Source organism: Nonomuraea sp. NPDC005730, from assembly GCF_040630865.1.
Taxonomy (GTDB): Bacteria; Actinomycetota; Actinomycetes; order Streptosporangiales; family Streptosporangiaceae; genus Nonomuraea.
Window position 1 is genome coordinate 56622 of record NZ_JBEXYK010000003.1, and the last position, 54708, is coordinate 111329.

A 54708-nucleotide genomic window follows, 5' to 3' on the forward strand; every position below is an offset into this window, starting at 1 on the left:
CCGGGCGAGCGCGGGGCCGAGCGTGGCCGCCAGCGCGGCGTCGGGGTCCTCGCCCTCGGGCAGGGGGAGCGGGAGGCCGCCGTCCACCAGGACGACCCGTTCGAAGGCGCGCTCGGCCCCGGCCAGCACGGCCACGTACGCGCCCATCGAATGGCCGGCCAGCACCGCGTCCGGGCCCGCGCCGACGTGCTCGGCGACGCGCAGGACGTCCTCGGCGTGCCGGGGCAGCCCGTACGGGCCGGGCAGGGAGGCGCTGTGACCGCGGCCGCGCAGGTCCATCGCGATCAGCGACCACTCCTCGGGCAGCCGCCGCCCGACCGCGCCCCAGGCCATCAGCGAGGCACTGATGCCGTGGACCGCGATGACCTTGCGGGGGCCGGTGCCGAACGTGGCGACGCGGAGCCCGCCCACTTCGTCGAATCTCATAGCCGGATCCTAGGGATGCCGTCCGGGGCCGGGCGCCACCGCCCATGCGCGGGCATTTCGCACGACGGACGTAAGGGCGCTTTCGCTAAAAAATGCGGATAAATTACCCGCTATGCGCATCACCGTGATCGAGCACGAGGCCGGCGCCGGGCTCGGCTATCTGGCGGACTGGCTGGGCCTGACCTGCGACGTCGTCCGGCCGTACCGGGGCGAGCAGGTTCCGGGACGGGCCGCCGACGGCCTGATCGTGCTCGGCGGCGCCGCGGCCGCCTGGGAGGACGAGCGCAGCCCCTGGCAGCCCGCCACCCGCGCCCTGCTGCGCCGCGCCGTGGAGGAGGGCACGCCCACGCTCGGCATCTGCCTCGGCGCCCAGCTTCTCACCATGGCACTCGGCGGCACGGTCGAGCGCGGCGGGAACGGCCTGGAGGTGGGGGCGTGCGAGGTGGTCGCGCTGCCCGCCGCCGCCTCCGACCGGCTGCTGTCCGGCGTCCCGGCCAGGGCCACGGCCATCCAGTACCACCAGGACGCCATGACGCGGCTGCCGCAGGGCGCGGTGCCGCTGATGACCGGCGCCCAGTACCCGAACCAGGCCTACCGGGTCGGCGAACGCGCCTGGGCGGTGCAGTTCCACCCCGAGGCCACCCCGGAGATCTTCACCTCCTGGACGGCGGAGTCGGACCTGGAGTCGGCCGAGGACCTGAACGCCGCCGTCAAGGCGGCCGAGCCCGCCCTGGTCGCGACCTGGCGCCCGGTCGCCGAGGCGTTCGCCCAGGTGGTCGAAGCCTCCCGCCCGGCCTGACGCCCACCCCGGAACCACCGCCCGGCCTGACGCCCGCTCCGGAGCCACCGCCCGGCCTGGCGCTCACCCCGGCGCCTCCCGCCCGGCCTGACCGCTCGGCTCGGGGGCCGGGGGTGAGACGCCGGTGCGGGTCAGAACCAGCGGTCGCGGCCGAGGCCGTCCGTGGCCGAGGGCTCGGCGGCCCGGTCGTGGCGGCGGGTGAGCAGGTGGGCGGCCGCGTGCACGCCCCCCACCGTCAGCGGCAGCGCCGCGAGCCCGAACGCGGTCGACCGCCCCGGCGCCGCCACCACCCCCGCCCGCCGCAACCGCCGCCACGCCCACGCCGAGAACGGGATCACCACCAGCGGCGCCGTCGCCACCCCCGGCGTGTACCCCCGCGTGGCGACCGCCTGCGCCAGGTGGACGACCCCGTGCAGCCCGAACCCGGCCAGCACCGCCTGGAACACCGGGCTGCGCCCGCCGCTGCGCGCCCCCAGCGCCGCGGCCCCCGCCACCACGCCGCCCATCAGCCCGATCGCCACGTTCACCCGCGCCTGCGACACCTCCAGCCGCTCCCACGGCACCCCCGGGTACATCCGCTCCAGCCGGGGACGGGCCCGCCGCGCCCATCCCGCCATGGTGGCCAGCTCCTCGGCGTCGTGCACGGCCCAGGCCGCCAGCAATCCCCAGGTCACCGCCGCGGGCATCCGGCTCATGTCGTCCCCTCCTCAGCAAAACGCAACGCTACGTTGCGTTGTACTCTACGGCTCTCCGGACGTCGCCTGTCAAGATGAGCAGGTGCCCAGGATCGAATCGACCGCCGCACGCCTCGCCAAGCTCGGCTTCGCCGACGGGGCCAGAGCCGCGCAGCTGCTCGACCGCACGCCGGCCGACCTCGACGACCTCCTGGAGTTCCTGGTCGCCGTGGCCGATCCCGACCTGGCCCTGGTCTCGCTGATCCGCCTGGCCGAGCGCGAGCCGGCCGTCCTGGCCGCGGTGCGCGCGGACGAGCGGCTCAAAGCGCGCCTGTTCGCCGTGCTCGGCGTCAGCGCCGCGCTCGGCGAGCACCTGGTCCGCCACCCCGGTCAGGCGGCCCTGCTGGCCGAGCCCGAGCTGGGCGAGGCGCGCGCCGCGCTGCTGCGCGCCGTCGGCGCCGAGCCCGGCGAGCCCGAGCCGCGCGCCGGCGCCCCCGACCCGCTGGTGGCGCTGCGGGTGGCCTACCGGGGCCGGCTCATGCACCTGGCCGCCCGCGACCTCACCGGGCAGGCCACGCTCCCGGAGGTCATGGCCGAGCTGTCCGACCTGGCCGGCGCGGCGCTGGAGGCCGCCCTCGCCATCGCCCGTGCCGAGGTCGACGACTCCGAGGCGCGCCTGGCGGTCATCGGCATGGGCAAGTGCGGCGCGCGTGAGCTCAACTACATCAGCGACGTCGACGTGATCTTCGTCGCCGAGCCGCGCGAGGGCGCCGACGAGACCAAGGCGCTGCGGTCGGCGACCCGGCTGGCCCAGGCCATGATGCGGGCCTGCACGGCGGCCACCCAGGAGGGCTCGCTGTGGGAGGTCGACGCCGGCCTGCGCCCCGAGGGACGGTCCGGCCCGCTGGTCCGCACCCTGGCCAGCCACCTGGCCTACTACCGCCGCTGGGCCAAGACCTGGGAGTTCCAGGCGCTGCTCAAGGCCCGGCCGGTGGCGGGCGACCAGGAGCTCGGCGAGTCCTACGTCGAGGCGGTCAACGACCTGGTCTGGACGGCCGCCACCCGCGAGCACTTCGTGGAGGACGTGCAGGCCATGCGCCGCCGCGTCGAGTCGCACGTGCGCGCCGAGGGGGAGCGGCAGCTCAAGCTGGGGCCCGGCGGGCTGCGCGACATCGAGTTCGCCGTCCAGCTCCTGCAGCTCGTGCACGGCAGGCTCGACCCGCTGCTGCGCCGCCGGGGCACCCTGCCGGCCCTGGCCGCCCTCTCGCGCGGCGGCTACGTCGGCCGCGACGACTCGCGCGGGCTCGCCGAGGCGTACGCGTTCCTGCGCCAGGTCGAGCACCTGTTGCAGCTCCACCGGCTGCGGCGGACGCACCTGCTGCCCACGGACGAGGCCGACCTGCGCAGGCTCGGCCGCGCCCTCGGCATGCAGGCCGACCCGATGGGGGAGTTCACCGCCCGGTGGCGGCGGCACGCCATGGAGGCGCGCCGGCTGCACGAGAAGCTGTTCTACCGGCCGCTGCTCCAGGCGGTGGCCCGGCTGCCGGAGTCGGAGGCGCGGCTGTCCACGGCCGCGGCGGCGGCCCGGCTGGAGGCGCTCGGCTACGTCGATCCCAACGGCGCGCTGCGGCACATCGCGGCGCTGTCCACGGGCGTGTCCAGGCGCGCGGCCATCCAGCGCACGCTGCTGCCCGTCATGCTCGGCTGGTTCGCCGACACGCCCGACCCCGACGCGGCCCTGCTCGGCTTCCGCCAGGTCAGCGACAAGCTCGGCAGCACCCCCTGGTACCTGCGACTGCTGCGCGACGAGACGGCGGTGGCCGCCCGGATGGCGCGGGTGCTCGGCACCGGCCGCTACGCCACCGGCCTGCTCATGCACGCCCCCGACGCGGTCGCGATGCTCGGCTCCGACGCCGAGCTGGCCGTGCGCCCGCCCGAGTCGCTGCGCGGCGAGGCGTCGGCCGCGGTGTCCCGGCACGCCGGCGACCCGGAGACCGCGGTGGCGGCCGTGCGGGGGCTGCGCCGCAGGGAGCTGTTCCGCACGGCCGTCGCCGACATCTCGGGGCTCCTCGACATCGAGACCGTCGGCACGGCCCTGTCGTCGCTCACCGACGTGACCCTCCAGGCCGCGCTCGACGCCGCGCTGGCCAAGGCGCCGGACGTGACCAGGTTCGCGGTCATCGCCATGGGCCGGCTCGGCGGCATGGAGTGCTCGTACGCCAGCGACGCCGACGTGATGTTCGTGCACTCGCCGCTGCCCGGCGTCGAGGAGCGGGAGGCCACCGACGCCGCCTTCGCCGTGGCCAACGAGCTGCGCCGGCTGCTGTCGCTGCCCGCGCCCGACCCGCCGCTGCTCATCGACCCCGACCTGCGCCCCGAGGGCCGTCAGGGGCCGCTGGTGCGCACGCTGGCCTCCTACCGCGCCTACTACGCCCGCTGGTCGGCGCCGTGGGAGTCGCAGGCGCTGCTGCGCGCCCGCTTCGCGGCCGGCGACGCCGCGCTCGGCGCCGCGTTCACCTCGATGATCGACGAGCTGCGCCACCCGGCCGGCGGGCTGGGCGAGGACGCGATCAGGGAGATCAGGCGGCTCAAGGCGCGCATGGAGGCCGAGCGGCTGCCGCGCGGCGCCGACCCCGCCCTGCACACCAAGCTCGGCCCCGGCGGGCTGTCGGACGTGGAGTGGGTGGCCCAGCTGCTCCAGCTCTGCCACGCGGGCGAAGTGCCGGCCCTGCGGACCACCCGTACCATCGGGGCGCTGCGCGCGGCGGCGGCCGAGGGGCTGCTCGATCCGGACGACGAGCGTGTGCTGGCCGAGGCGTGGCGGTTCGCCTCCAGGGTCCGTGACGCGATCATGCTGGTCCGCGGCAGGCCGGGGGACAGCGTGCCGGCCGAGGCGGGGGAGCGCAGGCTCATCGCCCGTACGCTCGGCTACCCGCCGGACGGCTCGGAGGACTTCCTCGACGACTACCGCCGCGTCACCCGCCGCGCCCGCCAGGTCGTCGAGCGCGTCTTCTACGGGGGTTGATCCCGGCCCACGCGGGGGTGTATCAAGGCGCAGGTGTTATCCGTTTACGTGGACCTGGCCCTCGGCCTGGTGGTGTCGTTCCTGTTGCTCTCACTGCTGGTGAGCGGGGTCAACGAGGCGTTCGTGCGCCTGCTCGCCATCCGCAGCAAGTTCCTGTGGGCCTACCTCAGGGACACCCTCGACGGCGCCGACGCGCAGGGCAGGTCGTGGCTGCCCGCCAAGGTGCGCGACGTGTTCGCCGCGCTGCCGTTCTCCCGCGATCCCCGGCCCGCCCACAGCGACCAGCCCGCGCCCGCCGAGCCCGGCACGCTGCCGGTCGCCGAGCCCAAGGCGCAGGACGCCATGGTCCGGCTGCTGTACGAACGCGTCCAGGAGATCGACCACCCGACGAAGGGCCGGACGAGCATCGCCAACATCCCGCCGGGGCGCTTCGCCGTCGCCCTGATGGAGATGGCGGCCGCCGAGCCCGAGGGCGTCGAGGGCTTCCTGGCCAAGCTCAAGGAGATGGGCAGCCCCCTGTACGGCCACCTGCGCGGCGTCTGGGAGACCGCGCAGCGCGACCTCGACCGGTTCAGGCAGGGCGTCGAGACCTGGTTCGACGGCGAGATGGAACGCCTGTCGATGTTGTACAAGCGCTACGTCAAATGGGTGGTGGCCGTCCTCGGCCTCCTGGTCACGCTGCTGTTCACCATGGACGGCCTGGAGTACGGCAAGACGCTGCTGCGCGACAACGCCTTCCGCGCCTCGGTGACCGCCGTGGCCGAGGCGGGCCCGTCGGCCTACGACGAGCTCAAGGCGCGGTGCGGCCAGTCCGACCCCGTGCCGTGCATCACCGAGACGCTCAGCGAGCCCGCGATGGTCCAGATGCTCCAGCACGCGCTGGTCAGCATCGCCATCCCGGCCGAGGGCGACCCCACACTCCACTGGAACGGTGCCACCTGGTGGAGCCGGCTCACCACCCCCAGCCACTGGCCCGGCTACCTGCTGACGTACGTGGCCCTGCTGTTCGGCGCCCCCTTCTGGTGGGACGTGTTCCGCCGCATCACCGGCATCAAGGCCCGGCGCAAGGACCAGTGAACGGGCCGCCGGGTCAGGCGCTCATGGCGTACAGCACGTCCCGCAGCGACTCCTCGCGCCCGCGCAGCCAGACCAGGCGCAGGGCCAGCGCGGGCGCCCGGCAGTCGAGCGCGACCAGCGCGCCGGAGTCGAGGTCGGCGCCCAGCGCGAAGTCCGGCAGCAGGGCCTGCCCGAAGCCCTGCCTGGCCCACTCGCGGGCGGTGGCGATGCTGGTCAGCTCCCTGCGCGGCACGTCCGGGCCGAACGCCTGGTCGGCCGCGAGCCGGATCGAGCAGCCGGGCGGGCTCACCAGCAGCGGCTCCCGCTCGCCGTCGGGCGCGGCGACCAGCGACAGCGCGACCTCGCCGACGTCGAGGAAGTCCATGCCGGGTGGCGGGGTGAACCCGAGGCCGCCGATCCGGGGGCCGAGGTCGAGCAGGAGCGCCGCGTCCAGGTCGCCGGCGGCCACCTGGGCCAGCAGGTCCTGCCGCATCAGGGAGCGTACGTCCACGTCCAGGTCGGGACGGCGGTCGGACAGGCGGCGCAGCACGGCGGGCAGCCGGGCGGCGGCCAGCATCTCCAGCGCGCCGACGCGCACCCGGCGGCGCCGGCCGGTGACCGCGCGGCGCACCTCCTCGGCGTGGTCGAGCAGGCCCTGCGCGCGGCCGAGCAGCGCGGCGCCGGCCTCGGTCAGCCGCATGCCCTGGGGCGTGCGCTCGAACAGCGGCACGCCGAGGCTGCCCTCCAGCCTGCGCACCTGCTCCGACACCGACGCCGGGGCCAGGCCGAGCACGTTCGCCGCGCCGGTGACGGTGCCCGCCCCCGCGACGGCGACGAAGCCCCTCAACTGCCGCAAGTCCATATAAAGCAGCATAAGGTTTTCCCGAATGCCTCGTACGGCGACGCCTGTTGAGGGGAAAAGCGGCGTTTGAGCAGGCTGTGGGCATGCGAATGTTCGGTTTCTCCCTCGCCTACTTCCTGGTGATCCTCGACACGACCGTGCTGACGATCGCACTGCCGGACCTGCGTGCCTCCCTCGGCGGCTCGCTGGCCGGGCAGCAGTGGGCGGTCAACGCCTACACCGTCGCCTTCGCCGCGTCGCTGCTCACCGCCGGCGCCGTGGCCGACCGGTTCGGCGCGGCCCGCGTCTTCACGGCCGGGGTGGCGTTGTTCGGCGCGCTGTCGCTGCTCAGCGCGGCGGCGCCGGACCTCGGCGTGCTGATCGCGCTGCGCGCGCTGCTGGGCGTGGCCGCGGCGCTGTGCACGGGCGGCTCGCTCGGGCTGCTCGCCGAGATGTTCCCGGCGCCCGCCGCCCGCGCCCGCGCCACCGGCCTGTGGGCGGCACTCACCGGCTCGGCGCTGGCCGCCGGCCCCCTGCTCGGCGGCCTCCTGGTCGGCCTGTCCGGCTGGCGCGCCGTCTTCCTGGTCAACGTGCCCTTCGCCGTGGCCAGCCTGCTGATCATGCGGAACGTCGCCTCCCCGCGCGGCTCTCGGCGCATCGACTGGCAGGTCCAGGCCCTGGCCTGCGTGCTGCTCGGCCTGGTCGCCGAGGCCCTGATCGACACCTCCGCGCTCGCCGCCGCGCTGGCCGTGGCCACCCTGGTGGCGCTGGTGCTGGTGGAGCGCCGCAGCCACGCCCCCGCCCTGCCCGGCGGCCTGCTCGCCGCCACCTGGCCGGAGCTGCTGGCCGGGACGGTCGCCAACTTCGCCTTCTCCGGCGCGCTGTTCGTGCTCACCCTCCTCCTCCAGGACACCCGCCACCTGTCCCCGGTCGCCGCCGGGCTCGCCTTCCTGCCGCTCACGCTGCCCATGACGGTGAACCCGCTGCTCACCGGCCGCCTGGTGGCCCGCTACGGCCCCCGTCCGCCGATCCTGGGCGGTCTCGCCCTCCTGGCGACCGGGCTGGCGGGGGTGGCGTTCACCGACGTGCTGGCGCCCTGGCTGGTGGTCATGGGGTTCGGGCTGTCGTTCGTGTTCCCGGCGCTGATGGCGGGCATGGTGAACGCCGCCCCCGCGGGCACGGCGGGCACCGCGGGCGGCGTGCTGAACGCCTCCCGCCAGGTCGGCGCCACCCTCGGCGTGGCGGTGCTGGGCGTCGTCGGGCGGCCCCTGCTCGCCGCGGCCGTCCTGACGGCGGTGACGTTCGGCTGCTACGCCCTGGCCGCCGCGCGCGCCCGGCAGGCCGCGCGGGGACGCCAGGAGGCCGCCGCAGTATCGTGAGGCGCACGAGAGAGACGACCGGCGAGGTGACAGTGCGTTTCCAGCATTCCGCGGACATCTGGCGGGACTTCCCCGACCTGGTGCCCTTCGCGCTCCGCGTGGCGGGCGTCGACGCCGCCGCCCGCGTCGACGACCAGGTGGCCCGCTACTGCGACCTGGCCGCCCGGCGGGCCGCCCCCGAGAGCGAGCTGCCCGAGATCCAGGCGTGGCGGCGGGCGTTCACCCGGATGGGGCTCAAGCCGACGCAGTACCGGTGCGCCTCGGAGTCGCTGCTACGCCGCTTCAGGAAGGAGGGCGCACTGCCGCGCCTGCATCCCCTGATCGACCTGTGCAACGCGGTCTCGATCGCCTTCGCCGTGCCGGTGGCGGTGTTCGACGTCTCCCGCGTCTCCGGCTTCGTCGAGGTGCGGTACGCCTCGGGCGAGGAGACGTACCTGACCTTCTCCGGCGAGACGGAGCACCCGGCCGCCGGAGAAGTGATCTTCGCCGACGCGGACGGCCGGGCGCACGCGCGCCGCTGGACCAACCGGCAGAGCGGCCTGTCGGCGGTCCGCGACACCACCACCGACGTGCTCATCGTGGCCGAGGCCCTGCACGAGACGGCCCGCGCGGACGTCGAACGCCTGGCCACGGCCCTCTACGACGAGCTGACCGCCCTGTGGCCGGTGTCGCCGAAGTCGGAGATCCTCACCGCGTCGGCGCCCCGCTTCGACTTCTGACCACGGGGCGGTCCCCGCTCGCGGCTCAGCAGGGGGTGAAGTAGACCTTCTGGGTGCCCGACAGGATGCCCCACTCGCCGGCGGGCTGGCTGCAGCCGAACCAGCGCTGGCCGACGAGCTGGTCGCCGTTGAAGTAGGCGAAGACGACGAGGAGGTCGCCGCCGGGCGGCGGCGGCGGAATGGCGTGAGCCGGGGTCGAACCGAGACAGAGCGCGCCGGCGGCCAGCACCGCGGCTAACAGCCCTCGTCTGATCCTCATGACGGTCCTCCAGATCCTTCGGGCGCGTTCGGCCGATGGCCGGTTGCGTGATCTGGGATCAAGGTAACCGCGTTCGGCGAAGCCCGCCAGATCCCTCGCAAGCGGCCGTTGCGGGGGAGCGGAACGGGTGCCACGCTCTCCCCATGAGCCAGCTGCTTGCCCAGTTGCCCGCGCTGCTGGGCGTCGTCGTCGGCGCCCTGGCGACGCTGGCCACGACCCGAGCGGCCGACAGGGCTCGATGGAACCGGGAGATGCGGACGCGATGGGACGCCCAGCGTCTCGACGCCTACATGCAGTACGCCGGCACGCTCAAGGACCTGTCGGTCCTGGCGCACAGGGCGACCGCGAGGAGGCGGCCGGGAGCGCGCAGCGAGCCGATCGACGACGAGGAGGTCGGCCGGCTCTACGCTGCGGCGGAGGACCGCCGGACCAGGACCTGGGAGGGCGTCCTGCTCCTGGGCGACGCGGCCACCGTGGAAGCGGCCCGCGCGTGGCGCGGGACGATCGAGCGTCTGAACGACTTCACCCGCGGCGTCACCGACGACTGGGAGTCGTGGGGTCCGGCGGTCCGCCGGGTCGACGAGGCGCGGGACGCGTACTACGGGGCCGCCCGGCGCAGCCTCGTCGTCGGCGGCGGAGAGGTCCCCCAGGCGACCTTCCTGGGGAGGACGATCGACCGGCCCGAAGGGCGCGGCGGCTCCGTCCCGGGGGAGTGAGCGACGGGCGTGGTGGCGTGCAGGCGGCTGTGATGCTGGCGTGCCTGGCCGTTTTGGCGGATCCCGATGGCGGGCAGATCGTGGCTGCCAGGCGATCCGGCTATGGCCGTCAGGGCGCTTCGGACGCATCCTGTGAAGTGCGCGGAGTGGCCGGGCGTGGCCGGCATGCTGGGTTCTGGCCGGCGAGGAGGAATGTATGGAAAGCGCGCCGAGCAGGACGGCGATGTTCGCGGCCGTGTCGCGTGGATTGTTTCGCCTGGAGACGGCGTCGCCGTGGGTACTGGACGATGTGCTGGCCCTGGTGCTTGTCGGCCCGGTATGGCAGCAGCTGCGAGACCAGTTCGATCCGCTGTTCCCCGGCCCGGTCCGCAGCGAGTCCCGTGCGGCTGTCTGCACCCGCAGCCGGTACGCCGAGGACCGGCTGGCTGCTGGCGCCTTCACGCAGTACGTGATTCTTGGCGCGGGGCTTGACTCGTTCGCGTGGCGGCGGCCGGATCTGCTCGGCTCGCTGACGGTGTTCGAGGTTGATCACCCTGCCTCCCAGGCCTGGAAGCTCGAGCGGGTCAGGGAGCTCGGCCTGCCGCTCAGCGACTCGCAGGTATTCGTGCCGGTTGATTTCGAGGCCGGACCGGTTCAGGATGCTCTGGGCCCGGCTGGGTTCGACTGGGCGCAGCCGGCGATGTTCTGCTGGACGGGCGTCGCCCCCTATCTGACGGCACAGGCGATCGAGTCGACGTTGCGCACGATCGCGGCGGCTGCTCCCGGGTCTGAGGTGGTGTTCTCCTACCGGGCCGAGGACTGTGCGCTCGACGACGCGGGGACGGAATTCGCCCGTATCTACACGCCGATCGCGGCTTCTGTCGGCGAGCCTCTTCAGCCTGGCTGGCCGGTATCCGAGATCGAGAGGCTGATCAGCCGGTGCGGGCTGAAGGTCGTGGACCACCCTGCACATGCAGACCTCCAGCAGCGGTACTTCGCCGGCCGTACCGATGGCCTGCGGCCCTACACCTTCGAGACGCTGGTGGCCGCGCGGGTCCCTGAGCGAGCGCAGGCCACGTCGGCAACTTCGCCGTCTGCGAGGGCCAGGCGGTGACGGTACGGCAGAGGACGTGCATGACGGATGAGCTGTCGGCTCACGTCCAGGCCGGCCACAGCGGAGAGACTTTCCCGGCCGACGACAATGGCGCGCAGGTCGGCCCTCGGAAGCTTGAGCGTGCAATGCGGAAGGCCCGTGACAAGGTGCAGGACCTTCCCACGGGCTTCCGCTTCCACGACTTGCGGCACTGGGTCGACGCGCGCCGCGATTGACGCGGTGCTCGCCGCGCGGACGGAACTGAGGCGGAACCAGGCCGAACCGCGCGATGAACATGCAGGTCACCGCGCGGCCCCGGTCACACGTCGTAGTACAGCTCGAACTCGTGCGGGTGCGGCCGCAGGCGGATCGGGTCGACCTCGTTCTCCCGCTTGTACGACACCCACGTCTCGATCAGGTCGGGCGTGAACACGCCGCCTTCGAGCAGGTAGTCGTGGTCGGCCTCCAGCGCGTCGAGCACCTCGGGCAGCGAGCCCGGCACCTGCGGCACCTGGCGGGCCTCCTCCGGCGGCAGCTCGTAGAGGTCCTTGTCGACCGGCTCCGGCGGCTCGATCTTGTTGCGGATGCCGTCGAGCCCCGCCATCAGCATCGCCGAGAAGGCGAAGTACGGGTTGCACGACGGGTCGGGCACGCGGAACTCGATGCGCTTGGCCTTCGGGTTGGACCCCGTGATCGGGATGCGCACGCAGGCCGAGCGGTTGCGCTGGGAGTAGACCAGGTTGACCGGGGCCTCGTAGCCCGGGACCAGGCGGTGGTAGGAGTTGACCGTCGGGTTGGTGAAGGCCAGCAGCGACGGCGCGTGCCGCAGCAGGCCGCCGATGTAGTAGCGGGCGGTGTCGGACAGGCCCGCGTAGCCGACCTCGTCGTAGAACAGCGGCGAGCCGTCCTTCCACAGCGACTGGTGGCAGTGCATGCCGGAGCCGTTGTCACCGAAGATCGGCTTGGGCATGAACGTGACGGTGTGGCCGTACTCCAGGGCGGTGCTCTTGATGACGTACTTGTAGAGCATCAGGTTGTCGGCCGTCTTGAGCAGCGTGCCGAACCTGAAGTCGATCTCCGCCTGGCCCGCCGTGCCGACCTCGTGGTGCTGCATCTCGACGTCGATGCCGCACTCGATGAGGTTGCGCACCATCTCCGAGCGCAGGTCGGTGAAGTGGTCCATCGGCGGGACCGGGAAGTAGCCGCCCTTGTAGCGCGGCTTGTAGCCCAGGTTGCCGCCCTCGGCCCGCTTGCCGGTGTTCCAGGCGCCCTCGATGGAGTCGATGTAGTAGTAGCCGGCGTTCGCCTTCGTCTCGAAGCGCACGTCGTCGAAGATGTAGAACTCGGCCTCGGGGCCGAAGTAGGCGGTGTCGGCGATGCCGGTGCCCTTGAGGTATTCCTCTGCCTTGCGCGCCACGTTGCGCGGGTCGCGGCTGTAGGCCTCGCCGGTCAGCGGGTCGTGCACGAAGAAGTTGAGGTTGAGCGTCTTGTGCTGGCGGAACGGGTCGAGCACCGCGCTGGACGGGTCGGGCAGCAGCAGCATGTCCGACTCGTGGATCGCCTGGAAGCCGCGGATGGACGAGCCGTCGAACATGAGCCCGTCGGTGAAGACGTTCGCGCCGAAGTTCTCGACCGGGAAGGTGAAGTGGTGCGTCGTCCCCGGCAGGTCGGTGAACCTGACATCGACGAACTGCACCCCTTCGTCACTGATGAACTTCAGGACGTCGTCGGCGGAGTTGAACACTCTCGAACCTCCCTGAGGGACTGGCCATCATGCCGACGCTAGGTCGCGGCCGTTTCCGTACGGTGTCTCGATTGTTTCGCATGTGTTACGCAGGGTCACGTCCCCTGGGACGTGTCGCAGCCTCCGTCGAAAACCGGCCGGTCGTCCAGGTCGTAGGGGTCGTGGGCCGGGCCCGTCGGCGCGACCGTACCGGGCGCGTCGTCCTCGTAGACGGGGTGGACGAACCCGTCGTCGATGTCGCAATCGGCCGGGGTGCTGCTCATGCCCCAGTCCACGTACACGGCCGGCTTGCCTTCCGAGCGGTAGAGCTGCACCTCGCCGGTGAGCTGCGAGACCAGCCGCATGGTGGTGGCCGGCACGCCGGGGCGGCGCACGGCGTAGACGGCCAGGTAGTTCACCTCGACCTTGACGCCGTGCCGCCCGTCCTCCCGGAAGGTGCCGAGGCGGGCGGTGCCGTTGATCTTGATCACGTCGGTGGCGAGCTCGGCGCTGCGGGGGGCGAAGCTGTTGACCATCTGGCGGCTGTCGTACTTCTTGCCGCCGAGCTCCTCGTAGAACCGGTCGCGCTGGTCGGGGTCGAGCAGCCCGGCGAACGCCGCGGGCCGGCCGCCCAGCAGCGTCCTGCGGTCGAGCAGGGCGGCCGCCAGCAGGGCGCGGGTGCGTTCCAGGCCCTTGGCCACGTCCGCCTTCGACAGGCCGCCCAGCGCCTTCGCCGCCGGCATCACGAGCCCCGCGGCGCCGTCGGCGTAGTGCTCGGCGGGCGAGCCGGCGAAGGGGCCGTCCACGTCCACGGGGTTCGCGGGCACGGACAGGGCCTCCAGGCCCGGATTCGCGCCGAGCAGGTCGGGACGGTAGGTGACCACGACCCCCGCGGCGCCCACGATCGCGCACAACGCGATCAGCGCGACCGGCATGCGCCCGAGCCGGCGCGGACGATGATCGACCGGCATGTGGCCGGCGGGTGAGCGGTCCCGCCGCGGCGGGCGTGGCGCGCGTTGCCGCGGCACACCTTCCCTGGCCCCCTTGGCGGCGGACGAGCGCATCCTGCGGCGCTCGCCCTCGTCGATCTGCGCGACCACCTCGTTGAAGCGCGCGTCAAGGTCATCCCCGTGTGGCATGGCGACCATGATGGCGAGGGCAGAGCGCGGTTGGGTCACGATGCCGACCGGCCCGGGGGCCGGATACCGTTGACGGCATGAGCAGCAACGAGCCTCGGTGGACGCAGACCTGGCTGGGCGGCATCCGGTCCGCCGGGGTCGACCTCGGATACCCGGGTGAGCGTCTCGGCCTGCCCGAGGAGGGCAGCGGATCGGTCGCCGGGTGGGGGCGCAGGATCGCCGCGCTCGTGATCGACTGGATGATCTGCACCTGGGTCGTCGTGCAGCTGCTGCTCAGGATGAACCCGGCCGAGTCCCCGTGGGCGCCCGTGGCGGTGTTCGCGCTCCAGTACCTGCTGCTCGTCGGCTTCATGGGCCAGACGTTCGGCCACCGGCTCGCCGGTATCCGCGTCGCCGCCATGGACGGCGGCGCCCCGCGCCTGCTGCCCGTGCTGGTGCGCACCGTCCTGCTCGGCCTGGCCCTGCCGGCGCTGATCTGGGACCGTGACCACCGCGGGGTGCACGACCGGGTGTCCAACACCATGGTCGTCCGGATGTGACGACCGGCCGGGCCGGGGCGGGCCGCTGGTTCGGCCCGCTCATGGTGGCGGCGGTGTGCGTGCAGGCGGCGACGTTCGCGGCCCGTCCGATGGTGAGCTACCTGGCCATCGAGATCGGTGCGGGCAACCTCGGCATCGGGCTCATCACCGCCGGGTTCTCGGTGCTCCCGCTCTTCGCGGCCGTCTCCGTGGGCCGCTGGGTGGACGCCTCCGGCGAGCGCGGCGCGGCCCTGCTGGGCGCCGCGCTGATCACCGGCAGCGCCCTGGCCCTGGCCGTGGCCCGCTCGTTGTGGGCGCTGGTGCTGCTCAACGCGCTGTTCGGGCTCGGGCACCTGCTGTCCGTCGTCGCCCAGCAGGCCGTCATCGCCAACCGGGTGGCCGCCGGGGGCCATGACCGCGCCTACGCGCGCTTCACCGTGTTCACCTCGCTCGGCCAGCTCGCCGGGCCGTCCGCCGCTGCCCTGGTGGCGGGCGGCACGCTCGCCACCAGCGGCAACGCAGGCGGCGCTGCCGGCGTCGGGCCCGCCCTCGTCGTGGCGGCCGGGTTCGGGCTGGTGGCGGGGCTGGCGAGCCTGTGGACCGACGGGCCGGGCCCGGCGCGGTCGCGGGCCGCCGTCCGGCGTTTCCCGCTGCGGGGCACGCTCGGCCAGGAGGGCATGTGGCAGGCCCTGGTCACGAGCCTGGCCACCGTGTCCACGATCGACCTGGTGCTGGCGTACCTGCCGGCCTGGGGGCAGAGCCGCGGCGCCGGGGTGGTCGCGGTCGGCGCGCTGCTGGCGCTGCGGGCCGCCACCACCATGGCGAGCAGGCTCGCCATGGAACGCCTGGTCCTGCGGTACGGCCGCCGCGCCGTCCTGGTGACCAGCACCGTCGCCGCCGCAGTCACGGTCGCCGCGCTGCCGCTGTGCGGTACGGCCGCCGCGGTGCCGGTCGTCGCGCTGATGGGGTTCGCGCTGGGGCTGGGCCAGCCGCTGACGCTGTCGTGGGTGGCCGGTCGCGCGCGGGCGGGAGAGCGCGGCACGGCGCTCGCGCTGCGCCTGACCGGCAACCGTCTGGGACAGGTGCTGGTGCCCGCTCTGGCGGGCGTGGTGGCGGGGGCGACCGGCGTGCTCGGCGTCTTCGCGCTCAGCGCCGCCATGCTCGCCGCCACCGCCGGTCTGGCCGCCCGCGCGCCGATGAGCACCGCGGAATAAATTCCGTACCGAGTTTGAATTCTTACCCGGTACGGTTATTGTGGCCCCATGATGGCGGGGCTCAGGGAGCGCAAGAAGGAGCAGACGCGGCGGCGCATCGCGGAGACGGCTCTGCGGCTGTTCGCCGAGCGCGGCTACGACGCGGTGACGGTCAACGAGATCGCCGAGGCGGCCGGGGTCGCGAAGGTCACGCTGTTCGCGTACTTCCCCAGCAAGGAGTGCCTGGCCCTCGACGGCGTCGCGGAGGACACGGCCGCCATCGTGGCGGGCCGCGCGCCGGGTGCCTCGCCGCTCGGCGCGCTGCGCGAGCACTACCGGTCGATGGCCGCCCGGGGCGCGCGGGAGGTGGACGTGGAGGGGCTGCTGACCCGCGTCCGGGTGATCGCGGCCGCCCCGGCGCTGCTGGCGGCCGTCCAGCAGACCCACGCGGGGGAGCGGCACGCGCTGGCCGCGGCGCTGGCCGAGGCCGTGGGCGCGCCCGCGGGCGACCTGACCGCCCAGCTCATGGCGGCCCAGATCACCGCCGCGATCACCACGCTGCAGGAGACGTTCTTCCACCGGCTCGCCTCGGGGGGCTCGCTGGAGGAGGCGGGCCGGCTGCTGGCGGACGACGTCGAGACGGCCTTCGACCTCCTCGAAAACGGCTTTTCATCTATAAAGGGGGAAAACAGTGAAAAAAGGGATTAACTACGACACTGGGTTTCTGAACGGGCCGCAGCTCACCCGCCGGACCTTCGACCCCGACGTCGTCGCCCGCGAGATGCGGGTGATCGCCGACGAGCTCCACTGCACGGCCGTCCGCGTCTCCGGCGGCGATCCCGACCGGCTCTCCGTCGCGGCCGAGCGGGCGGCCGCGGCCGGTCTGGAGGTGTGGTTCGCGCCCTTCCCCGTGGACGCCACCCCCGAGCAGGCCGTCGCCCTCTACGCCGACTGCGCCGCCCGCGCCGAGTCCCTGCGCCGCGCCGGCGCCGGGGTGGTGCTGGTCGCCGGGTGCGAGTCCAGCGCGTTCTGCCACGGTTTCATCCCCGGCGCCACGTACGGCGAGCGCCTGGCGGCCATGTCGACGGCCGACCTCGCCTGGTGGGAGTCGACGGCCGCCGACGTCGCGCCCCGCTTCAACGCCTTCCTGGCCGAGGCCGCCGCGGCGGTCAGGGCCCGGTTCGGCGGCCGGCTCACGTACGCGTCGGGCCCCTGGGAGCTGGTCGACTGGACGCCCTTCGACATCGTCGGCGTCGACGCCTACCGCGCCGCATACAACGCCGCGGACTTCCCGGCGGAGCTGCGGGCCCACTTCGCCCACGGCAAGCCGGTGGCCGTCACCGAGTTCGGCACCTGCGCCTACAAGGGCGCGGGGGAGCGGGGCGGCTCGGCGTACGTGGTGCCCGAGGGGGCCGTGCCCGACGAGGGGGAGCAGGTCCGCTACCTCGACGAGCTGCTCGACGTCTTCGAGGCCGAGGGCCTGGAGGCCGCGTTCTGGTTCACCTTCGCCGCCTACCACCGGCGGGGCGCCGACGACCTCGGCTCCTACGGCGTGGTCAGGATGCTCGACGAGACCCGCTGGGAGCCCAAGGAGGTCTTCGCCGCGCTGGCGGCTAGGTATTCGCGCAGGTGAAGATGGCCGTGCCGGGGATGTGCCGGCCGCGCAGCGGGCTCCAGCCGCCCCACGCGCGCTCGTGCCCCCGCGGCCACTCCGGCTCCAGCAGGCCGGTGAGGGTCAGCCCGGAGGCGGCCAGCAGGCCGATCCAGTCGCCCATCGTGCGGTGGTGCTCGACGTAGGAGGGGGTGCCGTCGTCGTCCCGCTCGACGTAGGGCGAGCGGTCGAAGTAGGAGCGGTCGGAGGTGAGCCCGCGCGGGCCGGGATCGTCGGGGAAGGCCCACCGGATCGGGTGGCTCACCGAGAACACGAACCGGCCGCCCGGCCGCAGCACCCTGCGCACCTCGCGGAAGACCGCCAGCGGGTCGGCCACGAACGGCAGCGCCCCGTACGCCGAGCAGGCCAGGTCGAAGGCGCCGGACGCGTACGGCAGCGACTCGGCGTCGGCCTGCGCGACGGGGACGCGCAGGCCGGTGTCGAGGTCGATGCGCTGGGAGTGGCGCAACTGCCGGTGGGAGATGTCGAAGGCGGCCACCCGGGCCCCCTGCGTCACCAGCCACCGCGCGCACTGCGCCGCGCCGCAGCCGATCTCCAGCACCCGCCGGCCGCGCACCTCGCCCAGGAGGTGCGCCTCGGCCTCGTCGACGCCCTCGGGGCACCAGACGAACCCGGTGTCCCGCAGGAAGTCGCCGTGCTCGACCTGGTAGTCGTCGGCGTTGCCGTCCCACCAGTGGCGGTTGGCCCGCGAGGAGACCGACGGCACTAGCGCATCTTCGGGCCGCGCGGCATGCGGGCCCCCTTGGGCATCGGGCCCTTCGGCATCGGCAGGTTCTTCGGCAGCGAGCGCAGCCGGTCCTTGACCTCGTTGACCGAGGGCTTCTTCAGGTTGCGCGGCAGCTTCATGATGTGCCGCTGGAGCTTGGCGATCGGCACCTGGCCCTCGCCGTCGCCGCACTGGATGTCGTAGATCTCGACGCCCAGCACCACGCGCGCGACCCGCTTCTTCTCGGCCGCGAGCATCCTGGCCACCCGGTTGCCCGGCCCCTCGGAGACCAGCACGACCCCCGGGAAGCCGACGACGAGGTGGACCAGGTCCTGGTCACGGTTGACGGCGATGGCCGGGGTGACCTGCCAGTTGCCCCGCATGCCCTGCAGGACCGCGGCGGCGGCGCCGGTCTGGCCGTGCAGGATCGAGTACTGGGCCTTCTGGGCGAGCTGGCCGAAGACGACCAGCCCGACGGTGAGCGCGGCCAGGACGCCGATGAACACCGAATACCACAGGTAGTCCGTGACCAGGCCGATCACGACGACCACAGCCAGCGTGCCCACCGCCGAGAGGAAGACGATCGGCATCCCCTTGGGATTGGCCTGCTTGATGATCTGCGCGATCATGCGGAGCTGCTTGATGCGCCCCGGCTTCTCTGGATCCTCGGACTTTGCCATGCTCAGAAGGATACAAACCAACTGGTGCACTATGGAAAACGCGACTGGCCTTTGTCGCTAGATCTTCACCGTGATCGACAGCCTCGGGTCCGCGACGTGGTGGGACGCCTGGAGCGTGTACTCGCCCTCGATCGTGCGCCAGCCGTCCTCCCACACCTGGAAGGCGCGTTCGGGCAGGAAGACGGTCGTGATCACGGTCTCTCCCGGCTCGGCCTCGACCACGTCGAACCCGGCCAGACGGCGCTCGGCGCCCTGACAGACGTAGATCTGGACGACCTCGCGGCCGAAGCGGTCGCCGGTGTTGGTCAGCGCGACGGTCACGGTGGCGCCCTCGGCGGCGATGGAGTCGTAGCTCCACGTCGTGTAGCCGAGCCCGTGGCCGAACCAGAACGCCGGAACCCGCCCCGCCCGCTCCCAGGCCCGGTACCCGATGTACGTGCCCTCGTCGTAGGCCACAGCGCCGTCCACGGGGGTGACGTCCGTGACGGGGGCGTCCGCGAGCGTCGCGGGCCACGTGGTGGGCAGGCGGCCGCCGGGCTCGGCGCGGCCCGACAGCACGTCGGCCAGCGCGGCCCCGGCCTCCTGCCCGGGGAACCAGGTCAGCAGCACGGCCGCGACCTCCCCCGCCCACGGCATCTCCACCGGTGATCCCGCGTTGACCACGACCACCGTGCGCGGGTTGGCCGCGGCCACGGCGCGGATCAGCTCGTCCTGGCGGCCGGGGAGCGCCAGGGTCTCGCGGTCGAAGCCCTCGCTCTCGACCTCCGGCGTGGTCGAGGCCACGACCACCGCCACGTCGCTGTCCGCCGCCACCCGCACGGCCTCGGCGATCAGCTCGTCCGGCCCCGGCGCCGGGTCGGCGTGGCCCAGCGTGTACGCCACGAACGCCATGCCCCCGAAGGCCCCCGCCGGATGCGTCACGCCCAGCTCGTACGGCTCGCCCGCGGTCATCTCGACGGCGAAGCGCCGCTCCGGCGGCGACAGGAACGCGGCCGCCGGGTCGCCGCCTTCCGGCTCGATCGCCGCGTCGAAGACGGTCTCGCCGTTCACCGTGACGGTGAAGGCGCCCACGCCCGCCACCGACAACTCGTGCCGGCCCGACCTGTCCGGCGTGTACGCCGCCCGCAGCCGCACGGCCCCGAGCCGCTCGCCGTCCACGTCCGGCGGCAACTGGCCGACCCAGCGCGCCTCGGCCGCCGCCAGCGGATGCTCGGCCAGCAGGCCGCCGCCCGCGTCGAGGAACTGCGCCACGACCGGGCAGGCCAGCGGCGCCAGGCGGATCCGCGGATCGGTCCCGACGGCGTGGCGGACCTCGACGCCCTCCAGCGCGCTCAGCCCGGCCAGCGGGGAGACGATCCGGTCGGGGAAGACCTGGGCGCTGCCGCCGCCCATGACCCGGGCCTCACCGGCGGCCGAGCCGATGAGCGCGAGCGTGCGCACGTCCCGCAGCGGCAGCACGCCGTCGTTGGTGAGCAGGGTGAACCCGCGCGCGGCCACCTCGCGGGCCAGCGCGACGCCGTCGATGACGGCGGGGGCGGGGCGGTCCCCACCGCCGAGCGCGCCCGTGCGCCGGGCCAGCCGCAGCACGCGCCGGACCTTGTCGTCGACGACCGACTCGGGCACCCGCCCCTCCCGGACGGCGGCCTCCAGCTTGTCACCCCACGGGCCGAACGGGCCGGGCATGGCCACGTCGGTGCCGCCCAGGGCGGCGGCCTCGGTGCTGCGCACGGCCGTCCAGTCGGACACGACGAGCCCGTCGAACCCCCACTCGTCCTTCAGCACGCCGTTGACCAGGGCGGAGTGCTCGGTCATGGTGGTGCCGTCGACCGAGTTGTAGGCCGTCATCAGCCCCCACGCGCCGGCCCGCACCACCCGCTCGAACGGCCGCAGGTAGACCTCGCGCAGCGTCTTCTCGTCGACCCGCACGTCCACGGTGAAGCGGTCGGTCTCGAAGTCGTTGGCCACGAAGTGCTTGGGCGTGGTGGCCACACCGCCCTCCTGCACGCCCCCGACGTAGGCCGCGCCGATCTCGCCGGTCAGGTACGGGTCCTCCGAGAAGCACTCGAAGTGCCGGCCGCCGAGCGGGGAGCGGTGCAGGTTGATCGTGGGCGCGAGCAGCACGTGCACGCCCTTGCGCCGGGCCTCCTGGGCCAGCAGCGCGCCGGCCCGCCGGACGAGCTCCACGTCCCAGGTGGCGGCCAGCGCGGTCGGGCTGGGCAGCGCGATCGACGGGTCCGCGGAGGTCCACTGCTCGCCGCGGACGCCGATCGGGCCGTCGCTCATCACGAGCCGGTCGAGCCCGATCTCGGGGATCGGCGGAAGGGACCACATGCCGGCCCCGGTGAGCAGGCGGATCTTGGTGGCGAGGTCGAGCCGGGCGATCAGTTCGTCGAGTTCCACGGCATCAGTGTTCACCAGAAAACCGAGCACTCGATAGGTTTGTGACCTTTACGTTACGCAAAGCCTGTCACCGGGCGAAGAACTCCAGCAATTCGGGCACCAGCGCCTCCGGCGTCACGGCGTGGGACTGCTCCTCCAGCACCCGGTGCCGCGCCCCCGGCACGCCCGCCGCGACCGCCAGCGCCGCGCCCGCCATCCACCGGGGGCTCCGCTCCCCGCTCAGCACCAGCAGCGGCTGCGCGATCGCGGCCAGCGTGGCGGCCGGCAGCCGGCAGCCCGGCCCGAGGACGGCGGCCTCGTAGGCCAGCGTGCGGGCCACGCCCTTGAGGTGCGCCCACGACGCGTCGGCCCGCATCGCGGCCACGGCCTCGACCGGCACCTCGGCCGCCTCCACCATGAACCGCTCGACCGCCTCCTCCCAGCGGTCCGCGTCGACCAGCGCGTCGAGCTGCGCGGCGAAGTCGTCCGGCAGCGGGGGAGCGTCGTCGTCCACGTGGTACGGCGGCTCCCACACCGCCACCCTGGTGATGCCGAGACCCCGGGCGGCGGCCTCCAGCACGAGCGCCGCGCCGGACGAGCCCCCGAACACCATGGCCGTCCCGCCCGCCGCGCCGATCACCGCCGCCAGGTCCTCGATCTCCCGCTCGACCGCGTACGGCCGGGTGTCGCCGCTGCCGCCCCGGCCCCTGCGGTCGTAGTCGACGACCGTGAACCAGGGCGCCAGCGCGGCGGCCACGCCCGCCAGCGTGGGGTGCGACCGGTCGCCGAACGCGCCGTTGACCAGCACGACCGCGGGCCCGGCGCCGTAGCTGTCGAAGGCCAGCACGGTGCCGTCCGCCGAGGTGGCCCGGCCGTTCACGCGGGCTGGACCAGGCAGAGGGCCTCCCAGTGGTGCCCGTCGAGGTCGGCGAAGCCGCGCTGGTAGCGGAACCCGGCCTCCTGCGGCACGCCGGCCGGGGTGGCGCCGAGCGCGAGCGCCTTGTCCACCAGCTCGTCCACCTGGGCCGGGTTCTCCATGCCCAGCACCAGGATGGCCTCGGTGCTGGTGGCGGCGTCGGCGATCTCCTTGGTGACGTACGTGGCGAACGTCGGCTCGGTGAGCAGCATGACCTGCGTCTGCTCGTTGACGAGCATCGAGGCCATGCCCTCGGCCATGCCGTACATCGTGAAGCCGAGCTCGGTGAAGAACTTCTGCGACCGGTCCAGGTCCTTGACCGGGAGGTTGAGGAAGAGCTGCATGTCGTGCTCCTTGGCATCTGAGGTGTTTTGCGACACCTTCAGTCTGCTCACCACGACCCCGCGCGTCTTGGATCCCCGTGCCAGGACGGTTGACGATCAGCGCACGGGGTTGGCACGCCGGAACTCGGCCGGCGGCAGCCCGTACGCCCGCTTGAACAGCCTGCTGAAGTGCGCCGAGTCGGGCAGCCCCCACCGCGCCCCGACCTCGCCGACCGGCAGGTGGCGGGCGCCCAGCAGGTCGGCGCGGCAGCGCTCCAGCCGCCGGTGCCTGATCCAGGCGGCCACCGTCGTGTTCTCGGACTCGAACAGCCGGTGCAGGTAACGCACCGAGACGTGGTGCGCCTCGGCCACCATCGCCGGGTCGAGGTCGGACCAGCCCAGACGCTGGTCGATGAAGGCGCGCACGCGCAGCAGCAGGGCGCGGCGGCGGGCGTCCTCGGGCACCGCGGCGGCCTGCTCGGCCCGCTCGGCCAGGGCCGTGGTGACCAGGTCCATCACCACCGTCGCCAGCCTGGCCGCGCTGGCCGGGGTGTAGTCGCCGTAGTCCTGGGTGACCCGGCGCAGCAGCGGCACGGCCAGCGCGCCGGTGCCCTCGCGCGCCGAGACGGGCACCGCGGTCAGCCGCGCCACATCGTCGTACGGCAGCGGCAGCAGCTCGTGCGGGAAGCTGAACACCGCCAGCTGCACGGCCGAGTCGTAGGCCACCTCGTAGGGCCGGGTGAAGTCGTAGATGGCGAACTCGCCCTGGTCCAGGCGGATCTCGCGGCCGTCCTGGCGCAGCACCGGGTTGCCCGAGACGGCCAGCACGGCCCGGTACAGCTCGGGGTTGTCGCGGTGGATCAACTTCGCCGTGCGGTGGACGCTGTGCGGCGTGGACGTGCGCACCCGGCCCACGCCCACGGGGCCTAATTGCCCCAGCTCGATCTCGCCCCGCAGCGGCGCGCCGGAATCGATGCGCAGGTCGAGCGGCCCGAGCGTGTCGCAGACGATGCCGCGCCAGGCGTCGTGACGGCTGCGCGCGGGCAGGTCGCTGGTGCGGATCACGGTCGCCATGGCCTCGCCCCTCCCTCGGCAGCCCTGCCATGCTAGGGACGCGAAAAGCCCCGGGCAAACGGCCCGGGGCTCCGCTCAAGCGGGATCAGCTGGGACAAGCCTGGATCAGGTGGTCTGGCGGGCCGCGATGGCCTGCTGGTAGAGCCGGCCCGCGCGGTAGGACGAGCGCACCAGCGGCCCCGACAGCACCCCGGCGAACCCGATCGCCTCGGCCTCGGCCTGCAGCTCGACGAACTCCTCCGGCTTGACCCAGCGCTCCACCGGGTGGTGGCGCGGCGTCGGCCGCAGGTATTGGGTGATCGTCAGCAGGTCGGTGCCGGCGGCGTGCAGGTCGCGCATCGCCTCGACGACCTCTTCGCGGGTCTCGCCCATGCCCAGGATCAGGTTGGACTTGGTGACCAGCCCGGCCTCGCGGGCCGTCGTGATCACCCCGAGCGAACGCTCGTAGCGGAAGGCGGGGCGAATGCGCTTGAAGATGCGCGGCACCGTCTCGACGTTGTGGGCGAACACCTCGGGCTTGCTGGAGAAGACCTCCTCCAGCTGGTCGCGGTTGCCGTTGAAGTCGGGCACCAGCAGCTCGACGCCGCAGCCCGGCAGCAGGGCGTGGATCTGCCGCGCGGTCTCGGCGTAGAGCCAGGCGCCGCCGTCGGGCAGGTCGTCGCGGGCCACGCCGGTCACGGTCGCGTAGCGCAGGCCCATCTGCTGGACGGACTCGGCGACCCGGCGCGGCTCGTCGCGGTCGTATTCCTTGGGCTTGCCCGTGTCGATCTGGCAGAAGTCGCACCGGCGGGTGCACTGGTCGCCGCCGATGAGGAAGGTCGCCTCGCGGTCTTCCCAGCACTCGTAGATGTTGGGACAGCCCGCCTCTTCACAGACCGTGTGCAGGCCCTCCCGGCGCACGAGCGATTTCAGCTCGGTGTATTCGGGGCCCGTCTTCAGCTTGGTCTTGATCCACGGGGGCTTGCGCTCGATAGGGGTCTCGGCGTTGCGCACCTCCAGGCGGAGGAGCTTTCGGCCATCAGGAGCAACGGTCACCCGTCCAGCTTACGTCCGCCGCCGAACCGGACCGGTCGAGGGTCAGGTGATGAGCCCGAAGCCGCGGATCGCCCTGGTGTAGTGGCGCAGCAGCTCCTCGTCGATCAGCGCGGACCCGGCGGTGCCCAGCAGCTCCGAGTGCGGCGCCGAGGTCAGCACGCCGTCGTCGGTGAGCCGGTGGCGGGCCAGCGCGCCCTGCCTGATCGCGGTGACGCTCTCGCCGCGCAGCGCCGCGGCCTGGATGGGCGCCAGGTAGCCGCCGGCGGCCAGGCCGCGCAGCTCGTCCAGCTCGGACTCGGACACCACCCGCCGGGCGATCGCCTCCCGCCGCTCCTCGGTACGGGCGTGCCCGGCGCGGGCCAGCGCCGTCAGCGCGTACTCGGCCAGCAGCACCGGCCCGCCCAGCACCCGTCCGATCAGCCGGCCGATGGCCCCCGCCGCCTCGTACGTCGTGCCGGTCTGGTCGATCGGGCCCAGCGAGGACCGGGCGATCGCGGCCTGGGCCTCCTCCCTGATCTTCAGCGGAGCGCTCGACCCGAGCAGCGCGTCGTGCCAGGCGGCCAGCGTGAACAGGGCGCCGTCCACGATCAGCTCCTCGCCGGCCGGGGTTCGCGCGTACGCGGTGGCCAGCAGCGCCACCCGCTGCCGCGGCGTCAGGGCCAGCCACAACGGCAGCCCGATGACCAGCACCGGCGTGCGCGGCACGCCCACATGGTCATAGACGGTCTCGGTGGCCAGGTCCATGACCGCGACCCTGCGCGGCCTCTTGACGCGGGCCCGGTCGGCCACCCGGTCGGCCAGGGAGTACAGCTCGCCGGCCGCGGCGCGGTCGAGCACCTCGGCGTCGGCCGGCAGGCGGGGGAGGCGGGGCCGCAGCGCCCATCCCACGGCCAGGCTCACGCCACCGACCAGCCACGCGACGAGGGAGTCGAGATGCGCCAGCACGGCCCACGCGCCCAGCGCGAGGAAGGCCAGCGTGAGCAGGTGGACCAGGAGCGCGAGGACGAGAGCGGCGGAACGCTTCACACCGGCGATGGTAGGCCGGAAAGATCCGGATTCAACCGCTGTTCGATGCCGATTCGGTCACCTGCGCAGCAGGTCCTCCTCGTGCAGGTCGAACGGCTCCTTGCCGAGCGCCTCGGCCAGCCGCTTCTCGGCGATCGGGATGACCTCCTCGACCACGATCCGGCGGCCGGTCTCCGCCGACAACGAGGAGACCCCCGCGTCGGGCAGCCCGCACGGCGTGATCCGGTTGAACCACCTGGGGTCGTTGGCGCAGTTGAGCGCGAACCCGTGCATCGTCACGCCGCGCGCGACGCGGATGCCGACCGCGCCGAGCTGCCGGTCGGGCAGCCCCAGGGCGACGTCGCCGGCCGCCCACACCCCCGGACGCCCCGGCACCCGCCGGCCGGTGACGCCGAAGTCGGCGCACACCTGGATCATCGTCTCCTCAAGGGCGCAGACGTAACGGGTCACGTCGGCGACGGCGACGATGGGGTAGGCGACGAGCTGGCCGGGGCCGTGCCAGGTGACCCGGCCGCCCCGGTCGGCGTCGATGACAGGGGTGCCGTCGGAGGGACGGTCGCCGGGCAGGGTGCGCCTGCCCGCGGTGTAGACGGGCGCGTGCTCCAGGATCAGGACCGCGTCGCCCAGCTCGCCGGCGACCCGCTTGCCGTGCATCCAGCGCTGCAACGACCAGGCTTGCTCGTAGGGGACGTCCACACCAAGGCGGACGACGGCCAGCGCGTGGGGATCGTCCCCGTGGATGGGGCGCATGAGCCTATTGTGCCGTTCCCTCACCCTGTCCGGGTAATCAGGGGGTCAACAGGCGTGGCTCGATCCTGAACTCCTTGACGCCGTTGGAGCCGTCGTACTCCAGCCGGTACGCGTAGGCGCGCGGGTCGACGGTGACCGCCTGGATGAACTCGGTGCCCACGTAGTGCAGGGCCACGCCCTCGTCGGCGGCGTACCCGCCGGGCAGCTCGCCGGAGGCGACCGACTCCTGCAGCAGCGGGCGGCGCTGCGGCTCGGCGTTGTAGTGGACCCCGCACGAGTACGGCAGCAGCGCGAGCCCGTCGGCCCACGGACGCAGCGCCGGGCCGAAGGAGTCGGTGTTGCCGCCCACGTGCCAGCACAGGGCGCCCGCGCTCTGCCCGGACAGCACCACGCCGGCCCGCCAGGCCTCCTCGAAGACCTCGTCGAGGCCGTGCAGCCGCCACAACGCCATCAGGTTGGCCACGCTGCCGCCGCTGACGTAGATCATGTCCTGTTCGAGCGCCCAGGCCCGCGCGTCCTCGACGTTGGGCATGGGGAAGACGGTCAGGTGGCTCAGCTCGACGTCCCAGCCGGAGAAGGCGCCGTACATCTTCAGCAGCCAGTCGGAGGAGTCGCCGAGGGCGGTGGCGACCAGACCGAGCTTGGGGCGGTCCTGGCCGGTCAGGTCGAGGCCGTAGCGCAGCAACCCGCTCGCCTCGATGAAGTTGTGACGCTCGCTCTGGCGGAACGACCCGCCCCCGATGGCCAGAATGTGCGACTGCCCGGACCTGCTCATGTCGGATCTCCTGCGTGCTGAAGGACGAACGGCACCCTACAGTACGGCGCGCAGCGCCTCGTCGAGGCGGGTATGCGTGAAGCGATAGCCGCTGTCAAGCAGTTTCCGCGGGATCATACGATGGCTCGGCAGCAGCCCCGCGCGGGCGAATTCGCCCACCCCGATGGACAGCGCAAACGCCGGTACGGGCATGGGAACCGTGCCTTTACGCAGGCATTTACCCAGAGTCCGGGTGAATTCTTCGTTGGTGACCGGAGAAGGGGATCCGAGATTGACCGGACCCTCGATATCCCGATTTTTCAGGATATGCAGTGCGGCGGCCACCCAATCGTCCAAGGAGATCCACGACCAGTACTGCCGGCCCGTCCCCAGCGGCGCGCCCAGCCCGACGCGGAAGATCGGCAACATGCGCCCGAGCGCCCCGCCGTGCCGGCTCAGCACCATCGCCGTGCGCAACCGCGCGACCCGGCACCCGGCCTCGGCGGCCCGCTCGGCCTCCCGCTCCCAGCGCTCGCACAGCTCGGCCAGGAACCCCCGACCCTTGCCCTGGCTCTCGTCGATCTCCCGGCTGCCCGTGTCGCCGTAGAAGTCGACCCCGGACGCCGACAGCAGCACCTCGGGCGGCCTGCCGAGCGCGCGCAGGGCGTCGACCAGCAGCCGGGTGCCCTCGACGCGGCTGCGCACCAGCTCGCGCTTGTAGGCGGTGGTCCAGCGCCGGTCGCCCACCGAGGCCCCGGCCAGGTGCACCACGCCCTCGGCCCCTTCGAGCGCGGCCCGGTCGATCACCCCCGCCGACGGGTCCCAGAAGGCCTCTCCCGGCCCCGCGGGCTCCCGCCGGACCAGGCGGACGACCTCCCGCCCCTCGTCGCGCAGCGCCCCGACCAGCGCCGTACCGATCAGGCCGGACGCCCCGGTCACGATGATCGCCATGGCCCCACAGTACGCCAAAGGCCGGGCGGCCCCCGAAGGAGCCGCCCGGCCTTTCACGGGTGATGACTACGCGAGCCCGAGCTGGGCCTCGAAGCGGCCCTCCTCCAGGCGACGCTTGATCGTCGTCAGGAAGCGGGCGGCGTCGGCGCCGTCGACCAGGCGGTGGTCGTAGGTCAGCGCCAGGTAGACCATCGAACGCACCGCGATGACCTCGCCCTCGGGCGTGTCGAGCACGACGGGCCGCTTGACGACCGCGCCGGTGCCGAGCATGCCCACCTGCGGCTGGTTGAGGATCGGCGTGTCGAACAGCGCGCCACGGCTGCCGGTGTTGGTCAGCGTGAACGTGCCGCCGGTGACCTCGTCGGGCGTCACCTGGTTGTTGCGGGTGCGCTCGGCCAGGTCGGTGACCTTGCGGGCGAGGCCGGCGAGGTTGAGGTCGCCGGCGTTCTTGACGACCGCCGCGAGCAGGCCGCGCTCGGTGTCGACCGCGACGCCCAGGTTCTCCACGTCGAAGTACGTGACCTCGTTGGTCTCGTTGTTGATCGTGGCGTTGAGCTTCGGGTGCTGCTTGAGCGCCTCGACGGTGGCCATCGCGAAGAACGGGGTAAAGGTCAGCTTCACGCCCTCGCGGCGGAAGAAGTCGTCCTTCGCCCGCGCCCGGAGCTGGGCGATCTTCGTGACGTCGACCTCGACGACCGACGTGAGCTGCGCCGCGGTCTGCAGCGACTCGACCATGCGCTTGGCGATGGTCTGACGCAGCCGCGTCATCTTCTCCGTACGGCCGCGCAGCGTGGTGTCGACCTCGACAGGCTCGGGCGCCGCGGCGACCGGGGCCTGGGCGGCGGCGGGGGCCGGCGCGGCGGCGGCCGGCTGGGCGGCCGGAGCCGCGGCCGGGGCGGCGGCCTGCTCGCGCTGGAACTTGGCGGCCTCCAGCACGTCCTGCTTGCGGATGCGGCCGCCGACGCCGGTGCCGTTGATCGAGTCGAGGTCGACGCCGTGCTCGTTGGCGAGCTTGCGCACCAGCGGCGTCACGTAGGGGCTGTCGCCCGAGGACGGCAGCGGCGTGGGCTCGGCGGCGGGCTGCTGCGGAGCCGGGGCCTGCGGGGCCGGAGCCGGAGCGGCCTGCTGCGGGGCCGGGGCCTGCGGAGCCGGAGCCGGGGCGGCCTGCTGGGGAGCGGGCTGGGCCGGGGCCGGCTGCGGGATGGAGGAGGCCGGGGGAGCCGGGGCGGGCTCGGGCTCCGGCTCGGGCTCGGGAGCGGCCTGCGGGGCCGGGGCGGCGGCGCCCGGCTGGGCGTTCTCGTCGATGATGGCGAGCTCCGCGCCGACCTCGACCGTCTCGTCCTCAGCCACGACGATCTTGGTGAGGACACCCGCGGAAGGCGACGGGATCTCGGTGTCGACCTTGTCGGTCGAGACCTCGAGGAGCGGCTCGTCGGCCTCGACGCGCTCGCCCTCCTTCTTCAGCCAACGGGTTACCGTGCCCTCGGTCACGCTCTCGCCGAGCTGGGGCATCTGTACGGAGACCGGCATCGTTATTCTTCTCTCGCGTTCTGATCTCGAGGGCTGGACTAGTTGTGTACGTGCAACGGCTTGCCGGCCAGGGCCAGCATCGCCTCACCGACTGCCTCGGACTGGGTCGGATGTGCGTGGATGAGCTGGGCGACCTCTGCGGGCAGCGCCTCCCAGTTGTAGATCAGCTGGCCTTCCGTGACGAGCTCGCCGATGCGCCGGCCCACCATGTGGACGCCGACGACCGGGCCGTCCTTCTGGGCGATGACCTTCACCGCTCCGGAGGTGCCGAGGATCTGGCTCTTGGGGTTGCCGGCCAGGTCGTAGACCTGCTCGACGATCTCGATGCCGCGCTCGGCGGCCTGCGCCGACGTGATGCCGACCGAGGCGACCTCGGGGTCGGAGTAGGTGATGCGGGGCACGCCCGCGTAGTCGATCGGCGGCGGGTTGAGGCCGGCGATGTGCTCGGCCACCATGATGCCCTCGGCGAACCCGGCGTGGGCCAGCTGCAGCGTGGGGATCAGGTCGCCGATGGCGTAGACGCCGGGGACCGAGGTCCGGCAGTGCTCGTCGACCACGACGGCGCCGCGCTCGACCGTGACGCCCTGCTCCTCGAAGCCCATGCCGGACGACACCGCGCCGCGGCCGACCGCGACGAGCAGGAGCTCGGCGTCGAGGGTCTTGCCGTTGGCCAGGGTGACGACGACGCCCGTCTCGGTGGTCTTGGCGGAGTCGAAGAAGACGCCCAGCTCGTACTTGATGCCGCGGCGGCGGAAGGCCCGCTCCAGCAGCTTGGAGCTGGACTCCTCCTCGGTCGGCAGCAGGTGCGGCAGCGCCTCGACGATGGTGACCTCGGCGCCGAAGGAGCGGTAGACGCTGGCCAGCTCGACGCCGATCACGCCGCCGCCCAGGACGATCACCGACGACGGCACGCGGTCCATCTTCAGGGTGTGCTCGCTGGTGATGATCCGCTCGCCGTCGATCTCCAGGCCGGGCAGCGTGCGGGGGGCCGAGCCGGTGGCCAGCACGAGGTTGGCGCCCTCGTAGACCTCCGAGCCCACCTGCACGCTGCGCGGGCCCACCAGACGGCCCTCGCCCTCGACCACCGTCACGCCCGCGCCCTTGAGCAGGCCCTGGACGCCCTTCCAGGCACGCGTGACGATCTTGTCCTTGAACGCGTGCACGCCCTGGACGTCGATGCCCTCGAAGCTCGCCTTGACGCCGAAGGACGCGCTCTCGCGGGTCTCGTCGGCGACCTCGGCCGAGTGCAGCAGGGCCTTCGTGGGGATGCATCCCCTGTGGAGGCAGGTGCCGCCGATCTTGTCCTTTTCGATGAGGACGACCGACTTGCCCAGCTCGGCCGCCCGGAGCGCGCAGGCGTAACCGCCGCTGCCGCCACCTAGGACGACGATGTCATAGGCCACAGGAAGGCTCCTTGTCGGGGTGTTCGTGATGCCGTCATCTTTTCATTTGTTTCAGATGCTCGCGTGCCGCTCTGCGAGTCCGATGAGGGTGCGGGTGATGGCGCCGGTGCCGCCCTTGGGGGTGTAGCCGTACGGCTCGCCCTTGTTGAAGGCCGGTCCGGCCATGTCGATGTGCGCCCAGCGCACCCCGTCGGGCACGAACTCCTTGAGGAAGATGGCGGCGGTGAGCATGCCGCCGAAGCGCTCGGGGTGGAGGTTGGCGATGTCGGCGACCGGCGAGTCGAGGCCCTTGCGCAGCTCCTCCGGCAGTGGCATGCCCCAGGCGCCCTCGCCCGCGGCGGTGGCGGCCTCGACGACCAGCTCACGGACGGCGTCGTCGTTGGCCATGACGCCCGCGGTGCGCCAGCCGAGCGCGACGATCTGCGCGCCGGTCAGCGTGGCGATGTCGACGATCAGGTCGGGGTCGTCCTCGGCGGCGCGCGCGATGCCGTCCATGAGCACCAGGCGGCCCTCGGCGTCGGTGTCGAGCACCTCGACCGTCTTGCCGCTGTAGCTGTGGATGACGTCGGAGGGGCGCTGGGCGGTGCCGCTCGGCAGGTTCTCGGCCAGGCAGAGGTAGCCGACGACGTTGACCGGCAGGCCGAGCCGGGCGATGCCGAGCAGCGCGCCGAGCACGGCGCCCGCGCCGCCCATGTCGGACTTCATCCAGTCCATGGCGGCCGACGGCTTGAGCGACAGGCCGCCGGAGTCGAACGTGATGCCCTTGCCCACGAACGCCAGCGTCTTGCCCGCGTCGGGGTGGCTGTAGGCGACGCGGACCAGGCGCGGCGGGTTGACCGAGCCCTGGCCGACGCCGACCAGGCCGCCGTAGCCGCCGTCCTTGAGCTGCTTCTCGTCGAGCACCTCGACGGTCAGCCCGTGCTTGGCGCCCTCCTGCTCGGCGATCTCGGCGAACTTGGCCGGCCACAGGTCGGACGGCGGCGTGTTGACCAGGTCGCGGACGAGCGAGACCGACTCGGCCAGCACGCCGGCCCGCTCGGCGGCGGACTCGCCCCGGCCGGACAGGACGGTGATCTCGGAGACGGGCGCCTTCGGGCCCTCGCCCGTGCGGTAGCGGTCGAAGCCGTACGCGCCGAGCAGCGCGCCCAGGGCGACGGCCTCGGCCTGGGCGTCGTCGTCGGAGGGCAGGGCCAGCGCGGCGCGCGCGGTGCCGGCCAGCGACCGCACGGCGGCGCCGGCGGCGCGGCGAAGGGACTCGTGGTCGGAGGAGTCGCCCAGGCCGACGGCGACGAGCACCGGGGCCTGGACGGCGCCGAACGTGGGCAGCTTGGCCAGCTCTCCGGGTTTGCCGGAGAAGCCGAGCGAGCTGAGGGAGGTGGCGAGGTTGCCGCCGAAAGCCGCGTCGAGGGACTCAGCGCCCGTGGCCGGGCGGGGGCCGTCCTGGCCGGGCCGGAAGCCGACGATGAGGGCGTCGGTGTCGACAGAGACTGGGTCTGCTGAGTTCAGCCGCACAGTGGTCACGTAAACCGATGCTATCCACGGTTTCTGCGTACTCACAAACAGGGGTTCATCCTACAAATGCTGGTCGGGCGCATTACGTTTCATGGTGCTAGTGTCATTAGCATCATGTTGCTCGCGCTCGATCTCAACGACGCACGGCCCCTCCACGAACAGGTGGCCGGCGCCATCCGCCGCGCCATCGGCGAGGGCTCCTACACGCCCGGTGACCGCCTTCCGCCGGCCCGCGACCTCGCCAGGGCGCTCGGCATCAACCCCAACACCGTGCTGCGCGCGCTGCGCGACCTGCGCGACGAGGGGCTGCTGGAGTTCAGGCGGGGGCGCGGGGTCAGCGTCGCGGGCCAGGCCGACGGGCGCGCGCTGCTCGTGCAGCGCGCCCGGGAGTTGCTGGAGGAGGCCGAGAGGCACGGCTACCGCCGTGAGGACCTCATCACCATCCTGGAGGATCTGCCATGAACCCCCGAATCCCCGCGGCGGCGTGGGGCGTGGCCGTCACGGCGGCCCTGGTCCTGGCCCCCATGGGGCTGCGCGACCGGCTGCCCGAGCCGCTGGCCACCCACTGGGGTGCGGCGGGCGTCGACCGCTCGACGTCCTTCCAGGCCCACGTCCTGACGGTGGCGGCGGTGTGGACCGTGGTGTGGGTCGCGTTCCTGGCCGTCGCCGCGCGGGGCTGGGCGCTGCGGCACCGCAACGGGCGGGCGCTGTGGTGGGGCGGGCTGTTCGGCAGCGGGGTCCTGGTGCTCAGCACGCAGGCCTCCACGATGTCGGCCAACCTCGACGTGCCCGACTGGACGGCCGCGAGCCTTTCCGGCTGGCATGTCCCGCTGGTCGTCGTCGGCTCACTCGGCGTGGGCGTGCTCGCGGGCCACCTCGGCAGGGGCGGGCCCGACCCGGTCGAGGCCGTGCAGCCGCCCCCGGCACTGAAGCTGCGGCCCGGTCGCCGTACGGTCTGGGTCAGCCGGCTGGTCAACCCGTGGCTGGTCGGGCTGACGCTGGTGGCCGCGGCGGCGATCGCCGTGCTCTGCGGGCTGCGCCTGGCCGGCGTCCTGTCGCCGGCGACCATGGCCTCCGCCCTGCCCGGTGCCGTGATCGTGCTGGTCGCGGGGCTGGCGACGGCGACGCTGTCCGTACGGGTCGGCGACGACGCGCTCGTCATCGGCTTCGGGCCGCTCGGCGTCCCGGCGCGCCGGATCCCGCTGTCGAGGATCGACCGGGCCTGGACGGAGGTCCGCAGGCCGAGCGAGGTCGGCGGCTGGGGTTTCCGCGGCCTGCCCGGCATGGCCACCATCATGCTGCGCGGCGGCGAGTGCCTGGTCGTCGGCTACCGCTCCGGCGGGCGGCTGGCGATCAGCATCGACGACGCCGAGCGCGGCGCGTCCCTCATCAACGCCCTCGTCGCGGAGCGTGCACGGTCATGAGAAAACAGCTTCCCGTCTTCCTCGTCCTCGCCTTCGGGCTGTCCTGGCTGGTGGCCCTGCCCATCTGGCTCGGCGCCGGCCTGAGCTCGCCCGCGGCCAAGGGGCTGGCCGCGGTCATGATGTTCACGCCGACCGCCGGGGTGCTCGGGGTGTGGGCGCTGTCCCGCGCGCCCTGGCGGCGCTGGGCCGCCGAGACCGGCCTGACGCTGGGCGAGAGCAAGGGCCGCACCGGCCGGTACGTGCTGGCCGCCTGGCTGGGCGTGCCGCTGCTGATCGCCGTCTGCGCCGGGCTCAGCACCGCCGTCGGGCTGTTCCCGCTCGACCTCGACCGGTTCAGCCTGTACCGGGCCCAGCTCGCGGCCGCGGGCGTGCAGCCGCCGGCCGACCCGGGCCCGGCGCTCTACCTGCAGATCGCCATCGGCGTGCTGGTCGGCCCGGTGCTGAACGCGGTCCCGGCGCTGGGCGAGGAGTGGGGCTGGCGGGGCTGGCTGCTGCCCCGGCTGTCCGCCACGTACGGCCCGCTCGGCGGCCTGGCGGTGTCCGGCGCGATCTGGGGGTTGTGGCACGCCCCGCTCACCCTGCTCGGCTACAACTACCCGAGCCTCGGGTCGTGGGCGGCGTTGCAGTTCATCGGCTTCTGCGTGCTGGCCGGAATCGCGATCGGCTGGCTGCGCCTGCGTACGGGCAGCGTGTGGCCCTGCGTGGTCGCGCACGGCTCGCTGAACGCGGTGCTGCCCGCCGTGCTGCTGCTCGGGGACGCCGCGGCCCCGCCCGACACCGCGGTGTCCGGGCTCACCGGGCTGGTCGGCTGGGTCCCGCTCGCCCTGCTCTGCGTGGTCCTCGTCCGCCTGCTCCCGGCGCGTACCCCGCAGCCGGTCGCCTGACCCCGCAGCCGACTGCGTCGGCGGTCAGCCCAGGATCGCGCACACCACCAGCGCGGCCGCCGTCCCGGTCTCCACCAGCGCGCCGAGCACGTCCCCCGTGATGCCACCGAGCCGCCGCCGGGCGTGCCGGAGCAGCAGCAGCGCCGCCCCGAGCCCGGCCGCCAGCGCGATCGGCGGCGCCCACGTCCCGGCCGCCAGCCCCAGCCCGGCGGTCACGGCGAGGGCGGCCGTCGTGGCCAGCCACGCCGCCGGATCGCTCACGGTGCCCGCCACCATCGCCCCGAGCCCGCCGGGCCGCGCGGCGGGCACGCTGGCCCGGCACGCCCAGGTGAGCGCCAGCCGCCCGGCCACGCAGGCGGTCACCAGGGCGGCGTAACCGGCCCCGGTCAGCGCCGCCGCCTGGACGAGCAGCGTGATGACCAGCGTCATCACCCCGAACGGCCCGATGTCCGATTTTTTCATGATGTCGAGGGCGTCGTTCGCGGGCCGGCCGCTGCCCAGGCCGTCGGCGAGGTCGGCCAGCCCGTCCAGATGCAGGCCGCGGGTGAGCACGGCCAGCAACCCGAGCGCGAGCGCCGCGCCCAGCAGCGGCGGCCCCGGCAGCAGCAGCGCCAGGCCCGCCACCGCGCCGAGCCCCAGCCCGACCGCGGGGGCCGCCACCATGGCCGGCCCGGCGACCTCCCGATCGACCCTGTCGACCCGCACCGGAACGGCGCTGAGCATGCCGAACGCGAAGCGCAGCCCGTGGGTCAGCTCAGCAAGCGGCATAACGACCGATCCTAGGGCCGACTAATGTGGCGGGAATGCACGTGCTTGAACTCGAAGGTGTAGCTGTCCGGGTTGTCGGCAAAACGCTGCTCGACGGCATCGACTGGCAGGTGGCGTACGGCGACCACTGGGTGATCCTCGGCCCCAACGGCGCGGGCAAGACCACTCTGCTCTCCCTGGCCGGGGCGGTGCGCCACCCGAGCGAGGGCGCGGTCAGCGTGCTCGGCCACCGGCTCGGCCGGATCGATCTGCGGGAGCTGCGCCGCCACATCGGCCTGGTCGCGGCCAGCCAGCGGCTGATCGACGAGGACCTGCTGGAGGAGGAGGGCGCCACCGCCCACACGGTGGTCCTGACCGGCCACACCGGCACGAGCGTCCCGCTGTGGGACAAGTACGGCGACAACGAGCGCGAGCGCGCCACCCGCCTGCTGGCCGACCTGGGCTGCAAGGACCTGGTCGAGCGCCCGTTCCGGGTGTGCTCGCAAGGGGAGCGGGCCCGGGTCAGGGTGGCCAGGGCGCTCATGGCCGAGCCCGCCGTGCTGCTGCTCGACGAGCCGTTCGCCGGGCTCGACCTGCCGGCGCGCGAGGACCTCATCACCGCGGTCGAGCAGCTGGCCGCCACCCGCCCGGTGCTGACCACGGTCACGGTGACCCACCACCTGGAGGAGGTGCCCGCGACCACCACGCACGCGCTGCTCATGCGCGACTCGCGGCTGCTGGCCGCGGGGCCGGTGTCGGAGGTGCTCACCCCCGACCTGCTGTCCGAGTGCTTCGGCCGCCCGCTGCACGTGGACCGCCTCGACGGCCGCTGGTACGCCAGAGCCGTGCGCCCGTAGCCCCGGCCCGCGACCCCGAGATCCGCGAGGTCCGCGAGGTCACAGCTCCAGAGGACGTCCCGCGACCACCAGGGCGACGTACTCGGACTCGGCGGCGAGCCGTTCGTTGAGCTTGCCGAGCGCGTCCCTGAAGGCCCGGCCGGCGGACGTGGCGGGCACCACGCCCATCCCCACCTCGTCCGAGACCGCCACGAGCGGCACCGGCGTGCCGCGCCACGCCTCGACCAGCTCCGCGCAGCGCCGGGCGACCGGCGTGCGGTCGCCGTCCCAGGCCCCGTGCTCGTCGAACACCGCCGCCAGCCACGTGCCCAGCCCGTCGATCAGCAGGGGCGTGCTCGCCGCCGCGACGACCGCCACCAGGTCCGTCGTCTCGGCCGTGTCCCAGTGAGCGGGCCGCCGTTCCCGGTGCGCCCGTACCCGCGCCGCCCATTCGCCGTCCGCCGCGCCGTCGCCGCCGGTGGCGACATAGGTGACGGACGGCTCGGCCGCCAGCCGCAGCTCGGCCTCGGCCGACTTGCCCGACCTGGACCCGCCGAGCAGCAACGCCCGCCGTGGCGGCGTCTCGCGGACCGTCCCGCCGCTCTCCAGGACCGTCCCGTCCGGCACGGCCACCGCCCCCCACAGCCGCAGCCGCCTGGCCAGCTCCTCCTCCGACCTGATCCGGTGGTCCAGCCACGCGGCCACCACGGTCGTCCGGTCGTCGGCCAGCCCGGCGCGGCGCAGCTCGCCGAGCCGCTGCGGGCGGTCCAGCAGGTCCAGCACGACGACGTCGTAGCGGGCGGGACCGTCGGAGGGGGCCTCCCGGCCCGGCGGCAGGCACAACACCGCCTCGCCGTCGGCCGTCACCAGCCCGAGCCCGCCGCCGAACGCGCCGCCGCCGGTGAAGGGGAACCGCGCGGCGTCGTCCACGACCAGCTCGAAGGGGCGGCGACGGCCCTGGGGGAGCCGGGCGCACGAGGCGCACGGGCACCCGTCCGCCGGCCAGCCCGCGGCACCCCCGGTCCCGGAGAGAAGAAGCTTCACCGCCCAGAGGCTACCGACCGGAGCGACCGGGCCGGCCGGGGCGGCGGCGGGCGGCCAGGGCCGCGCCCCCGCCGAGCAGCAACAGCGCCCCCGCGCCGCCCGTGATCAGCAGCGCCGGAGACCCGCCGGGCGCGCTCGCGGGCGCGGCGACCCGCTCGGCGGCGTCCGTCTCCTTGGACCGGACGGTCCCCGCGCCCTGGGACGGGTAGCCGCTGACCGACACGACCTCGCCGCGCCCGTTCACGCCGACCCTGGCGGCGGAGGCCAGGAGCTGGGCGGCGGTCGCGTCCTCGGCGCCCGTCACGCAGCGCAGCAGCGGGTGCGCCGGCGGCCGGTCGCCGGGCGGGACGTCGCCCTCCCCGTCCCCGAAGTCCACCGCGACCGCCACCCGCTTGTGCCCCGACCCGGCCGCGTCCTGGACGCACACCACCGGGAACGACGGCAGCTCACCGCCCGGCGGCTCGCCCGCCGACCCGTCGGCCGAGACCGTGAAGCGCCACCCGACGACCGAGCCGTCCGCCGGCTCGTACGCGGCCGTGGACGCCAGCCACGCCGTGCCGTCGCTCCGCCAGACCCCCCACAGCCGCACGGCCCCCGGCTCCGCGGCGGCCACCGGCGCCGGACCGCCGGACCGCGAGGAGGGTGAGCCGAGCGCGGAGGAGGGGAGAAGGAGTACGGCGGCCGCCCCCAGGACGACCGCCGCGGCAACACGGCCCGCGCGCAGCATCGATGGACCTCCGAGCTCGGGAGTAGGGTTCCAGTGCCGTCGGAGGGAAGGCGCCGGCGAACCCGCGGAGAAGGAGCGTATGGCATGACATGGCGGTGGCGTTATGAAGATGCAAATGGTGGTGAGGTGACGGACCGCCCTTTGCCGCGAGAGGTTTTCCCGAGTCAGGCCGATGCGGAGTCCTGGCTCGGGGAGAACTGGCGTGAGCTGCTCGAATCCGGCGTCGAGCAGGTGGCGCTGCTCGACGAGGACCGCGTCGAATACACGGGAATGTCATTGCGTCCGGAGTGATCCGCGAAAAAACGGAAACCCCTTGAGCGCATCGTGGCTCAAGGGGTTTCTCGTTCTCCGGGTCACGGACGGATGGCGGGGCTCACCGTCTTGGCCGGGTCGCGCTCCACGACCGTGCCGAGCACGTCGTCGATGCGCTTGAGCACGTCGTCCTCCAGCTTGACGCCGGCCGCCTTGACGTTGTCGCGCACCTGCTCGGGGCGGGTGGCGCCGACGATGGCGCTGGAGACGTTCGGGTTCTGCAGCACCCAGGCCACGGCGAGCTGGGCCATGGTCAGGCCGAGGTCGTCGGCGATCGGCCGCAGTTCCTGCACGCGGGTGAGCACGTCGTCGTTCATGTACCGCGCGATCATGGCGCTGCCGCTCGCGTCGGTCGCCCGCGAGCCCTGCGGAGGCTGCTGACCGGGCAGGTACTTGCCGGTGAGCACGCCCTGCGCGATCGGCGACCAGACGATCTGGCCGAGGCCCTCGCGCTCGCTCAGCGGCACGACCTCCTCCTCGATGACCCGCCACAACATCGAGTACTGCGGCTGGTTCGACACGATCCGGTCGAAGCCCATCTCGTCGGCGATCTTCAGGGCGCGGCCGATCTGCTCGGCCGTCCACTCGCTGACGCCGACGTAGAGCACCTTGCCCTGGCGGACGAGGTCGTCGAACGTCTTGAGGGTCTCCTCAAGGGGTGTCTCGTTGTCGAAGCGGTGGGCCTGGTACAGGTCGACGTAGTCGGTCTGGAGGCGGCGCAGCGAGGCGTTGATCGACTCGGTGATGTGCTTGCGGGACAGCCCGCGGTCGTTCTTGCCGGGGCCGGTGGGCCAGTAGACCTTGGTGAAGATCTCCAGCGACTCCCTGCGGACGCCCTTGAGCGCCCGGCCGAGCACCTCCTCGGCTTTCGTCCCCGCGTAGACGTCGGCGGTGTCGAAGGTGGTGATGCCCTCGTCGAGCGCCGCCTGCACGCACAGCTTGGCGGCGTCCTCCTCGACCTGGGAGCCGTGGGTGAGCCAGTTGCCGTAGCTGATCTCGCTGACCATGAGACCGCTGCGGCCGAGGTGTCGGAATTCCATACGTTCGACCTTAGAGCGTCACATGAGCCGATTCGATTCGGGATAGGGTGCGCGACGTGCTCAAGCTCGTCCGCCAGGCTCTCACCGCGGCCGTCCTGATCGCCCTCGCGGTGCGGTTGCGCCGCCGGGCCCGCCTGCCGCGGGCCGAGCCGCCGCCGCCCGTCCCGGCTCCCGCCCGGCGGCCGCGGGGCGCCCGGACGGCCCTGTTGTGGCTGGCCATCGGGGTCGTCGTGACCCTCACGCCGGCGTTCGCCCTGATGGGCACGTCGGCGCAGCGCGACGCCCAGGCCCTCATGCGCGCCGTCACCGAGCAGCAGGCGCCCCCGGCCGGGACCGAGCCCCTGGAGCCCACCGTCGGCGAGCCCCTGACGCCCGTGGAGCCGCCGGCCGACCCCGTGGCGACCGCGCGGCCCACGCCCGCCGCCTCCGCCGCCCGGGCGCCCAACTGCGCGCCCCGGCGCCGGCCGATCGACCCGCGCAGGGTCGCGCCCGACGTCAAGCGGGCCGTGGACGCCCAGTGGCGGCGCATCGAACGCTGGCTCAGGAGCAACGCCCCCCGCACCTACCGCGCGCTCGGGGCCCCGGTCAGGGCGCGCACGATCGCCGTGGCCGAGTCGCAGATGGGCGTGGACTTCCCCGACGCCCTGCGCGCCTCCCTGCTGCGCCACAACGGCGCGCGCGGTGCCGGCGTCCTGGGGGCCGGTGTTCTGGGCTTCCGCCCCGGGGCTCGCGACCACCTCGCCGTCCGCGGCATCAGGGACGCCTGGCGCGAGATGTGCGCCCGCCGCCCGGCCGGGTCATGGGACGGCCTGCTGATCCCGATCCTGTCCTACACGGCCGTCGACGGCGCCACGGCGTACGCCACCGTGAGCTCGGCCGACGGGACGGTGGCCGGGGTCACCGGCAGGCGGCTGCGGTCGTCGTACACGCTGCTGCGGACCGTCGCCGACGCCCTCGAACGGGGCGGCGCGATCGACGGCCGCCGCCCCGTGGTCACCGGCGGCCTCCTGCGCTGGAAAGCGGCCCGCTGAGCGGCGAGGCGCGGGAAGCACGAGTGCCCACCACCGGACGGTGATGGGCACGCGGGCGTCGCCGATAAGCCGCTTTCCCGAAAAATCGGAAGAACTGGGCTACTTCTTGGGCGGCGCGGGCCGCCCGCCCGGCAGCACCGTGGGCGGCGGGAACCGCAGCTTGCGGATCTGCAAAGCGCGCATCGCCGCGTAGAAGCCGACGCCCTTGACGCTCTCGTTCGGGAGCTTGGCCGCGACCTCCTTCTTCACCTTCCACGCCACGTAGAGGGAGGTGGCCAGGACGCCGATCATCATGATCGGCCAGCCGACCGCGATCACGATGTTGAGCACCTTGGCGCGGATCTCGATCGGCCACGGGACCCAGGTCGCCAGCAGGATCAGTAGCGAGAACGGCAGGAAGTACTGGCTGGGCAGGCGCCGCGAGTCGACCCAGTCGCGGGCGAACTTGCGCGCCGGACCCTTGTCGCGAACCGGAAGATAACGCTCGTCACCTGCGAGCATGCCCTTGCGGGCCCGGTCGCGCTCGGTGGCCTGCTTGGCGCGCATCTGCCGATAGGCCTCCTTGCGGTCCTTCGGCGCGGAGACCGGCTGGCGTCGTCTGCCCTCGGCATCCCGGCGCTTGGGTGTGGGACGACCTTTACCCTGGGGCTTAGGATCGTCAACGGGGACGGGGGTGTCGTCCACGGAGGTTTGGGATCGGCGTCGCAACACACGTCAACCCTACCTGGACTGCAACTTAGTGACGCCCCCGTGCGTTATGCGTAGGGTAATCCCAAGGCGGCTGCGCTGCATTGGGTGAACACCAGCACGACCTAGAAGGGGACGGCCGACGCGCATGAGCGTGATGAAGAGACTTTCGATGATCTTCAAGTCCAAGGCCAACAAGGCCCTGGACAAGATGGAGGATCCGCGCGAGACGCTTGACTACTCCTATCAGCGGCAGCTCGAGTTGCTGCAGAAGGTGCGTCGAGGGGTGGCCGACGTGGCGACCTCGCGCAAGCGGGTAGAACTGCAGATCAACGGCCTGGAGGCCCAGGCCAGGCGCTACGAGGAACAGGGCCGCAAGGCGCTGTCCGTCGGGCGTGAGGACCTTGCGCGCGAGGCCCTGCAGCGGCGGTCCAATCTGCAGGGGCAGATGGCCGACCTCAAGGTCCAGCACGACAACCTGCAGGCCGAGGAGGAGAAGCTGACCACGGCTTCCCAGCGGCTGCAGGCCAAGGTCGACTCCTTCCGCACGAAGAAGGAGACGATCAAGGCGACCTACACCGCCGCCGAGGCCCAGACGCGCATCAACGAGGCGTTCTCCGGCATCTCCGAGGAGATGGGCGACGTCGGCCTGGCGATCCAGCGCGCCGAGGACAAGACGGCGCAGATGCAGGCCCGCGCGGGCGCGATCGACGAGCTGCTGGCCAGTGGCGCGCTCGACGACTTCAGCGGCACCCGCGGCGACGACATCCAGGCCGAGCTCGACCGCATGGGCGGCGGCATGGACGTCGAGCTGGAGCTGGCCCGGATGAAGGCCGAGCTGGGCCAGGGCCCGGCGCCGAAGAGCGCCATCGAGCAGGGCCAGCCGCAGCAGCAGCCCCAGCCGCAGCAGGGTCACACCCAGCAGCTGCGTCAGCCCGGGGAGGGCGCATGATCGTCAGAATCATGGGCGAGGGCCAGGTGGAGATCTCGCCGGACGACATCGCGGTGCTCAACGAGCTCGACAGCGAGCTGGAGGCCGCCATCGAGACCGGTGACGAAGGGGCCTTCCGCGTCAAGCTGCACGCGTTGCTCGACAAGGTGCGCCATGTGGGCAAGGCGCTTCCCGACGACAGCCTTGAGCCGTCAGAGCTGATCCTTCCCCCCGCGGACGCCTCGATCGAGGAGGTCCGGGAGATGCTGGGCGACCAAGGCCTCATCCCGGGCTGAGCCCCGTGGGTACGCGGTTCGCGTCCGACAGCGGCCTGACCCGCCGCATGGTCGTGACGATGTTCCTGCTGGGATTGCTCTACGTGGCGTTCGTCGGCGTGCTGATCGCCCTGGGCGTGCGCGCGCTGACCGTGCTGGTGCTCGCCGGGGGGCTGCTGCTGGTGCAGTACTTCCTGTCCGACCGCATCGCCCTGTTCGCGATGCACGGACGGGAGGTCTCCCCACAGGAGGCCCCCGAGCTCCACGGCCTGATCGACCGGCTGTGCGCGCTGGCGGACATGCCCAAGCCGCGGGTGGCGATCGCCGACTCCGACGTCCCCAACGCCTTCGCCACCGGCCGTAACCAGAAGCGGGCCGTCGTCTGCGTGACGACGGGCATCCTGCGCCGCCTGGAGCCTCAGGAGCTCGAAGGCGTCCTGGCGCACGAGCTGTCGCACGTCGCCCATCGCGACGTCGCGGTCATGACGATCGCCTCGTTCCTCGGCATCGTCGCCGGGCTGATGACGAGGTTCGCCCTGTACGCCGGCTTCGGCGGGCGCCGGGACAACGGCCAGGGCGGCGTGCCGGTCGGGCTGATCATCATGTTCGTCTCGATCGTCGTGTACGCCGTCAGCTTCCTGCTCACCAGAGCCCTGTCGCGCTACCGCGAGCTGGCCGCCGACCGGGCCGGAGCCCTGCTCACGCAGCGTCCCTCGGCCCTGGCAAGCGCGCTGACCAAGATCACCGGCGACATGGCCAGGATCCCGACCACCGACCTGCGCGAGGCGGCGCCGTTCAACGCCTTCTACTTCGCCCCGGCCCTGGCCAGGGGGGAGACGCTGGCGAACCTGTTCTCCACGCATCCGCCGCTGGAGCGCCGGCTCGAACTCCTCGCGTCCGTCTCCAAGCAGCTCGGAAGGGGCTGAGGCCGTATGGGCTGGCTCGACTCGCTGCTGGGCCGGTCCAAGCCGGTCAAGCCCAATCTCGACGCGCTGTTCGCGCTGCCGTCCGCCGCCGTGACGCTCCAGGCCGCGACCGGTCTCGTCCCCACCGGTCTCGGCTCGGTGTCGTTCAGGGCCGCGGAGGGCGGCGCGTTCGCCACGCTGGAGAGCGATGTCAAGGCGCTGCTCGGCGGGCGCGTCGAGGAGTCCGACGACGGCTACGGCTACACCTGGCTGCTGGTCCGCCGCGCGCCGGACGACGTCAGCGACCTGGTCACCGAGCTGCACGCGGTCAACTCCTCGCTGGAGTCGGCCGGGTTCGGGCCCTCGCTGCTGTGCTCGCTGGTGTCGTTCGCCGATCCGGCGGGAAGACGGCTGGCGGTCGTCTACCTGTACAAGCGCGGCACGTTCTACCCGTTCGCGCCGCTGCCCGGGAACAGGCGCGACAACGCCCTCGAACTGCAGGCCAGAGGCGTCCTGGACGGCGAGCTGCCGCTGGAGGCCGACCTCGGCCGATGGTTCCCGGTATGGGGTGCTCCGGGTCTTTGACCACGGATGGTGTTCTAATCATCACGTGGAGCGAAGGTTGTTCGTCGCCGTGGCCTCGGCGCTCATCGTGGCGGCCGTGCTGTACAGCGCCTGGATCACGGGGCAGTTCACCACGCCCGCCGTGGACCGGACCGACGGCTACGTGAGCGAGCTGGCCGCCCGTGACCAGCCGTGGACGCGGCTGTTCCGGGTCAGCGACGTGCTGTCCGGGCTGGCCTGCCTGGCCGCCGTGGCGACGCTGCCCAGGGTGGCGCGCGAGTGGGCCGGCTGGCTGGCGCTGGCCGCCTTCGGGCTGCTGACGGTCGTCTCCGGCCTGGTCCCGCTCGACTGCGCCGTGCTCAGCGACCCCACCTGCCGCGGCGAGGGGGTCTCGCACCGGCTCCACATGGTGGCCGGCGCGCTGGCCACGACGGCCGTGCTGACCGCCATGGTGGTGCTCTCCGCGCGCTGGCGCTCGTGGGTGTCGTGGTTGTTCACCGGCCTGAACGTGGGGGCCACCGGGCTCATGCTGGCCGCCCTGGCCGCCGGGCGGCTGGCCGGCGTCGCCCACCGGATCCAGCTCACGATGGTCGCCGTCTGGGTCGTGTACGTGGCGCTCAGGCTGCTCGTCCACGACGACGACGAGGCCCCCTGCGGCCCTCCGCACGTCCTCGACCAGGGCGCCGGCCCCGGCGTGCTCATCACGGCGGGGCTCGGCGGCGCCTGGTTCCACTGGGACGCCGTGGCCGCCGGTCTGGCCGCCTGCCACCGGGTCGTCCGCTTCGACCGTCCGGGGCTCGGCCTCAGCCCGCCCGCGACCGACCGGCCCACCCTGTACGGCGAGGTGGCCCGGCTCGCCGCGCTGGCCCCCGCGCAGCCGTCCCAGATCACCCTGGTCGCGCACGGCCTGTCCTGCTGGCACGCCGAGGCGTTCGCCCGGTTGCACCCGCTCTGCGTGGCCAAGCTCGTCCTGGTGGACCCCAGTCCCACGCCCGTGCGCCGGCCGCTCGCGCTCGCCACCGCCCTGGGCGCGTGGCTGCCCGCGCTCGGCGGCACGTGGGGCGCGAACGTGCTGGCCCGCCTGACCGGGCCGCCGGCGCACCGCCTGGTCACCGGCATCGGCGACCCCTTCGGGGTGTACCGGATGGGCAAGGTGCCCGCGGCGGTGGCGGGGGAGTGGCTGGCCCGCCGCGACATGGCCGCCGACCTCCGCGACATCCGGGCCGGTCATCCCTTTCCCGACATCCCGGTCACCGTGCTCGGCGCGGGCGTCCGGGACGCCCGCAGGCAGAGCCTGGCCGCCTGCCTCGACGCCAAGCTGGTCCTGCTGCCCGGCTCGGGGCACCAGGTCGAGCTGGACGATCCGGACGCGATCGTCGACGCCGTGTGAACCGGCCGTGGGCGGGGGCAGGACACGCCCGTAGGATCGAGGCGAACCCAGTCTTAGGGGGCAGGCGTGGACATCTCCGTCGTCGGTGAGGGCAGCGTGCAGGCCGCGCCCGACGTCCTGCGGTTGCTGGCGGGCGTCGAGGTGCGCAGGGCGTCGGCGTCCGAGGCGTTCACGGCGGTCAGGGCCGCCGCGGCCCGGCTGGCCGACGCGCTGGCCGGGGCCGGTGTGGCGGCCCACGACGTACGCACGGTCGAGCTCTCGCTCGGCCCCGAGTACGAGGTCTACCCGAAGGTCTCCGCCTACCGGGCGGCCCAGGGCGTCGAGGTGGTCGTCAGGGACCTGTCGCGGGCCGACGCCGTCATCGACACGGTCGCCGGCGTGGGCGAGGAGGCCCGGCTCAACGGTGTGGCCTTCGAGCTGTCCGACCCGGCGTCGGTGCTCGGCGAGGCCAGGACGAGGGCGTTCAGGGACGCCGCGGCCAAGGCCGCCCACTACGCCGAGCTGGCCGGACGCCCGCTCGGCCCGGTCGTGTCGATCTCCGAGGAGGTCAGGGGCGGCCCCCAGCCGCTGGTCGCGATGGCCGCGGCGGCCGAGAGCGCGTCCTCGGTCAGCCCCGGCCGCCAGACGCTGACGGTCGGCGTCCGCGTCGGCTACGACTTCGCCTAGCAGCGCCGCAGCTGTGCCGCAGCTGTGCAGAAACTGTGCCGAAGCTGTGCCGAAGCTGTGCCGGGCCCGCGGCGAGGGCGGGCGCTCCTCGCCGCGGGAGCTTTCTTACGGGAGCGCCAGCATGCGGTCCAGGGCGACCCTGGCCCAGTGGGCGGTGTCCTCGTCCACCGTGATGCGGTTGACGACGTCGCCCAGCACCAGCGACTCCAGCGCCCACACCAGGTGCGGCAGGTCGATCCGGTTCATCGTGGAGCAGTAGCAGACCGTCCGGTCCAGGAACGACACGTTCTTGTCGGGAAACATCGTGGCCAGCCGCTTGACCAGGTTCAGCTCGGTGCCGACGGCCCAGCTCGACCCGGCGGGAGCGGCCTGGAGGGTCTTGATGATGTGCTCGGTCGAGCCCACGTGGTCGGCCTTGAGCACCACCTCGTGCCGGCACTCGGGGTGGACCAGCACGTTCACGCCGGGGATGCGCGCGCGCACGTCGTCGACGGACTCGGCCGTGAAGCGGCCGTGCACCGAGCAGTGGCCCTTCCACAGGATCATCCGCGCCCGGTCGAGCTGCTCGCGGGTCAGCCCGCCGCCGGGGCGGTGGGGGTTCCAGACCACGCAGTCCTCCAGGGACATGCCCATCTCCAGCACCGCGGTGTTGCGCCCGAGGTGCTGGTCGGGCAGGAACAGCACCTTGCGGCCCTGCTCGAACGCCCAGTCGAGCGCCCTCCTGGCGTTGGAGGAGGTGCACACCACGCCGCCGTTGCGCCCGCAGAACGCCTTGATGTCGGCGCTGGAGTTCATGTACGTGACGGGGACCACCTCGCCGGCCAGACCGGCGTCCTCAAGGGCCTCCCAGCACTCCTCCACCTGGTCGAAGGTGGCCATGTCGGCCATGGAGCACCCGGCGGCGAGGTCGGGCAGCACCACCTTCTGGGCCTCGCCGGTGAGGATGTCGGCGGACTCGGCCATGAAGTGCACGCCGCAGAAGACGATGAACTCCGCCTCGGGCCGCGCGGCGGCCTGCTGGGCGAGCTTGAAGGAGTCGCCGGTCACGTCGGCGAACTGGATGACCTCGTCGCGCTGGTAGTGGTGGCCCAGCACGAACAGGCGGTCGCCCAGCGCCTCCTTGGCCCTGCGGGCGCGTTCGACCAGGTCAGGGTCGGACGCGGGCGGCAGCTCGCCGGGGCAGTCGACGCCCTTCTCGCTGTGCGGATCGGCGCCCTGCCCGAGGACGAAGAGCGGCAGCCCAGTCTGGGTGGCCATCGCCATACCCCCTTATCGTCGTTTTGACGATACTCACTATGACACATGGACGAACATGGTTATTCCGGGGGTAGGGGACCCGGGAATGTGTGGCATGGGCGAGGTGTTGGTAGCGTCATCAGTAGGACGTCGGAAACAGACAGCCGGGTTAGGGAGTCAGCAGATGACGGTTGAGAGCAGCGAGACCACGACGCAGGGCCTGATCCTGACTGACGCGGCCGCCGCGAAGGTCAAGAGCCTGCTGGAGCAGCAGGGTGAGGAAGGTCTGCAGCTGAGGGTCGCCGTGCAGCCGGGTGGTTGCTCCGGCCTGCGCTACCAGCTCTTCTTCGACGACCGTTCCATGGACGGTGACGTGGTGACGGACTTCGGCGGTGTCAGCGTGGTCACCGACCGCATGAGCGCCCCGTACCTGCTGGGCGCCAGCATCGACTTCGTCGACACGATCGAGAAGCAGGGCTTCACCATCGACAACCCCAACGCCACCGGCTCCTGCGCCTGTGGCGACTCGTTCAACTAAGGGGTCACGGCTTCGGCCTGTGGGGTCCCGCCCGCCTTTGTGCGAGCGGGACCTTCGCGTATTCTCGTGAGGCTCATTGGCCTGCTGACAACGAGGAAGAAGAATCCCGTGCGCATCGCCGTAACCGGCTCCATCGCGACAGACCACCTGATGACGTTCCCAGGAAGCTTCGGCGATCAGCTCATCGCCGAGCAGCTCGACCGGGTGTCGCTCTCGTTCCTGGTCGACGACCTTCAGATCCGTCGCGGCGGCTGCGCGGCCAACATCGCCTTCGGCATGGGCTGCCTCGGCCTCAAGCCGGTCCTGGTGGGCGCCGTCGGCAACGACTTCGCCGACTACCGCTCCTGGCTGGAGCGCCACGGCGTCGACTGCGAGTCCGTGCACATCTCCGAGACGCAGCACACCGCGCGCTTCCTGTGCACCACCGACGAGCACCACAACCAGATCGCCTCCTTCTACACCGGGGCGATGGCCGAGGCGCGGCTGATCGAGCTGCAGCCGGTCTCCGCCCGGGTCGGCGGCCTCGACCTGGTGCTGATCAGCCCCAACGACCCCGACGCGATGCTGCGGCACACCGACGAGTGCCGCCAGCGCGGCATCCCCTTCGCCGCCGACATCTCCCAGCAGCTCGCCCGCATGGAGGACGAGCAGATCAGGCAGCTCGTCGACGGCGCCGCCTACCTGTTCTCCAACGACTACGAGAAGGGGCTCATCGAGCAGAAGACCGGCTGGTCCGACGAGGAGATCCTCGACCGGGTCGGCGTCCGCGTCACCACGCTCGGCCCCAAGGGCGCCGTCATCGACCGCAAGGGCGAGCCGTCCATCCAGGTCGCCCCGGCCCCCGAGCGCGGGAAGGCCGACCCCACGGGCGTCGGCGACGCCTTCCGCGCCGGCTTCCTGTCCGGCCTGGCCTGGGGGCTGCCGCTGGAGCGCTGCGGCCAGATCGGCAACCTGACGGCCACGCACGTGCTGGAGCGCGTCGGCGGCCAGGAGTACGAGCTGGGACAGAGGGTCTTCCTGGAGCGCTTCACGGCCGCCTACGGCGCCGAGGCCGCGGCCGACATCGCCGACCACGTGCGCTGCTACCACCCCTGACAGCCGTACGCCCCGCCCGCCGTCCGGCGTGGCGGGGCGATCCCCGTGCGGGTGTCAGCGCTTGGCGTACACCCGGTGCACGAACTCGGCGAGCTGGTCGTCCGGCAGGCACCGGGCGAGGTCGGCCTCGCTGATCATGCCGACGATGCGCTCGTTCTCCAGCACCGGCAGCCGCTTGATCTGGTTCTGCTCCATGCGCGACAGCGCCTCCTGCACGCTGGCGTCCGCCGTCACCCAGACCAGGCCGGTCGCCAGCTCGCCCGCCGTCACCTTCGCGGGGTCGTGACCGGCCGCGACGCACTTGATCACGATGTCGCGGTCGGTGATGATGCCGGTCACCCGGTCGTCGGGGCCGCACACGGGCAGCGCCCCCACGTCGTTGCTGCGCATCATCTGAGCCGCTCGGTCGAGCGTCTCGTGCGCGGCGATGCACTCCGCGCCCGTGCTCATCACGTCACGGGCGGTCTCGTTCCCCTTGGCCATGGTCTCCCCCGAATGGTCGATGTGCCGTCAGGGGAGGGCCCTACCCACAAACCGTCAGTAGTTGCGCATCACGTGGATCGCCCAGCCGCCCTCGGGCAGCTCGTACGAGGCCACGTGGCGGTGGGACTTCAGCCGGCACCACGCCGGCACGTCGGTGTAGGCCGCCGGATCGTCGGCCAGCACCGCCACCACGGCGTTGAGCGGCACGTGGTTGATCTGCTCGGCGAGCATGATGATCGGGATCGGGCACTTCTTCCCGAGCGCGTCGATCGTCAATGACGGCTGAGTTACCTCGGTCATGCGACTCCTGCGTCGTGCCGGATGCGGCGCACCAGGTCGGGCAGCACGGCCAGGAACCGGTCGACCTCGGCCGCGGACGTGCCCCTGGGCAGCGACACCCGGACATTCCCATGCGTCAGCACGCCCATCGCTTCGAGGACGTGCGATGGACGAAGCGTACTAGCGGTGCACGAGCTTCCGGACGATACGGCGAATCCGGCCTTGTCCAGCTCGGTGAGCAGGGCCTCGCCGTCGACGTAGAGACACGAGAAGGTCACGATGTGGGGCGCCCGGCCGACCGGGTCGCCGATGACCTCGACGTCCGGCACGACCTTCGGCACGGTCTCCCTGATCCTGGCGACGAGCGTGGACAGCCGGGCCTGCTCCTGCGCCGCCTCGGCGCTCATCGCGCGCAGCGCCGCCGCCGCGGCCACGATGCCCGGCACGTTCTCGAAGCCGGGGACGCGCCGCCGCTCGCGTTCGTCCTCGGGCAGGAACGAGCGGAACCGGGTGCCCTTGCGCACCGCCAGCACGCCCACCCCGGCCGGGCCGCCCCATTTGTGGGCGCTAGCGGTCAGCACCGACCAGCCGGGCGGGATCGGCATGCGGCCGGCCGTCTGGGCGGCGTCGACCAGCAGCGGCACCCCGTTGGCCCGGCACGCGGCGGCGGCCTCGGCGACCGGCTGCACCGTGCCCACCTCGTGGTTGGCCGTCTGCAGGCAGGCCAGCGCGGTGCCGGGAGCCGCGACCGCCCGCGCGAACGCGTCGAGGTCGACCCGGCCTTCGAGATTCACGCCCACGGTCTCGACCGTGCCGCCGTCGCGTTCGTGCACGCCGGCCGCGTGCAGCACGCTGGAGTGCTCGACCGCGCCGGTGACCAGATGACGCCCGACCCTGCGCCTGCCGTGTAGGGTGCCGAGCACGCCGAGATGCGCGGCCTGCGTGCCGGACGAGGTGAACGACACCTCGTCGGGGCGCGCGCCGAGCGCCTCGGCCACCTCCGTGCGGGCCTGCTCCAGCAGCAGGTGAGCGCGGCGGGCCTGGGTGTACAGTCTCGCGGGGTCGGCCCAGCCGACGTCGATCGCCGCCAGCAGCGCCTCGCGTGCCTGAGGGTGGAGCGGCTCGCTCGAGGCCGCGTCGAAATACGCCACGAGACCCATCGTCCCACTTGCGGCGCCATCGAGGGGTCGCGCGGTAGGGCGGGACACCTGCACGCTAATGTGTCTGCAATCAGCTGTGCATTTGGAAATACGAGCACCCAAGGGAAAGACTCTTGGGCTTCATCTGTGGGGTAGGCGATCCGTGAGTCCGACTCGCCGTACGACGCGGCGTTCGTTGGCCCGGCGCAGGGTGCCGCGCGCCGCCGCTTTGGCGTTGCTGCTGGCCACTGCTACGGCGTGTGCTAATGACGTTCCCAAGTTCGACTGGTCCAACGGCCTGCTGCCCGAGGGCGTGACCGAGCAGGCCAAGGTCGTTCAGCATCTGTGGAACGGGGCCTGGATCGCCGCACTCGCCACGGGCGTCGTCGTCATCGTCCTGATCGTCTGGGCCGCGATCTTCCACCGCAAGCGCAAGGGGAAGGCCGAGCTGCCGCCCCAGGTGCGCTACAACCTGCCGATCGAGATCCTCTACACCGTGGTCCCGCTCGTCATGGTTTCGGTGTTCTTCTTCTTCACCGCCCGCGACAGCAAGGCCCTCACGGACGTCGCAGGCGACGCCACCGTCAAGGTCAAGGTCGAGGCCTACCAGTGGAGCTGGCGCTTCACCACGACCTACAAGGGCAAGACGTTCCAGCCCGTGGCCGGCATGCCGGTGCACGACTACCGGGACGGCCCCCAGCTGGTCCTGCCGACCAACACCAAGGTCGAGTTCGACCTGTCGACCGACGACGTGATCCACTCGTTCTGGGTGCCCGAGTTCCTGTTCAAGCGGGACATCATCCCCGGCATCCCCGAGGGCAACCCCGGCCGCAAGTTCGAGATCAAGACTCTCGGCGACGACCGCGCGGGCATCTACGCCGGCCGGTGCGCCGAGCTGTGCGGCGTGGACCACAGCCGGATGTTGTTCAAGGTGAAGCTCGTCAAGCAGGCTGAGTTCGACCAGTACATCGCGACCCAGGCTGGGAGTGCCCAGTGACCGCCATCCAAGAACCGCTTCGCGCACCGGTCCGGCCCGTCACCAAGGGCCAGATCATCGCCAAGTGGATGTCCTCGACTGATCACAAGATCATCGGGCACATGTACCTGATCACGTCGTTCGCCTTCTTCCTGATCGGCGGCGTCATGGCGCTGATCATGCGGGCCGAGCTGGCGCAGCCGGGGCTGCAGATCACCAGCAACGAGCAGTTCAACCAGCTGTTCACCATGCACGGCACGATCATGCTGCTGATGTTCGCGACGCCGCTGTTCGCCGGCTTCGCCAACGAGCTGATGCCGCTCCAGATCGGCGCCCCCGACGTGGCGTTCCCCCGCCTGAACATGGTCAGCTACTGGCTCTACCTGTTCGGCAGCATCATCGCCGTGTCCGGCTTCCTCACGCCGGGCGGCGCGGCCTCCTTCGGCTGGTTCGCCTACACGCCGCTGTCGAACGCGATCCACTCGCCCGGCATCGGCGGCGACCTGTGGATCATGGGCCTGGCCCTGTCGGGCCTCGGCACGATCCTCGGCGCGGTGAACTTCATCACCACGATCATCTGCATGCGCGCCCCCGGCATGACCATGTTCCGCATGCCGATCTTCACCTGGAACGTCCTGCTGACCAGCATGCTCGTGCTGATGGCCTTCCCCGTGCTGGCCGCCGCGCTGCTGGCCCTGGAGGCCGACCGCAAGCTCGGCACCCACATCTTCGATCCGGCCAACGGCGGACCGATCCTGTGGCAGCACCTGTTCTGGTTCTTCGGCCATCCCGAGGTGTACATCATCGCGTTGCCGTTCTTCGGCATCGTGACCGAGATCCTGCCGGTCTTCAGCCGTAAGCCGATCTTCGGCTACATCGGCCTGGTCGGCGCCACCATCGCGATCGCCGGTCTGTCCATCACGGTCTGGGCGCACCACATGTTCCCGACCGGGCAGGTCCTGCTGCCGTTCTTCTCGTTCATGACGTTCCTCATCGCGGTGCCGACGGGCGTGAAGTTCTTCAACTGGATCGGCACGATGTGGCGGGGTCACCTGTCGTTCGAGTCGCCGATGTTGTTCTCCGTCGGCTTCCTGATCACCTTCCTGCTCGGTGGCCTGACCGGCGTCATCCTGGCCTCGCCGCCGCTGGACTTCCAGATCAGCGACACCTACTTCGTCGTCGCCCACTTCCACTACGTGGTCTTCGGCACGGTCGTGTTCGCCATGTTCGCCGGCTTCTACTTCTGGTGGCCCAAGTTCACCGGCAAGATGCTCGACGACAAGCTGGGCAAGGTGCACTTCTGGCTGCTGTTCATCGGCTTCCACACCACCTTCCTCGTCCAGCACTGGCTGGGCATGGTCGGCTTCCCCCGCCGTTACGCCGACTACAGCGCGGCCGACGGCTTCACCGACCTGAACATGATCTCGTCGGTCGGCGCGTTCATCCTGGGCGCCTCGACGCTGCCGTTCTTCTACAACGTCTGGAAGACCTGGCGTTCGGGGACCAAGGTCACCGTCGACGACCCCTGGGGCTACGGCGGCTCGCTCGAATGGGCGACCTCCTGCCCGCCGCCGCGGCACAACTTCACCTCGCTGCCGCGCATCCGGTCCGAGCGCCCGGCGTTCGACCTGCACTACCCGCACATGTCCGCCAAGTCCGCCCAGGAGGTGGAGGCCTGATGAAGGTCCAGGGTTGGCTGTTCCTGCTGTGCGGCCTGTTCTTCGCCGGTGTCGACGTCGGCTACTGGTTCTGGACCAAGGCCGCGACCGGCCACGGTGAGCCCGTGGGCACCACCGCCATGGCGATCTCGGTCGGGTTCGCGTTCATGGTGGGCTACTACCTGATGTTCACCGCGCGGCGCATCGGCGCCCAGCCGGAGGACGACAAGCAGGCCGACATCAGCGACGGCGCCGGCGAGATCGGCTTCTTCAGCCCGAGCAGCTGGTGGCCGCTGTTCCTGTGCCTGGCGGCGGCCTTCGCCTTCGCCGGGTTCGTGATCGGCTTCTGGATGTTCCTCATCGGCGTGTTCCTGATCGTCATGGCCATGATCGGGTTCGTGTTCCAGTACTACCGGGGCAACTTCTCGCACTGACAAGCGGCTCGAAGCGGGCGTCCTTCCCATAGGGGAGGACGCCCGCTTTTTCGTGTTCTTTACCAGGTCACGGATGTCGTGAATAGATCACTCAGGGTAATAAGGGAGGAGAAGGTTGGATCTTGGGCGAGGGGGTCACTCGTGAGACGCGTGGCGAATGGATCGGCCGGCCTGCTGGCCCTGGCGCTGCTCACGGCGTGCTCGCTGAGCGGCGCGGCGAACGAGACGAAGGAGCTGACCGCGGTCGCGCGGCAGCCGGCGGTGGGGGTCACGCCGCAGGACAAGGCCGCGAACGTGGCCACCGATCAGCCCGTGGTGGTGTCCGCGCACGGCGGCACGATCAAGAGCGTCCGGGTGGACGGCGGCAAGGCGGGCCGGCTGAAGGGCGTCCTGAGCGGTGACGGCACCCGCTGGCGCAGCACGACCACCGCCCGGCCGAGCGCCGGCTACACGGTCACCGTCGTCAGCGTGGACGCCTCGGGCAAGCAGAGCGAGACCTCCAGCACGTTCACCACGGTCAAGGGCGACAAGACGTTCGACATCCAGACGATCACCCCCAACCGGGACGACACCGGGCTGACGGTCGGCATCGGCATGCCCGTCATGATCGCCTTCGACAAGCCCGTGAGCGACCGGGTGGCCGTCGAGCGCAACCTCACCATCCGCAGCTCCAAGCCGGTGGACGGCGCCTGGCACTGGTTCGACGACAGCCATGTGGACTTCCGGCCGGAGGACTACTGGCCGGCGTACACGAAGGTGCGGCTGGAGGCGAAGCTGGCCGGGGTGCGCGGCGGTCCCGGCCTGTACGGCAAGCGCGACGTCACCCTCGACTTCAAGATCGGCCGCTCGCAGATCACCAGAGGCACCACCGACGAGCACGTGCTGACGGTCCGCCGGGACGGCAAGCGCATCCGCACCATGCCGATGAGCGCCGGGCAGGGCGGCCAGTGGAAGTACTACACCACCTCGGGCGTGCACCTGGCGATGTCACGGGAGCCGGTGACCGTCATGACCTCGCCCGGCATCGGCCCGGGACAGTCGGGCTACTACCAGCTCACCGTCTACAACACCGTGCGCATCTCCAACAGCGGCGAGTACGTGCACAGCGCGCCCTGGTCGGTGGGCTCCCAGGGCAACTCCAACGTCAGCCACGGCTG

The 54708-nt window shown here is 72.4% G+C and carries 59 protein-coding genes (2 of these 59 running past the window's edge); 30 read left to right on the forward strand and 29 right to left on the reverse strand.

The window, feature by feature from the left end:
• Positions 1–426: the 5' portion of an alpha/beta hydrolase gene (locus ABZ444_RS05230; RefSeq protein ID WP_357992940.1), read on the reverse strand. The gene continues 423 nt to the left of window position 1, outside the view; 426 of the gene's 849 nt are visible here — the first part of the coding sequence; it begins with the start codon at positions 424–426; its stop codon lies off the left edge, out of view.
• 112 nt (positions 427–538) lie between these two features.
• Here ABZ444_RS05230 and ABZ444_RS05235 point away from each other — a divergent pair, with 112 nt between their 5' ends.
• Positions 539–1225: a type 1 glutamine amidotransferase gene (locus ABZ444_RS05235; RefSeq protein WP_357992943.1), complete on the forward strand. Its 687-nt coding sequence runs from the start codon at positions 539–541 to the stop codon at positions 1223–1225.
• Between the two features lie 131 nt (positions 1226–1356).
• Here the strand turns inward: ABZ444_RS05235 and ABZ444_RS05240 are convergent, their stop codons facing one another.
• Complete coding sequence (locus tag ABZ444_RS05240) at positions 1357–1920, reverse strand: HXXEE domain-containing protein (protein WP_357992946.1); 564 nt, start codon at positions 1918–1920, stop codon at positions 1357–1359.
• Between the two features lie 82 nt (positions 1921–2002).
• On the opposite strand from ABZ444_RS05240, the gene ABZ444_RS05245 reads away from it, so the two are divergent.
• Together ABZ444_RS05245 and ABZ444_RS05250 are read left to right on the forward strand one after the other, a co-directional pair.
• Positions 2003–4924: a bifunctional [glutamine synthetase] adenylyltransferase/[glutamine synthetase]-adenylyl-L-tyrosine phosphorylase gene (locus tag ABZ444_RS05245; protein ID WP_357992949.1), complete on the forward strand. Its 2922-nt coding sequence runs from the start codon at positions 2003–2005 to the stop codon at positions 4922–4924.
• 33 nt (positions 4925–4957) lie between these two features.
• The gene (locus tag ABZ444_RS05250) at positions 4958–6001 is read left to right on the forward strand and encodes a hypothetical protein (protein ID WP_357992951.1); all 1044 of its coding nucleotides are present in this window, start codon (positions 4958–4960) and stop codon (positions 5999–6001) included.
• 13 nt (positions 6002–6014) lie between these two features.
• On the opposite strand, the gene ABZ444_RS05255 is transcribed toward ABZ444_RS05250, so the two are convergent.
• Positions 6015–6842 (reverse strand): LysR family transcriptional regulator, encoded by an 828-nt coding sequence (locus ABZ444_RS05255; protein ID WP_357992954.1) that lies wholly within the window; start codon positions 6840–6842, stop codon positions 6015–6017.
• Between the two features lie 83 nt (positions 6843–6925).
• Between ABZ444_RS05255 and ABZ444_RS05260 the strand changes: the two genes are divergently transcribed.
• Together ABZ444_RS05260 and ABZ444_RS05265 are read left to right on the forward strand one after the other, a co-directional pair.
• Complete coding sequence (locus ABZ444_RS05260; RefSeq protein ID WP_357992957.1) at positions 6926–8200, forward strand: MFS transporter; 1275 nt, start codon at positions 6926–6928, stop codon at positions 8198–8200.
• Positions 8197–8919 (forward strand): phenylalanine--tRNA ligase beta subunit-related protein, encoded by a 723-nt coding sequence (locus tag ABZ444_RS05265; RefSeq protein ID WP_357992960.1) that lies wholly within the window; start codon positions 8197–8199, stop codon positions 8917–8919. Before ABZ444_RS05260 ends, ABZ444_RS05265 begins: the two co-directional genes overlap by 4 nt.
• A gap of 25 nt (positions 8920–8944) precedes the next feature.
• Here the strand turns inward: ABZ444_RS05265 and ABZ444_RS05270 are convergent, their stop codons facing one another.
• The gene (locus ABZ444_RS05270; RefSeq protein ID WP_357992963.1) at positions 8945–9178 is read right to left on the reverse strand and encodes a hypothetical protein; all 234 of its coding nucleotides are present in this window, start codon (positions 9176–9178) and stop codon (positions 8945–8947) included.
• A 143-nt stretch (positions 9179–9321) separates the two neighbouring features.
• Between ABZ444_RS05270 and ABZ444_RS05275 the strand changes: the two genes are divergently transcribed.
• The 3 genes from ABZ444_RS05275 (at position 9322) to ABZ444_RS05285 (ending at position 11202) form a co-directional block, all read left to right on the forward strand.
• Positions 9322–9894 (forward strand): hypothetical protein, encoded by a 573-nt coding sequence (locus ABZ444_RS05275; protein ID WP_357992967.1) that lies wholly within the window; start codon positions 9322–9324, stop codon positions 9892–9894.
• 196 nt (positions 9895–10090) lie between these two features.
• Positions 10091–10987 (forward strand): class I SAM-dependent methyltransferase, encoded by an 897-nt coding sequence (locus ABZ444_RS05280; RefSeq protein WP_357992969.1) that lies wholly within the window; start codon positions 10091–10093, stop codon positions 10985–10987.
• Between the two features lie 20 nt (positions 10988–11007).
• Positions 11008–11202, forward strand: a complete 195-nt coding sequence (locus ABZ444_RS05285) for a hypothetical protein (RefSeq protein ID WP_357992972.1) — start codon at positions 11008–11010, stop codon at positions 11200–11202.
• An 83-nt stretch (positions 11203–11285) separates the two neighbouring features.
• On the opposite strand, the gene glnA is transcribed toward ABZ444_RS05285, so the two are convergent.
• Entirely contained in the window at positions 11286–12710 is a 1425-nt protein-coding gene (gene glnA, locus ABZ444_RS05290) for a type I glutamate--ammonia ligase (protein ID WP_357967604.1), read from the reverse strand.
• Between the two features lie 95 nt (positions 12711–12805).
• Entirely contained in the window at positions 12806–13828 is a 1023-nt protein-coding gene (locus ABZ444_RS05295; protein ID WP_357992975.1) for a hypothetical protein, read from the reverse strand.
• 77 nt (positions 13829–13905) lie between these two features.
• Here ABZ444_RS05295 and ABZ444_RS05300 point away from each other — a divergent pair, with 77 nt between their 5' ends.
• From ABZ444_RS05300 to ABZ444_RS05315, 4 genes are read left to right on the forward strand one after another with little or no spacing between them, the layout of a single operon-like run.
• Complete coding sequence (locus tag ABZ444_RS05300; RefSeq protein ID WP_357992978.1) at positions 13906–14367, forward strand: RDD family protein; 462 nt, start codon at positions 13906–13908, stop codon at positions 14365–14367.
• A complete protein-coding gene (locus ABZ444_RS05305) occupies positions 14364–15560 on the forward strand; it encodes an MFS transporter (RefSeq protein ID WP_357992981.1) in 1197 nt (398 codons plus the stop codon). Before ABZ444_RS05300 ends, ABZ444_RS05305 begins: the two co-directional genes overlap by 4 nt.
• Before the next feature lie 48 nt (positions 15561–15608).
• Positions 15609–16247 (forward strand): helix-turn-helix domain-containing protein, encoded by a 639-nt coding sequence (locus ABZ444_RS05310; protein WP_357992984.1) that lies wholly within the window; start codon positions 15609–15611, stop codon positions 16245–16247.
• The gene (locus tag ABZ444_RS05315) at positions 16231–17172 is read left to right on the forward strand and encodes a hypothetical protein (protein WP_357992987.1); all 942 of its coding nucleotides are present in this window, start codon (positions 16231–16233) and stop codon (positions 17170–17172) included. The genes ABZ444_RS05310 and ABZ444_RS05315 overlap by 17 nt, the downstream gene beginning before the upstream one ends.
• Here ABZ444_RS05315 and ABZ444_RS05320 read toward each other — a convergent pair.
• The 14 genes from ABZ444_RS05320 to ABZ444_RS05385 all read right to left on the reverse strand — a co-directional run bounded on the left by ABZ444_RS05320 (position 17153) and on the right by ABZ444_RS05385 (position 32259).
• On the reverse strand, positions 17153–17917 hold the full coding sequence (locus ABZ444_RS05320) for a class I SAM-dependent methyltransferase (protein ID WP_357992990.1): 765 nt from the start codon (positions 17915–17917) through the stop codon (positions 17153–17155). The two genes, ABZ444_RS05315 and ABZ444_RS05320, sit on opposite strands and share 20 nt — an antisense overlap.
• Positions 17917–18597 carry a DUF4191 domain-containing protein gene (locus tag ABZ444_RS05325; protein ID WP_357992993.1) on the reverse strand — a complete coding sequence of 227 codons (681 nt, stop codon included), beginning with the start codon at positions 18595–18597 and terminating at the stop codon, positions 17917–17919. The genes ABZ444_RS05320 and ABZ444_RS05325 overlap by 1 nt, the downstream gene beginning before the upstream one ends.
• 57 nt (positions 18598–18654) lie before the next feature.
• On the reverse strand, positions 18655–20997 hold the full coding sequence (locus ABZ444_RS05330) for a glycoside hydrolase family 3 C-terminal domain-containing protein (protein ID WP_357992996.1): 2343 nt from the start codon (positions 20995–20997) through the stop codon (positions 18655–18657).
• A 67-nt stretch (positions 20998–21064) separates the two neighbouring features.
• Entirely contained in the window at positions 21065–21856 is a 792-nt protein-coding gene (locus ABZ444_RS05335; protein ID WP_357993000.1) for an alpha/beta hydrolase, read from the reverse strand.
• Positions 21853–22236 (reverse strand): VOC family protein, encoded by a 384-nt coding sequence (locus ABZ444_RS05340; RefSeq protein WP_357993003.1) that lies wholly within the window; start codon positions 22234–22236, stop codon positions 21853–21855. Before ABZ444_RS05340 ends, ABZ444_RS05335 begins: the two co-directional genes overlap by 4 nt.
• A 96-nt stretch (positions 22237–22332) precedes the next feature.
• Complete coding sequence (locus tag ABZ444_RS05345) at positions 22333–23289, reverse strand: helix-turn-helix domain-containing protein (RefSeq protein ID WP_357993005.1); 957 nt, start codon at positions 23287–23289, stop codon at positions 22333–22335.
• 105 nt (positions 23290–23394) lie between these two features.
• Entirely contained in the window at positions 23395–24324 is a 930-nt protein-coding gene (gene lipA / locus ABZ444_RS05350) for a lipoyl synthase (protein ID WP_357993008.1), read from the reverse strand.
• Between the two features lie 42 nt (positions 24325–24366).
• Positions 24367–25350 (reverse strand): M48 family metallopeptidase, encoded by a 984-nt coding sequence (locus tag ABZ444_RS05355; protein WP_357993011.1) that lies wholly within the window; start codon positions 25348–25350, stop codon positions 24367–24369.
• Between the two features lie 57 nt (positions 25351–25407).
• Positions 25408–26100 (reverse strand): lipoyl(octanoyl) transferase LipB, encoded by a 693-nt coding sequence (gene lipB, locus ABZ444_RS05360; RefSeq protein WP_357993014.1) that lies wholly within the window; start codon positions 26098–26100, stop codon positions 25408–25410.
• A gap of 37 nt (positions 26101–26137) precedes the next feature.
• Entirely contained in the window at positions 26138–26875 is a 738-nt protein-coding gene (locus tag ABZ444_RS05365; RefSeq protein WP_357967634.1) for a peptidase E, read from the reverse strand.
• 36 nt (positions 26876–26911) lie between these two features.
• Positions 26912–27805: a TIGR01777 family oxidoreductase gene (locus ABZ444_RS05370; RefSeq protein ID WP_357993017.1), complete on the reverse strand. Its 894-nt coding sequence runs from the start codon at positions 27803–27805 to the stop codon at positions 26912–26914.
• Positions 27806–27871: 66 nt separating this feature from the next.
• On the reverse strand, positions 27872–29335 hold the full coding sequence (sucB, locus tag ABZ444_RS05375) for a 2-oxoglutarate dehydrogenase, E2 component, dihydrolipoamide succinyltransferase (protein WP_357993020.1): 1464 nt from the start codon (positions 29333–29335) through the stop codon (positions 27872–27874).
• A 38-nt stretch (positions 29336–29373) separates the two neighbouring features.
• Positions 29374–30738, reverse strand: a complete 1365-nt coding sequence (gene lpdA, locus ABZ444_RS05380; RefSeq protein ID WP_357993023.1) for a dihydrolipoyl dehydrogenase — start codon at positions 30736–30738, stop codon at positions 29374–29376.
• A 51-nt stretch (positions 30739–30789) separates the two neighbouring features.
• The gene (locus ABZ444_RS05385; protein ID WP_357993026.1) at positions 30790–32259 is read right to left on the reverse strand and encodes a leucyl aminopeptidase; all 1470 of its coding nucleotides are present in this window, start codon (positions 32257–32259) and stop codon (positions 30790–30792) included.
• A gap of 105 nt (positions 32260–32364) precedes the next feature.
• Here ABZ444_RS05385 and ABZ444_RS05390 point away from each other — a divergent pair, with 105 nt between their 5' ends.
• Genes ABZ444_RS05390 through ABZ444_RS05400 form a run of 3 tightly spaced genes read left to right on the forward strand, consistent with a single transcriptional unit; the run spans position 32365 to position 34558 of the window.
• Positions 32365–32712 carry a GntR family transcriptional regulator gene (locus ABZ444_RS05390; protein ID WP_352353377.1) on the forward strand — a complete coding sequence of 116 codons (348 nt, stop codon included), beginning with the start codon at positions 32365–32367 and terminating at the stop codon, positions 32710–32712.
• The gene (locus ABZ444_RS05395) at positions 32709–33674 is read left to right on the forward strand and encodes a hypothetical protein (RefSeq protein WP_357993029.1); all 966 of its coding nucleotides are present in this window, start codon (positions 32709–32711) and stop codon (positions 33672–33674) included. Before ABZ444_RS05390 ends, ABZ444_RS05395 begins: the two co-directional genes overlap by 4 nt.
• Positions 33671–34558, forward strand: a complete 888-nt coding sequence (locus tag ABZ444_RS05400) for a CPBP family intramembrane glutamic endopeptidase (RefSeq protein ID WP_357993032.1) — start codon at positions 33671–33673, stop codon at positions 34556–34558. The genes ABZ444_RS05395 and ABZ444_RS05400 overlap by 4 nt, the downstream gene beginning before the upstream one ends.
• A gap of 24 nt (positions 34559–34582) precedes the next feature.
• Here ABZ444_RS05400 and ABZ444_RS05405 read toward each other — a convergent pair whose 3' ends face one another.
• Positions 34583–35326 carry an adenosylcobinamide-GDP ribazoletransferase gene (locus ABZ444_RS05405; protein WP_357993035.1) on the reverse strand — a complete coding sequence of 248 codons (744 nt, stop codon included), beginning with the start codon at positions 35324–35326 and terminating at the stop codon, positions 34583–34585.
• 35 nt (positions 35327–35361) lie between these two features.
• Between ABZ444_RS05405 and ABZ444_RS05410 the strand changes: the two genes are divergently transcribed.
• Positions 35362–36162 carry an ATP-binding cassette domain-containing protein gene (locus tag ABZ444_RS05410; protein ID WP_357993038.1) on the forward strand — a complete coding sequence of 267 codons (801 nt, stop codon included), beginning with the start codon at positions 35362–35364 and terminating at the stop codon, positions 36160–36162.
• Between the two features lie 39 nt (positions 36163–36201).
• Here the strand turns inward: ABZ444_RS05410 and ABZ444_RS05415 are convergent, their stop codons facing one another.
• Both ABZ444_RS05415 and ABZ444_RS05420 read right to left on the reverse strand, forming a co-directional pair.
• The gene (locus ABZ444_RS05415) at positions 36202–37185 is read right to left on the reverse strand and encodes a bifunctional adenosylcobinamide kinase/adenosylcobinamide-phosphate guanylyltransferase (protein WP_357993041.1); all 984 of its coding nucleotides are present in this window, start codon (positions 37183–37185) and stop codon (positions 36202–36204) included.
• Positions 37186–37195: 10 nt separating this feature from the next.
• Positions 37196–37912, reverse strand: a complete 717-nt coding sequence (locus ABZ444_RS05420; protein ID WP_357993044.1) for an SCO2322 family protein — start codon at positions 37910–37912, stop codon at positions 37196–37198.
• A gap of 84 nt (positions 37913–37996) precedes the next feature.
• On the opposite strand from ABZ444_RS05420, the gene ABZ444_RS05425 reads away from it, so the two are divergent.
• Positions 37997–38203 carry a hypothetical protein gene (locus tag ABZ444_RS05425; protein WP_357967657.1) on the forward strand — a complete coding sequence of 69 codons (207 nt, stop codon included), beginning with the start codon at positions 37997–37999 and terminating at the stop codon, positions 38201–38203.
• 62 nt (positions 38204–38265) lie between these two features.
• Here ABZ444_RS05425 and ABZ444_RS05430 read toward each other — a convergent pair whose 3' ends face one another.
• Positions 38266–39264 carry an aldo/keto reductase family protein gene (locus ABZ444_RS05430; protein WP_357993048.1) on the reverse strand — a complete coding sequence of 333 codons (999 nt, stop codon included), beginning with the start codon at positions 39262–39264 and terminating at the stop codon, positions 38266–38268.
• Positions 39265–39320: 56 nt separating this feature from the next.
• On the opposite strand from ABZ444_RS05430, the gene ABZ444_RS05435 reads away from it, so the two are divergent.
• Positions 39321–40295, forward strand: coding sequence for a hypothetical protein (locus ABZ444_RS05435; protein WP_357993051.1), 975 nt, complete (start codon positions 39321–39323; stop codon positions 40293–40295).
• 99 nt (positions 40296–40394) lie between these two features.
• On the opposite strand, the gene ABZ444_RS05440 is transcribed toward ABZ444_RS05435, so the two are convergent.
• On the reverse strand, positions 40395–41006 hold the full coding sequence (locus ABZ444_RS05440) for a DUF3043 domain-containing protein (protein WP_357993053.1): 612 nt from the start codon (positions 41004–41006) through the stop codon (positions 40395–40397).
• Positions 41007–41130: 124 nt separating this feature from the next.
• Between ABZ444_RS05440 and ABZ444_RS05445 the strand changes: the two genes are divergently transcribed.
• The 6 genes from ABZ444_RS05445 (at position 41131) to ABZ444_RS05470 (ending at position 45713) form a co-directional block, all read left to right on the forward strand.
• A complete protein-coding gene (locus ABZ444_RS05445; protein ID WP_357967665.1) occupies positions 41131–41934 on the forward strand; it encodes a PspA/IM30 family protein in 804 nt (267 codons plus the stop codon).
• Positions 41931–42209 carry a hypothetical protein gene (locus ABZ444_RS05450; protein WP_352323076.1) on the forward strand — a complete coding sequence of 93 codons (279 nt, stop codon included), beginning with the start codon at positions 41931–41933 and terminating at the stop codon, positions 42207–42209. Before ABZ444_RS05445 ends, ABZ444_RS05450 begins: the two co-directional genes overlap by 4 nt.
• A 5-nt stretch (positions 42210–42214) precedes the next feature.
• On the forward strand, positions 42215–43114 hold the full coding sequence (gene htpX / locus ABZ444_RS05455) for a zinc metalloprotease HtpX (RefSeq protein ID WP_357993056.1): 900 nt from the start codon (positions 42215–42217) through the stop codon (positions 43112–43114).
• Positions 43115–43120: 6 nt separating this feature from the next.
• Complete coding sequence (locus ABZ444_RS05460) at positions 43121–43678, forward strand: hypothetical protein (RefSeq protein ID WP_352323078.1); 558 nt, start codon at positions 43121–43123, stop codon at positions 43676–43678.
• A gap of 25 nt (positions 43679–43703) precedes the next feature.
• Positions 43704–45047: an alpha/beta fold hydrolase gene (locus tag ABZ444_RS05465; RefSeq protein ID WP_357993059.1), complete on the forward strand. Its 1344-nt coding sequence runs from the start codon at positions 43704–43706 to the stop codon at positions 45045–45047.
• A gap of 66 nt (positions 45048–45113) precedes the next feature.
• A complete protein-coding gene (locus tag ABZ444_RS05470) occupies positions 45114–45713 on the forward strand; it encodes an SIMPL domain-containing protein (RefSeq protein WP_357993062.1) in 600 nt (199 codons plus the stop codon).
• 105 nt (positions 45714–45818) lie between these two features.
• On the opposite strand, the gene nadA is transcribed toward ABZ444_RS05470, so the two are convergent.
• Positions 45819–46976: a quinolinate synthase NadA gene (gene nadA / locus ABZ444_RS05475; protein WP_357993065.1), complete on the reverse strand. Its 1158-nt coding sequence runs from the start codon at positions 46974–46976 to the stop codon at positions 45819–45821.
• A 157-nt stretch (positions 46977–47133) separates the two neighbouring features.
• Here nadA and erpA point away from each other — a divergent pair, with 157 nt between their 5' ends.
• Together erpA and ABZ444_RS05485 are read left to right on the forward strand one after the other, a co-directional pair.
• Complete coding sequence (erpA, locus tag ABZ444_RS05480; RefSeq protein ID WP_125630793.1) at positions 47134–47487, forward strand: iron-sulfur cluster insertion protein ErpA; 354 nt, start codon at positions 47134–47136, stop codon at positions 47485–47487.
• A 108-nt stretch (positions 47488–47595) separates the two neighbouring features.
• Positions 47596–48582, forward strand: a complete 987-nt coding sequence (locus ABZ444_RS05485; protein ID WP_357993068.1) for a carbohydrate kinase family protein — start codon at positions 47596–47598, stop codon at positions 48580–48582.
• Between the two features lie 54 nt (positions 48583–48636).
• Here ABZ444_RS05485 and ABZ444_RS05490 read toward each other — a convergent pair whose 3' ends face one another.
• The 3 genes from ABZ444_RS05490 to ABZ444_RS05500 are packed head-to-tail and all read right to left on the reverse strand — an operon-like array spanning position 48637 to position 50504.
• On the reverse strand, positions 48637–49065 hold the full coding sequence (locus tag ABZ444_RS05490) for a CBS domain-containing protein (RefSeq protein ID WP_357993071.1): 429 nt from the start codon (positions 49063–49065) through the stop codon (positions 48637–48639).
• A 54-nt stretch (positions 49066–49119) separates the two neighbouring features.
• Complete coding sequence (locus ABZ444_RS05495; RefSeq protein WP_352353344.1) at positions 49120–49365, reverse strand: sulfurtransferase TusA family protein; 246 nt, start codon at positions 49363–49365, stop codon at positions 49120–49122.
• On the reverse strand, positions 49362–50504 hold the full coding sequence (locus tag ABZ444_RS05500; RefSeq protein WP_357993074.1) for an aminotransferase class V-fold PLP-dependent enzyme: 1143 nt from the start codon (positions 50502–50504) through the stop codon (positions 49362–49364). The genes ABZ444_RS05495 and ABZ444_RS05500 overlap by 4 nt, the downstream gene beginning before the upstream one ends.
• A 142-nt stretch (positions 50505–50646) precedes the next feature.
• Here ABZ444_RS05500 and ABZ444_RS05505 point away from each other — a divergent pair, with 142 nt between their 5' ends.
• The 4 genes from ABZ444_RS05505 to ABZ444_RS05520 form a co-directional block, all read left to right on the forward strand.
• Complete coding sequence (locus ABZ444_RS05505) at positions 50647–51480, forward strand: cytochrome c oxidase subunit II (RefSeq protein ID WP_357993077.1); 834 nt, start codon at positions 50647–50649, stop codon at positions 51478–51480.
• A complete protein-coding gene (gene ctaD, locus ABZ444_RS05510) occupies positions 51477–53138 on the forward strand; it encodes a cytochrome c oxidase subunit I (RefSeq protein ID WP_352326600.1) in 1662 nt (553 codons plus the stop codon). The genes ABZ444_RS05505 and ctaD overlap by 4 nt, the downstream gene beginning before the upstream one ends.
• Positions 53138–53551, forward strand: a complete 414-nt coding sequence (locus tag ABZ444_RS05515) for a cytochrome c oxidase subunit 4 (RefSeq protein ID WP_357993081.1) — start codon at positions 53138–53140, stop codon at positions 53549–53551. Before ctaD ends, ABZ444_RS05515 begins: the two co-directional genes overlap by 1 nt.
• Positions 53552–53692: 141 nt before the next feature.
• On the forward strand, positions 53693–54708 hold the 5' portion of the coding sequence (locus tag ABZ444_RS05520) for an Ig-like domain-containing protein (RefSeq protein WP_357993084.1). Its footprint extends 184 nt past the window's final position; only the first 1016 of its 1200 coding nucleotides appear in the window; its start codon is at positions 53693–53695; its stop codon lies off the right edge, out of view.

Coding starts and splice junctions, on each gene's coding strand:
- ABZ444_RS05235 (WP_357992943.1), top strand. CDS start 539: ATGCGCATCACCGTGATCGAGCACGAGGCCGGCGCCGGGCTCGGCTAT.
- ABZ444_RS05240 (WP_357992946.1), bottom strand. CDS start 1,920: ATGAGCCGGATGCCCGCGGCGGTGACCTGGGGATTGCTGGCGGCCTGG.
- ABZ444_RS05255 (WP_357992954.1), bottom strand. CDS start 6,842: ATGGACTTGCGGCAGTTGAGGGGCTTCGTCGCCGTCGCGGGGGCGGGC.
- ABZ444_RS05260 (WP_357992957.1), top strand. CDS start 6,926: ATGCGAATGTTCGGTTTCTCCCTCGCCTACTTCCTGGTGATCCTCGAC.
- ABZ444_RS05270 (WP_357992963.1), bottom strand. CDS start 9,178: ATGAGGATCAGACGAGGGCTGTTAGCCGCGGTGCTGGCCGCCGGCGCG.
- ABZ444_RS05275 (WP_357992967.1), top strand. CDS start 9,322: ATGAGCCAGCTGCTTGCCCAGTTGCCCGCGCTGCTGGGCGTCGTCGTC.
- ABZ444_RS05280 (WP_357992969.1), top strand. CDS start 10,091: ATGGAAAGCGCGCCGAGCAGGACGGCGATGTTCGCGGCCGTGTCGCGT.
- ABZ444_RS05285 (WP_357992972.1), top strand. CDS start 11,008: ATGACGGATGAGCTGTCGGCTCACGTCCAGGCCGGCCACAGCGGAGAG.
- ABZ444_RS05295 (WP_357992975.1), bottom strand. CDS start 13,828: ATGCCACACGGGGATGACCTTGACGCGCGCTTCAACGAGGTGGTCGCG.
- ABZ444_RS05300 (WP_357992978.1), top strand. CDS start 13,906: ATGAGCAGCAACGAGCCTCGGTGGACGCAGACCTGGCTGGGCGGCATC.
- ABZ444_RS05310 (WP_357992984.1), top strand. CDS start 15,609: ATGATGGCGGGGCTCAGGGAGCGCAAGAAGGAGCAGACGCGGCGGCGC.
- ABZ444_RS05325 (WP_357992993.1), bottom strand. CDS start 18,597: ATGGCAAAGTCCGAGGATCCAGAGAAGCCGGGGCGCATCAAGCAGCTC.
- ABZ444_RS05340 (WP_357993003.1), bottom strand. CDS start 22,236: ATGCAGCTCTTCCTCAACCTCCCGGTCAAGGACCTGGACCGGTCGCAG.
- ABZ444_RS05345 (WP_357993005.1), bottom strand. CDS start 23,289: ATGGCGACCGTGATCCGCACCAGCGACCTGCCCGCGCGCAGCCGTCAC.
- lipB (WP_357993014.1), bottom strand. CDS start 26,100: ATGCGCCCCATCCACGGGGACGATCCCCACGCGCTGGCCGTCGTCCGC.
- ABZ444_RS05365 (WP_357967634.1), bottom strand. CDS start 26,875: ATGAGCAGGTCCGGGCAGTCGCACATTCTGGCCATCGGGGGCGGGTCG.
- ABZ444_RS05370 (WP_357993017.1), bottom strand. CDS start 27,805: ATGGCGATCATCGTGACCGGGGCGTCCGGCCTGATCGGTACGGCGCTG.
- sucB (WP_357993020.1), bottom strand. CDS start 29,335: ATGCCGGTCTCCGTACAGATGCCCCAGCTCGGCGAGAGCGTGACCGAG.
- ABZ444_RS05390 (WP_352353377.1), top strand. CDS start 32,365: ATGTTGCTCGCGCTCGATCTCAACGACGCACGGCCCCTCCACGAACAG.
- ABZ444_RS05395 (WP_357993029.1), top strand. CDS start 32,709: ATGAACCCCCGAATCCCCGCGGCGGCGTGGGGCGTGGCCGTCACGGCG.
- ABZ444_RS05400 (WP_357993032.1), top strand. CDS start 33,671: ATGAGAAAACAGCTTCCCGTCTTCCTCGTCCTCGCCTTCGGGCTGTCC.
- ABZ444_RS05405 (WP_357993035.1), bottom strand. CDS start 35,326: ATGCCGCTTGCTGAGCTGACCCACGGGCTGCGCTTCGCGTTCGGCATG.
- ABZ444_RS05410 (WP_357993038.1), top strand. CDS start 35,362: ATGCACGTGCTTGAACTCGAAGGTGTAGCTGTCCGGGTTGTCGGCAAA.
- ABZ444_RS05420 (WP_357993044.1), bottom strand. CDS start 37,912: ATGCTGCGCGCGGGCCGTGTTGCCGCGGCGGTCGTCCTGGGGGCGGCC.
- ABZ444_RS05425 (WP_357967657.1), top strand. CDS start 37,997: ATGACATGGCGGTGGCGTTATGAAGATGCAAATGGTGGTGAGGTGACG.
- ABZ444_RS05430 (WP_357993048.1), bottom strand. CDS start 39,264: ATGGAATTCCGACACCTCGGCCGCAGCGGTCTCATGGTCAGCGAGATC.
- ABZ444_RS05445 (WP_357967665.1), top strand. CDS start 41,131: ATGAGCGTGATGAAGAGACTTTCGATGATCTTCAAGTCCAAGGCCAAC.
- ABZ444_RS05450 (WP_352323076.1), top strand. CDS start 41,931: ATGATCGTCAGAATCATGGGCGAGGGCCAGGTGGAGATCTCGCCGGAC.
- ABZ444_RS05460 (WP_352323078.1), top strand. CDS start 43,121: ATGGGCTGGCTCGACTCGCTGCTGGGCCGGTCCAAGCCGGTCAAGCCC.
- nadA (WP_357993065.1), bottom strand. CDS start 46,976: ATGGCGATGGCCACCCAGACTGGGCTGCCGCTCTTCGTCCTCGGGCAG.
- erpA (WP_125630793.1), top strand. CDS start 47,134: ATGACGGTTGAGAGCAGCGAGACCACGACGCAGGGCCTGATCCTGACT.
- ABZ444_RS05490 (WP_357993071.1), bottom strand. CDS start 49,065: ATGGCCAAGGGGAACGAGACCGCCCGTGACGTGATGAGCACGGGCGCG.
- ABZ444_RS05495 (WP_352353344.1), bottom strand. CDS start 49,365: ATGACCGAGGTAACTCAGCCGTCATTGACGATCGACGCGCTCGGGAAG.
- ABZ444_RS05500 (WP_357993074.1), bottom strand. CDS start 50,504: ATGGGTCTCGTGGCGTATTTCGACGCGGCCTCGAGCGAGCCGCTCCAC.
- ABZ444_RS05515 (WP_357993081.1), top strand. CDS start 53,138: ATGAAGGTCCAGGGTTGGCTGTTCCTGCTGTGCGGCCTGTTCTTCGCC.